The organism is Acinetobacter sp. P8-3-8, from assembly GCF_000214135.1.
GTDB lineage: Bacteria > Pseudomonadota > Gammaproteobacteria > Pseudomonadales > Moraxellaceae > Acinetobacter.
In genome coordinates, this window is the sequence record NZ_AFIE01000015.1 from 1 (window position 1) to 57,671 (window position 57,671).

45 protein-coding genes, 1 tRNA gene and 1 pseudogene are annotated in these 57,671 nt (G+C 37.6%); 26 read left to right on the forward strand and 21 right to left on the reverse strand.

Translation table 11 applies throughout. The features are described from left to right. Window positions 1–42: 42 nt before the first annotated feature. Window positions 43–1,056, reverse strand: a complete 1,014-nt coding sequence (gene trpS / locus GGG_RS0108430; RefSeq protein ID WP_010113844.1) for a tryptophan--tRNA ligase — start codon at window positions 1,054–1,056, stop codon at window positions 43–45. 196 nt (window positions 1,057–1,252) lie between these two features. On the opposite strand from trpS, the gene GGG_RS0108435 reads away from it, so the two are divergent. From GGG_RS0108435 to GGG_RS0108445, 3 genes are all read left to right on the forward strand, one after another. Beyond that, complete coding sequence (locus GGG_RS0108435) at window positions 1,253–2,179, forward strand: DUF808 domain-containing protein (RefSeq protein WP_010113846.1); 927 nt, start codon at window positions 1,253–1,255, stop codon at window positions 2,177–2,179. Between the two features lie 50 nt (window positions 2,180–2,229). Then, window positions 2,230–3,120, forward strand: coding sequence for a neutral zinc metallopeptidase (locus GGG_RS0108440; RefSeq protein ID WP_010113848.1), 891 nt, complete (start codon window positions 2,230–2,232; stop codon window positions 3,118–3,120). A 268-nt stretch (window positions 3,121–3,388) separates the two neighbouring features. Then, on the forward strand, window positions 3,389–4,888 hold the full coding sequence (locus GGG_RS0108445) for a sodium:proton antiporter (RefSeq protein ID WP_010113850.1): 1,500 nt from the start codon (window positions 3,389–3,391) through the stop codon (window positions 4,886–4,888). Window positions 4,889–4,964: 76 nt separating this feature from the next. Here GGG_RS0108445 and GGG_RS0108450 read toward each other — a convergent pair whose 3' ends face one another. Further along, window positions 4,965–5,930 (reverse strand): alpha/beta fold hydrolase, encoded by a 966-nt coding sequence (locus GGG_RS0108450; protein ID WP_010113851.1) that lies wholly within the window; start codon window positions 5,928–5,930, stop codon window positions 4,965–4,967. 112 nt (window positions 5,931–6,042) lie between these two features. Between GGG_RS0108450 and GGG_RS0108455 the strand changes: the two genes are divergently transcribed. Next, window positions 6,043–6,363: an MGMT family protein gene (locus GGG_RS0108455; protein ID WP_227500490.1), complete on the forward strand. Its 321-nt coding sequence runs from the start codon at window positions 6,043–6,045 to the stop codon at window positions 6,361–6,363. Between the two features lie 99 nt (window positions 6,364–6,462). Here GGG_RS0108455 and GGG_RS0108460 read toward each other — a convergent pair whose 3' ends face one another. Next, a complete protein-coding gene (locus GGG_RS0108460) occupies window positions 6,463–6,900 on the reverse strand; it encodes a universal stress protein (RefSeq protein WP_010113854.1) in 438 nt (145 codons plus the stop codon). Between the two features lie 473 nt (window positions 6,901–7,373). On the opposite strand from GGG_RS0108460, the gene GGG_RS0108465 reads away from it, so the two are divergent. Further along, entirely contained in the window at window positions 7,374–8,132 is a 759-nt protein-coding gene (locus GGG_RS0108465; RefSeq protein WP_227500491.1) for a hypothetical protein, read from the forward strand. Between the two features lie 60 nt (window positions 8,133–8,192). Continuing rightward, window positions 8,193–9,641, forward strand: a pseudogene (locus GGG_RS21610) (P-loop NTPase fold protein). Here the strand turns inward: GGG_RS21610 and GGG_RS0108475 are convergent. The 4 genes from GGG_RS0108475 to carA form a co-directional block, all read right to left on the reverse strand. Then, window positions 9,638–10,258, reverse strand: a complete 621-nt coding sequence (locus tag GGG_RS0108475; protein ID WP_010113858.1) for a CatB-related O-acetyltransferase — start codon at window positions 10,256–10,258, stop codon at window positions 9,638–9,640. The pseudogene GGG_RS21610 and the gene GGG_RS0108475 overlap by 4 nt on opposite strands. 139 nt (window positions 10,259–10,397) lie before the next feature. Beyond that, window positions 10,398–10,874 carry a transcription elongation factor GreA gene (gene greA / locus GGG_RS0108480; RefSeq protein WP_010113860.1) on the reverse strand — a complete coding sequence of 159 codons (477 nt, stop codon included), beginning with the start codon at window positions 10,872–10,874 and terminating at the stop codon, window positions 10,398–10,400. 95 nt (window positions 10,875–10,969) lie between these two features. Then, complete coding sequence (gene carB / locus GGG_RS0108485; protein WP_010113866.1) at window positions 10,970–14,203, reverse strand: carbamoyl-phosphate synthase large subunit; 3,234 nt, start codon at window positions 14,201–14,203, stop codon at window positions 10,970–10,972. 14 nt (window positions 14,204–14,217) lie between these two features. Next, window positions 14,218–15,357 carry a glutamine-hydrolyzing carbamoyl-phosphate synthase small subunit gene (gene carA, locus GGG_RS0108490; RefSeq protein ID WP_010113868.1) on the reverse strand — a complete coding sequence of 380 codons (1,140 nt, stop codon included), beginning with the start codon at window positions 15,355–15,357 and terminating at the stop codon, window positions 14,218–14,220. Window positions 15,358–15,674: 317 nt separating this feature from the next. Here carA and GGG_RS0108495 point away from each other — a divergent pair, with 317 nt between their 5' ends. Beyond that, complete coding sequence (locus tag GGG_RS0108495) at window positions 15,675–16,181, forward strand: hypothetical protein (RefSeq protein WP_010113869.1); 507 nt, start codon at window positions 15,675–15,677, stop codon at window positions 16,179–16,181. A gap of 250 nt (window positions 16,182–16,431) precedes the next feature. Here GGG_RS0108495 and GGG_RS0108500 read toward each other — a convergent pair whose 3' ends face one another. Together GGG_RS0108500 and yhbY are read right to left on the reverse strand one after the other, a co-directional pair. Then, window positions 16,432–16,971 carry a DOMON-like domain-containing protein gene (locus GGG_RS0108500; protein WP_010113871.1) on the reverse strand — a complete coding sequence of 180 codons (540 nt, stop codon included), beginning with the start codon at window positions 16,969–16,971 and terminating at the stop codon, window positions 16,432–16,434. Between the two features lie 12 nt (window positions 16,972–16,983). After that, window positions 16,984–17,307: a ribosome assembly RNA-binding protein YhbY gene (gene yhbY, locus GGG_RS0108505; RefSeq protein ID WP_010113873.1), complete on the reverse strand. Its 324-nt coding sequence runs from the start codon at window positions 17,305–17,307 to the stop codon at window positions 16,984–16,986. Window positions 17,308–17,505: 198 nt separating this feature from the next. Between yhbY and rlmE the strand changes: the two genes are divergently transcribed. The 5 genes from rlmE (at window position 17,506) to GGG_RS0108530 (ending at window position 22,141) form a co-directional block, all read left to right on the forward strand. After that, entirely contained in the window at window positions 17,506–18,156 is a 651-nt protein-coding gene (gene rlmE / locus GGG_RS0108510; protein ID WP_010113874.1) for a 23S rRNA (uridine(2552)-2'-O)-methyltransferase RlmE, read from the forward strand. A 179-nt stretch (window positions 18,157–18,335) separates the two neighbouring features. Beyond that, window positions 18,336–20,225 carry an ATP-dependent zinc metalloprotease FtsH gene (ftsH, locus tag GGG_RS0108515; RefSeq protein ID WP_010113876.1) on the forward strand — a complete coding sequence of 630 codons (1,890 nt, stop codon included), beginning with the start codon at window positions 18,336–18,338 and terminating at the stop codon, window positions 20,223–20,225. A 148-nt stretch (window positions 20,226–20,373) separates the two neighbouring features. Then, window positions 20,374–21,228, forward strand: a complete 855-nt coding sequence (folP, locus tag GGG_RS0108520; RefSeq protein WP_010113877.1) for a dihydropteroate synthase — start codon at window positions 20,374–20,376, stop codon at window positions 21,226–21,228. A 328-nt stretch (window positions 21,229–21,556) separates the two neighbouring features. Continuing rightward, window positions 21,557–21,871 (forward strand): DUF5713 family protein, encoded by a 315-nt coding sequence (locus tag GGG_RS0108525; protein ID WP_029574507.1) that lies wholly within the window; start codon window positions 21,557–21,559, stop codon window positions 21,869–21,871. 193 nt (window positions 21,872–22,064) lie between these two features. Beyond that, window positions 22,065–22,141, forward strand: a tRNA-Met gene (locus tag GGG_RS0108530). Window positions 22,142–22,318: 177 nt separating this feature from the next. On the opposite strand, the gene GGG_RS19625 is transcribed toward GGG_RS0108530, so the two are convergent. The 4 genes from GGG_RS19625 to GGG_RS0108555 all read right to left on the reverse strand — a co-directional run bounded on the left by GGG_RS19625 (window position 22,319) and on the right by GGG_RS0108555 (window position 26,490). Then, on the reverse strand, window positions 22,319–22,552 hold the full coding sequence (locus GGG_RS19625; protein ID WP_034599198.1) for a hypothetical protein: 234 nt from the start codon (window positions 22,550–22,552) through the stop codon (window positions 22,319–22,321). A 174-nt stretch (window positions 22,553–22,726) separates the two neighbouring features. Further along, window positions 22,727–23,728, reverse strand: a complete 1,002-nt coding sequence (locus GGG_RS0108540; RefSeq protein WP_138920268.1) for a hypothetical protein — start codon at window positions 23,726–23,728, stop codon at window positions 22,727–22,729. 442 nt (window positions 23,729–24,170) lie between these two features. Then, on the reverse strand, window positions 24,171–24,539 hold the full coding sequence (locus GGG_RS0108550) for a hypothetical protein (RefSeq protein WP_010113886.1): 369 nt from the start codon (window positions 24,537–24,539) through the stop codon (window positions 24,171–24,173). Window positions 24,540–24,657: 118 nt separating this feature from the next. Next, window positions 24,658–26,490 carry a phosphoenolpyruvate carboxykinase (GTP) gene (locus GGG_RS0108555; RefSeq protein WP_010113887.1) on the reverse strand — a complete coding sequence of 611 codons (1,833 nt, stop codon included), beginning with the start codon at window positions 26,488–26,490 and terminating at the stop codon, window positions 24,658–24,660. Window positions 26,491–26,897: 407 nt separating this feature from the next. Here GGG_RS0108555 and GGG_RS0108560 point away from each other — a divergent pair, with 407 nt between their 5' ends. The 6 genes from GGG_RS0108560 (at window position 26,898) to GGG_RS0108585 (ending at window position 35,252) form a co-directional block, all read left to right on the forward strand. Further along, window positions 26,898–27,836, forward strand: a complete 939-nt coding sequence (locus GGG_RS0108560) for a diacylglycerol kinase family protein (RefSeq protein WP_010113889.1) — start codon at window positions 26,898–26,900, stop codon at window positions 27,834–27,836. Beyond that, window positions 27,817–28,581, forward strand: a complete 765-nt coding sequence (locus tag GGG_RS0108565; RefSeq protein ID WP_010113890.1) for a metallophosphoesterase — start codon at window positions 27,817–27,819, stop codon at window positions 28,579–28,581. Before GGG_RS0108560 ends, GGG_RS0108565 begins: the two co-directional genes overlap by 20 nt. A 196-nt stretch (window positions 28,582–28,777) precedes the next feature. Further along, complete coding sequence (gene groES / locus GGG_RS0108570) at window positions 28,778–29,068, forward strand: co-chaperone GroES (RefSeq protein WP_010113891.1); 291 nt, start codon at window positions 28,778–28,780, stop codon at window positions 29,066–29,068. Window positions 29,069–29,201: 133 nt separating this feature from the next. Further along, window positions 29,202–30,836: a chaperonin GroEL gene (gene groL / locus GGG_RS0108575; RefSeq protein WP_010113893.1), complete on the forward strand. Its 1,635-nt coding sequence runs from the start codon at window positions 29,202–29,204 to the stop codon at window positions 30,834–30,836. 234 nt (window positions 30,837–31,070) lie between these two features. Further along, window positions 31,071–34,964 (forward strand): YadA-like family protein, encoded by a 3,894-nt coding sequence (locus GGG_RS21350; RefSeq protein ID WP_010113895.1) that lies wholly within the window; start codon window positions 31,071–31,073, stop codon window positions 34,962–34,964. 84 nt (window positions 34,965–35,048) lie between these two features. Next, window positions 35,049–35,252 (forward strand): hypothetical protein, encoded by a 204-nt coding sequence (locus tag GGG_RS0108585; RefSeq protein ID WP_010113897.1) that lies wholly within the window; start codon window positions 35,049–35,051, stop codon window positions 35,250–35,252. A gap of 582 nt (window positions 35,253–35,834) precedes the next feature. Here GGG_RS0108585 and GGG_RS0108590 read toward each other — a convergent pair. The 4 genes from GGG_RS0108590 to betI all read right to left on the reverse strand — a co-directional run bounded on the left by GGG_RS0108590 (window position 35,835) and on the right by betI (window position 40,578). Then, a complete protein-coding gene (locus tag GGG_RS0108590) occupies window positions 35,835–36,629 on the reverse strand; it encodes a TorF family putative porin (RefSeq protein ID WP_010113898.1) in 795 nt (264 codons plus the stop codon). A gap of 71 nt (window positions 36,630–36,700) precedes the next feature. Further along, window positions 36,701–38,395: a choline dehydrogenase gene (gene betA, locus GGG_RS0108595; protein ID WP_010113900.1), complete on the reverse strand. Its 1,695-nt coding sequence runs from the start codon at window positions 38,393–38,395 to the stop codon at window positions 36,701–36,703. 77 nt (window positions 38,396–38,472) lie between these two features. After that, window positions 38,473–39,942, reverse strand: a complete 1,470-nt coding sequence (gene betB, locus GGG_RS0108600) for a betaine-aldehyde dehydrogenase (RefSeq protein WP_010113901.1) — start codon at window positions 39,940–39,942, stop codon at window positions 38,473–38,475. Window positions 39,943–39,978: 36 nt separating this feature from the next. After that, a complete protein-coding gene (betI, locus tag GGG_RS0108605) occupies window positions 39,979–40,578 on the reverse strand; it encodes a transcriptional regulator BetI (RefSeq protein WP_010113903.1) in 600 nt (199 codons plus the stop codon). A 418-nt stretch (window positions 40,579–40,996) separates the two neighbouring features. Between betI and GGG_RS0108610 the strand changes: the two genes are divergently transcribed. Both GGG_RS0108610 and GGG_RS0108615 read left to right on the forward strand, forming a co-directional pair. Then, window positions 40,997–43,057, forward strand: a complete 2,061-nt coding sequence (locus GGG_RS0108610; RefSeq protein WP_010113905.1) for a choline transporter — start codon at window positions 40,997–40,999, stop codon at window positions 43,055–43,057. 353 nt (window positions 43,058–43,410) lie between these two features. Further along, complete coding sequence (locus GGG_RS0108615) at window positions 43,411–45,525, forward strand: TonB-dependent siderophore receptor (protein ID WP_010113907.1); 2,115 nt, start codon at window positions 43,411–43,413, stop codon at window positions 45,523–45,525. Between the two features lie 121 nt (window positions 45,526–45,646). On the opposite strand, the gene GGG_RS0108620 is transcribed toward GGG_RS0108615, so the two are convergent. Together GGG_RS0108620 and GGG_RS0108625 are read right to left on the reverse strand one after the other, a co-directional pair. Then, window positions 45,647–46,021 (reverse strand): diacylglycerol kinase, encoded by a 375-nt coding sequence (locus GGG_RS0108620; RefSeq protein WP_010113909.1) that lies wholly within the window; start codon window positions 46,019–46,021, stop codon window positions 45,647–45,649. A 151-nt stretch (window positions 46,022–46,172) separates the two neighbouring features. Next, the gene (locus tag GGG_RS0108625) at window positions 46,173–47,321 is read right to left on the reverse strand and encodes a glycerophosphodiester phosphodiesterase (protein WP_029574508.1); all 1,149 of its coding nucleotides are present in this window, start codon (window positions 47,319–47,321) and stop codon (window positions 46,173–46,175) included. Between the two features lie 271 nt (window positions 47,322–47,592). On the opposite strand from GGG_RS0108625, the gene GGG_RS0108630 reads away from it, so the two are divergent. The 4 genes from GGG_RS0108630 (at window position 47,593) to GGG_RS0108645 (ending at window position 53,414) form a co-directional block, all read left to right on the forward strand. After that, window positions 47,593–50,685: a multidrug efflux RND transporter permease subunit gene (locus GGG_RS0108630; RefSeq protein WP_010113913.1), complete on the forward strand. Its 3,093-nt coding sequence runs from the start codon at window positions 47,593–47,595 to the stop codon at window positions 50,683–50,685. Window positions 50,686–50,945: 260 nt separating this feature from the next. Next, window positions 50,946–52,298 carry a magnesium transporter gene (gene mgtE / locus GGG_RS0108635; RefSeq protein WP_010113915.1) on the forward strand — a complete coding sequence of 451 codons (1,353 nt, stop codon included), beginning with the start codon at window positions 50,946–50,948 and terminating at the stop codon, window positions 52,296–52,298. 120 nt (window positions 52,299–52,418) lie between these two features. Further along, entirely contained in the window at window positions 52,419–53,000 is a 582-nt protein-coding gene (locus GGG_RS0108640; protein WP_010113920.1) for a DUF4112 domain-containing protein, read from the forward strand. 57 nt (window positions 53,001–53,057) lie between these two features. Beyond that, window positions 53,058–53,414 (forward strand): hypothetical protein, encoded by a 357-nt coding sequence (locus GGG_RS0108645; protein WP_010113922.1) that lies wholly within the window; start codon window positions 53,058–53,060, stop codon window positions 53,412–53,414. A gap of 129 nt (window positions 53,415–53,543) precedes the next feature. Here GGG_RS0108645 and htpX read toward each other — a convergent pair whose 3' ends face one another. Together htpX and GGG_RS0108655 are read right to left on the reverse strand one after the other, a co-directional pair. Beyond that, a complete protein-coding gene (htpX, locus tag GGG_RS0108650) occupies window positions 53,544–54,449 on the reverse strand; it encodes a protease HtpX (RefSeq protein ID WP_010113924.1) in 906 nt (301 codons plus the stop codon). Between the two features lie 253 nt (window positions 54,450–54,702). Beyond that, window positions 54,703–55,566 carry a lytic transglycosylase domain-containing protein gene (locus GGG_RS0108655; protein WP_227500493.1) on the reverse strand — a complete coding sequence of 288 codons (864 nt, stop codon included), beginning with the start codon at window positions 55,564–55,566 and terminating at the stop codon, window positions 54,703–54,705. Window positions 55,567–56,103: 537 nt separating this feature from the next. Here GGG_RS0108655 and ttcA point away from each other — a divergent pair. Continuing rightward, window positions 56,104–57,012, forward strand: coding sequence for a tRNA 2-thiocytidine(32) synthetase TtcA (gene ttcA, locus GGG_RS0108660; protein ID WP_010113927.1), 909 nt, complete (start codon window positions 56,104–56,106; stop codon window positions 57,010–57,012). A 219-nt stretch (window positions 57,013–57,231) separates the two neighbouring features. Next, complete coding sequence (locus tag GGG_RS0108665) at window positions 57,232–57,615, forward strand: SCP2 sterol-binding domain-containing protein (protein WP_010113929.1); 384 nt, start codon at window positions 57,232–57,234, stop codon at window positions 57,613–57,615. Window positions 57,616–57,671 lie beyond the last annotated feature (56 nt).

Below are 57,671 nucleotides of genomic sequence, written 5' to 3' on the forward strand. Positions count from 1 at the left end.
CTTTTTTGTTTATTCAATGCACAATAATATTTTAATTAAAGTTTAAAAATGAAATACACCTAAACCATTTTTAACTTCATCTAGCGTATTTTGCGTGATGATACGGCACTTTTCAGTACCTGTTTTCAAAATGTCCATGATGTAATCAGGGTCTTTTGCAAGCTCCATACGACGTTCACGAATCGGTGTGATCAATTCTTTCAAAACGCCTTCAAGACGTTTTTTCACCGTACCATCACCTAAACCACCACGGCGATAATGCGCTTTTAATTCTTCCACTTCTTCTTTATTTGGATCAAAAGCATCTAAATAAGTAAATACAATATTGCCTTCAACTTGCCCTGGATCTTCAATACGAAGATGATTCGGGTCAGTGTACATTGCATTTACCGCTTTTTTAATGTCTTTATCAGAAGCATCTAGCACAATGGTATTGCCTAAAGATTTAGACATTTTGGCTTTGCCATCAAAACCTGGCAAACGACTCATATTCGATAAAAGTGCTTTGCATTCAGGCATAATTTCTTGCCCGATTTGACGATTCAAACGACGAACAATTTCATTGGTTTGTTCAATCATTGGAATCTGATCTTCACCAACAGGCACAACAGTCGCTTTAAATGCTGTAATATCAGCAGCCTGTGCAACTGGGTAACATAAGAAACCTGCTGGAATATCACGTTCAAAACCACGTAATTGAATTTCAGCTTTAATGGTTGGATTACGTTCTAAACGAGAAACAGTCACGAAGTTTAAATACAACATGGTGAGTTCGTTTAATGCAGGTAAGCATGATTGAACACAAATCGTGGTTTTCGTTGGATCAATGCCAACAGCCAAATAGTCTGTTGCTACTTCCAAAATATTGCGACGAACTTTTTCAAAGTTATCGGCATTGTCAGTCAGCGCTTGAGCATCGGCAAGAAGTAAGTGTTGATGATGAGAATCTTGTAAGCCTACTCGTGAGCGTAGAGAACCTACAAAATGCCCTAAATGTAGTTGTCCAGTAGGACGGTCGCCTGTCAAAATCACAGGACGATTATCTTGATTCGTCATTATCGCTTCCAAAGTCTTATTAAAGGACAGTCGTGTTTTGTGAATGCGCACATTGTACGAGATAATTTATTTTAATGTCAGTGAAATTTGGTGATGAGCAGATTTTTATAGATAAATGTGAAAATCTGCAAAATTTTCTATAGAAAAAAGCATTTTCAAATTAAAATAGCCAAATAACTAAAACTTAGGATAAAAAATGGCGAGTAGTTTATTAATATTATTAGATGATATTGCAACTGTTCTCGATGATGTTGCCGTGATGAGTAAAATGGCTGCTAAGAAAACAGCAGGTGTTTTGGGTGATGATTTAGCTTTAAATGCACAACAGGTCAGCGGTGTTCGTTCTGATCGAGAGCTTCCAGTGGTTTGGAATGTTGCCAAAGGTTCATTTATTAATAAATTAATCTTAGTTCCTTTGGCTTTATTGATCAGTGTCGTTGCGCCATGGTTGATTAATCCTTTGTTGATGATTGGTGGTCTGTTTCTGTGCTATGAAGGTGTGGAGAAAGTCCTCCATAGCTTGCATCATAAAAAAGCCAAAACAGAAGAAGCTGCTCATCAGGAAATGGAACAGATCGAAACTGATCTAGCGACGTTTGAAAAAGACAAGATTAAAGGTGCAGTGCGTACTGACTTTATTCTTTCTGCTGAAATTGTTGTGATTTCATTGGGTACAGTGGCTACGGCAACATTTGGTACCAAAGTGATGGTTTTATCTGTTATTGCAATTCTCATGACTGTAGGTGTTTACGGTTTTGTGGCAATGATTGTTAAAATTGATGATCTTGGTTTGTACTTGACTCAACAAGCTTCCAATCTGAAACAAACTATTGGGCGTGGTTTATTGGCTTTTGCCCCTAAACTGATGAAAACTTTGACTATCGTTGGTACGGTGGCCATGTTCCTCGTGGGTGGTGGAATCATTACACATACAGTTTCGTCATTACATCATTTGACAGAAGAAGCTGTTGATCATGCACAACATATTCCAACAGTGGGAAGTATTGTGGGAGCAATGACACCGACTTTAATCAATATGCTCGTGGGTATTGTTGCAGGTCTGATTGTTGTATTGGTTATTGGATTAATTCAAAAAATCCGTGGTAAATCGACAACTGCATAAGTTGAAAGCAATTCGCTATTTTCAATTTATAAAATAAGAAGGATAAGGCTATGCGTTGGAAAGGACGTCGTGTCAGTGAAAATGTCGAAGATCGACGTGGTGGTGGCGGTGTAAAAGCAGGTGGGATCAGTATCCTTGGGCTTATTGTGGCCTTTGTTGCGTGGAAGTTTTTCGGTGTTGATCCTCAGCAAGCTTATCAAGCGACCAAGCAAGTGACATCGGCAGGTGCAACGCAAAGCGCTGAACCGACTACACTCACGCCTGAGCAGAAAGAAGTTAAAGATTTTGTTGGAACAATTTTGGCGGATACGGAAGATACGTGGACCACCATTTTCCAGCAACAAGGTGCGCAATATACGCCTCCTAAATTGCAACTTTTCACAGGGACGACAGATTCAGCTTGTGGAACAGCACAATCTGCTATGGGGCCATTTTATTGTCCTGCAGATCAGAAAGTTTATATTGATACCCAATTTTTTAAAGATATGCGTCAGCAAATGGGAATTTCAGGTGAGCAAAATCAATCTGAACTTTCTGCCAAAGATGAAGCTGGTGATTTTGCACAAGCTTATGTGATTGCGCATGAAGTTGGACATCATGTGCAAAATCTTCTTGGGATCTCTTCACAAGTACAAAAAGCCCGTCAACAAGCCAGTGAAGCACAAGGCAATCAGCTTTCTGTACGTTTAGAATTACAAGCAGATTGCTTTGCAGGTGTTTGGGCAAATCATACTCAGCAACGGACTCAGTTCTTAGAACAGGGTGACATTGAAGAAGCGATGGATGCTGCACAAAAAATTGGTGATGACTATTTGCAAAAACAAGCCCGTGGTTATGCAGTTCCAGATAGCTTTACGCATGGAACAAGCCAACAGCGGATGCAATGGTTTAATGTCGGTTTAAAATCTGGTGATGTTAATCAATGTGATACTTTTAAATAAAATCTATTTAAAAACCATGTATTGCTGTATGTAAAAAAGATGCATTGCTGTATTGAAAGAGAGCGCTTTTAACGCGCTCTCTTTTTGTTTTGGAGTGGTTGATCAATACAGACAGTTTTATGTTAAGAATTATAAATATTTGCTTAAACTTTCTCATTTTTTTGTAAAATTACCAAGATGGTTAAATGGTCTTTTATTTTGTATCTATTTGGGAAATGATCGAGTGTTTGATGCTAACTTAAATTAGAAAATAGACGACAGGGTTTGCATGGGTAATTATTTTTTTCTACAAGTTTTTACGGTCGTTTTTGCACTTTCTATTGCAACAACTATTTTTAATAAACGTGTTTTAGGTTTCCCTCAGGCTATTGGTGTTCCAATTGTTTCTGCAATTTTTGTCTTTATTTTGCAATGGGGCGCAGGTCTGCTCAACGGAAATCAGTTTATCTCGATCAATATTCACAATATTGAAGAAGCTGTACGTCACATCGATTTTTATGATTTTTTGGTGAATGGGGTCATTTGTTTTATTTTGACTTCATCTGCGCTCAAATTTAAAGTTTCAGATCTGAAAGTTTATTGGAAACCGATTAGTATTCTTGCCACCATCGCACTGTTATTCTGCGCTGTATTTTTTGCAGGAATCGTGTTTGGTTTTCAATATTTGATTGGAAATCCTGTTCCGATTTTAGTGTTATTGCTATTGGGTTCTGCTTTAGGTGCAACCGATCCGATTGGTGTTAAAGGGGTTTTAAGTTCGGTTCGTGCGCCACATCATTTGATTGTGAAACTTGAAGGTGAATCTTTATTTAATGATGCCATGTGTATTGCAGTATTCATGACCTTATTAAATGTTTTAGAAGGTGAACATTTTAGTTTAGTAGCAACCTTACAAACCTTTCTCTATGAAATTGTTGTTGCTGTGATTATCGGTTGGGCATTTGGTTTAGGTATTTTACGTTTACTTCGTGGTAAACATGAAATGGAATCTTTGATTCTGACAACTGCTTTGTTGGCATGTGGTTCTTATCTGGTTGCCTTATTAGCTCATGCTTCAGCACCGATTGCATGTGTTATTGGTGGTTTAATTGTTGGTAATAAGTGGAAAGAGATTTTACAAGAACGAGAAATCCGTGAAGTTAACCACTTTTGGCATACTGTTGAAGGTATTATCAATTCATTCTTATTTACTTTAATTGGTTTGGAAATCTTCATTTTAGATTTAAGTACCAGTTTGATTCTTGGCGGTATTTTTGCTTTCTTTGCATTACATCTTTCACGTTTCGCTGCTAACTTTTTGGCCTTTGCATTTTTCCCAAGTTTTAGGCAAAAAAGTTATAACGGTAGTTTAGCTATTTTATCTTGGGGTGGGGTACGTGGTGGTATTTCTTTAGCATTGATTCTTGCGGTTGCGAATATTCCAGAACTTCATGAGTACAGTAGTATCTTGATTGGTTATACATTTATTAGTGTATTACTTTCAGGTGTGGTTTGTGGTCTAGGTTTGCCTGCTGTAATGAATGCTTTTTATTACAATCCGAATGAAGAAACGGTTGGTTTTAAAGGGTGGTACCAACGGATGTGTAATAAAATGAACCGTAAAGGGGTGAAATACATCGTAGGTGAGGACGCAGAAGGGCATGAAACCATCACCATTTATAATCCTGAAGCCTTAGTTGATAAGAAATCTGCTGACGGTGTAGCAACGGTACATCATCCTAAAAAGGCACAAGAAGTAAAACGTTTGGAAAATCCAGCGAACTTCTAATCGTCAATGCTTTCGGTACTCACTCTTTTGATCAAGGAGAGAGTACCAAGCGGATTTGACGTTAGGCTAAATTCAGTTATTTCGCATGTTTACTTAAAAAGTCCAAATAAGGTTTAACCATTAATTGCTCTTGTTCCAAAATTGGCATGTGTCCTATCCCTTTTAATATGATAGGTTCTTGAGCGTTCTTTAATAAACTTTTTAACTCCGCTGCTGCTTCAACATTGATGATTTGGTCTTTATCACCCCATGCAATGAGTACAGGTTGGTCAATAGAGCGTGCCGCAATTGCAAAAGAATCAGGGGTAAATAATTTCGACATCACAATCAATTGTTCAACCAATTTTGAAGTATTTGCAGACTGGCTGATCATTAACTTTTCTTGCGCATCTTTCAATTCTTTTGGAATGAACGGTGGTGTATTCATGGCGATTTTCATTAAACGATCAAAATCACCGGGTTTGCTGACAATCATATTACGCAGCGTTGTTGGATCTTTTAAATAAGGGGTATTTGCAGATTTAAATACACCTGCACTATCAACCAAGAATAATGATTTCGTATCAACAGGATATTGTGCAACATAAAGTAGGGCAACAGCACCGCCCATGCTATGACCTGCAACATTTAAACCATTATCAACTTTAAGTGCTTCAGCAAAACGACGTAACTTTTCAGTTAAATTCGGAAGTGAGTAATCAAAATCATTGGGAACTTTGCTGTCACCTTGACCGGGTAAATCTGGAATAATGACATGATAATAAGGTGTTAAATAACGTGCTAAACGATTCCAGTTATCTCGACTCCCTGCCAAACCATGAACTAATAATAGTGTCGGTTTACCTGCTTGACCACCTTCACTATAGGCCCAGTCAATATCACCGACTTTAATACGCTTCGTTTCCATACCTGCCCAAGCGCGCTCTTGTTGCAGGACACTTTGAATGTCAATAGAAGGTGCTGCTTGGGTTTGAGAAACTACTCCGATTGATGCTAAACCGATAGCCGAAGCAAGGAGTAATTGAGATAAAGTCCGTTTCATAGATATACTCTTGTTGTTTTAGATATTCTTTTAAGAGTAAAAGAGTAGTGAGCAGAATACATTTGCCTAAAAATTGTAAACGACTCTTTATTGGTCAATGGTGATTGCAATCATGCAAAATAATGAACTTGCACAGCTTATTCTCAATGTTATTGTGCAGATTCCGCAAGGGAAAGTTGCCAGTTATGGACAAATTGCTCAATTGGCAGGCTTGCCTAAACATGCTCGATTGGTTGGGCGTGTTTTAGGACAATTGGAAGAAGGGCATGCGATTCCGTGGTATAGAGTGGTGAATTCACAAGGTCGAATTAGTTTGAATAAATTGGATGAGCAGGGCAACTGTATCCAGAGTGCATTGTTATTAGCTGAAAATGTAGTAGTGATTGATGGCAAAATTAATTTAAAAAATATCAATGGACACCTTGATTGCTAAAATTTAAAAATCCCCATCATGATTTTCTGATAGGGATTCTAGTTTCGAATGTTTAAATATTTCCAATCAGGCTGTTCAAACCCGTTTAAAAATCTAAAACTATTTAATAACCAATACTGGAATCTGTAATTCTGTGATGAGGCTTTGAGCAACACTGCCCATTAACAATTTTTGGAAGCCTGTGCGACCATGAGAGCTGAGAACCACCAAATCAATTTTTAAATCAGTCGTGGCTTGGGTGATTGTACGTGCAATGTTTTCACCTTCAAGTAAACGCGTTTCAACTTTTACACCTTCTGCAAGAAACTGTTCTTTTGCAACATTAATATTATCTTGGATAAATTCTCGTGCACGTTCAATCAGCATATTGCTTTGACCGTTCGCAAGATATTCTGAAGCAATATAAGGGTCTAAAGTCATGACCTGTACGACGATGATTTTACTGTTAAATGCTTTGGCTAATTCAGCAGCATGTTTAACCACAGAAAGAGAAGTTTCTGAACCATCAACAGGGACAAGGATATTTTGATAAGCCATAAGTAATTTCCTTATTTTGATAAAAATGCTGAATTGAATGATGAAAAATGAACACGTAAATCAGTTTACACATTGATCATAACGTGAATATGAATAGAATAAAACCCAGTAATTTTATAGGGATAATTTATTGAAATATCTTAATTTATTTTTAATTAGTCAATAGCTTGTAATATCAAAATCAAGATATTTAAATCTGGAGAAACATCATGGAATTACAGGAAATTTAGAAAATAATTTAGCTAGGGAATGCTTAAAATCATGAGATCATTAACATCGATAAGAACAAAAAATATACATAATTCTAAGGATCATTATATGTCTATGTTGGAAAAGTTAAATTATTGTTCATGTTAATGATCTCGTGTGTATTGAATGTCGAATATTCTTGATTGTTTTTTGGAAATATTCACATTCATCATGCAAGATAAGCTTAATTTGATAGGACGCTGGAGCAATTATTGGTCATGAATATGCATAAACATGTTGTAATCCAATCCGTATTATTCTCATCGTTCATGGTGTTTTCAGTACAGGCTTTTGCTGTGGATGCAATTCAGGCTGTTCCTTTGGTTAAATTGAAATCTGAATCTTTACAGTTAAAAAAGATCTGTGCCAGTTTGAATTTAACTTGTTCAGAAGGTGTAAATCTATGGAAAAAGAAAGCAGCGAATGATAGTAAAGTTTATTTAATTGATAGCACGCCTCAATTGATTGAACTTGTTAAAAATAAAAAGAGCTATAAAGTCGCTGATGCATGGAATTTTAAAAATTACCAGCATCACAATAAAAATTCTGAGGATGGTGAGTTGGGCGACTATGGCGTTGAACTCTTTCCTGCATTTTATCCTTTGAATCGTCAAAAGTTTGCAATTGCTATCGTTCAGCATTGGGGTACTGGTTATTCAGGTGGTGGTAAAGGTGAACAGTTTGCAGATTTTGTGATGTTAGAGCCGAAGGGGATGTATCAGTTAGCTTTGGCCGATGTTCCTTTTTATTCTTATGAAATGATTCGAGCATGTTTTTCTGAAAAAGATTATAAGACTTCGCCGCATTGCCATGATGAAACTGGTTCAAGTTTATCGATTCAATTCAAGGATATTGGAAAGCCCTATTATCAATGGACTTTGAATTATACAGACTTTACTTGGGAAGCTTTTAAACCTGAAAAGGATAAAGTCGTGGAAAAGCATCGTGTAGTGATGATGCCGTTTGAGCAGAAGAAAAAATGACTTTTCAATGTAGATGGAGTTCGGTCATACTATTTTTAATTTGATGATAATGAACAAAGTATGACTGAACAAAATCAATTAAATTGGCAACGTACAAATTTAGATAATATTGAACAAGCTTGGGAAGGCGATCTTTGGCATCGAAAGCGTTTAGGCGTTCAATTGACCAATTATGTAGATCGTTTGAACTGTGGTGCTGTGCTTGCTTTAGATGCACGTTGGGGCGAGGGGAAAACTTGGTTTGTAAGACATTGGAAAAAACATTTAGAAGATGAAAACCATAATGTGATTTATTTGGATGCATTTGCAAATGATTACTTGGAAGATCCATTTTTAGTAATTTCTTCTGAGATTACAAGTTGTTTATCTAAAGATGATGATGTTGATCAAAGTCATATCAATACATTTAAGGAAAAAGCTGCGGCTGCTTATCAAGCCTTATTGCCAAGTTTACCTAAAGTGTTGCTTACACTGGGACTAAATTTGATTAGTGGCGGAGTTCTAGGAACATTAGCTCAACAAGCTTATGAAACAGGTGAAAAAGTTATTGAATCTGCAAGTGATGAAATTGGTGAAAAAATAAAAGAAAGCATTGAAGCTAAAATTGAAAGTCATGAAGCAGATAAAAATACGTTATTAGCATTTAAGCAAGAATTAGCTCAATTAGCAGATAAGTTATAAAAACCTTTAGTTTTTGTTATTGACGAACTCGACCGTTGTCGTCCTGATTTTGCGATTCGTTTGATTGAGCGAATTAAGCACTTTTTTGATATTCCTAAAATTGTATTTGTTTTAGTGATGGATAAAACTCAATTTTCAAAAGTCGTTTGCCATAACTATGGTTATGATGAAAAGTTGGGTGAGGAATATTTAGATAAGTTTGTAGATTTTACAATTAAACTCAAAAGCACATTAAATGAACCTGACTTTTATGAAGAAGTGATTAAATATTTATTCGTAAGTGTACTTGGATATAAGTATGAGGTGCTAGAAAGTAATAATTTTTATCATGAGTGTAGAGCATATAATCAAGCAACTGGGTATTCAAAAAGAGAAATTATAAATTTAATTCATAGGTTTTCATTGTTAAAAATAGGCGACGATAAAAAGGACTCTTTAATTTTAGCAACTTTATTTTTCAAAAATTCAAAAGACTTATTTAAGGATATTTTTTTAGCCATTCATAATTATACAGATTTTATGATTCGTAAAAGTAATAGTACTTTTGAAGATGCTTGGCACAAAACGGATAGGGAGCAAAGAACTAATATTATGTTGAATGTGTGGAGTGATTCATTTGAGATATCTTCATCCATAGTCAACTTTTTAAACTTAGTTAAACAAAATATAGGAGACCGTGACTCATTCATAAGTAGCCCTATATTTACACAGAAAGTTGATCAAAGAATATTATCATTACTTAGAAGTTATTCAATAAATTCTTTATATCAATCAAATCAGTTTGATCTGAAATGGTTTCAATATGTAGAGTCAGGTATAGGTCATTAAGCTAAATTTAGATAAGTACTTAGTACTTCCACATCATCCGTCTGCAACTCCTCTCGCATTTTTAAAATCTGCTTTTCATCTAAATCATACAATTTAAGGGAAAGCAGTTTTTCTATATCTTGTTCAGAAAAACGATACTTAATCACTTTGGCAGGAACACCGCCGACAATCGCATAAGGTGGTACATCCTGCGTGACGACAGCACCAGTTGCGACCACAGCACCTTCACCAAGAGCCACACCTTGCATAATCATGGCACGACTACCAATCCAACAACCATCACTGATGACTGTATCACCCGCAGCTAAAAAACTACGAGTATCAAAAGGGAAAGTTGAAATCCAATCTGGACGGTGTAACTGATTACCACCCATCATAATCACACATTCCGCTCCAAAACAGACGAAATTGCCGATATATAACTGATCAATTGGCTTTTCAACGGTAGACGGTTTGTCATGTAAATAACGCACTACACAACGTTCAAAACCTTGATCCCAATAAGCTGAATAATAAGAATAATTACCCTTGATGTGAATGTTCGGATTCTTCACAGTTTTAGAAATAAATTCAAACTCACACCAATGTTTTACAGGGGAGTTAATTGAGTCAGTCATAGGAAGTGCAAAGGGTAGTTGATGCTTTTATTTTATATGAATAGCTTGAAAAGTCTAAACAATCCTTTACTGCATTCTTTTTATGTCTTCATATTTTTTATAACAACAAAAAGGGCTGAATGATCAGCCCTAGATTTGATTAAATATATTCTACAGTCACAATTTCGTATTCCACTTCACCTTGTGGCGTCACAATTTTTACTTCGTCGCCTTCATTTTTACTCAATAGGCCACGAGCAATAGGTGAATTAACTGAAATTTTATTGATCTTAAAATCAGCTTCATCATCGCCAACAATTTTATAAGTCTTACGTTCTTCAGTGTCGATATTTTCAATCGTTACCGTTACACCGAAAACCACACGACCATTTTGTTCAAGTGTTTTCACATCAATTTCTTGAGCAGCACCAAGCTTACCTTCGATATCTTGAATACGACCTTCACAGAAACCTTGTTGCTCACGAGCTGCATGGTATTCTGCATTTTCTTTTAAATCCCCATGTTCACGTGCTTCTGCAATTGCTGCAATGATACGTGGACGATCAACAGATTTAAGCTGTTGTAATTCTTTCTCTAAGGCAACCTTGCCTTCAGGAGTCATAGGATAACGTTGCATTGTTGTCCCTCAAGTATGTTAGTGAATATAAAACACAGGTTTAGAAATAAAAAAAGCCCGCTACCAAGAGGTAACGGGACTTCTCGGTAAACGAATTAACCTACAGTTTGTAAATCTTGCAAACGGTAAACATCCATTGGCAATTGAATCGCTAAAGCTTGGCATAAAGCATCAGCACCATTCAAGGTTGTAGTGTTATACACTTTACCTTGTAGCGCTGAACGACGAATCGAGAACGAGTCTTCTTGAGCTTGCTTGCCTTCAGTTGTATTAATAATGAGGTGAATTTCGCCATTTTTCAAGCGGTCCACGATATTAGGACGACCTTCAGTGACTTTATTCACACGTTCACATTCAATACCAGCTGCTTTAATGACATCATAAGTACCGCCAGTTGCGATCACTTTGAAGCCAAAATCAACAAGTTGTTTGGCAATACCGACTGCACGTGGTTTATCTGAATCACGAACAGAGATAAAGGCATGCTTCACTTCGCCTTCGGTTGGAAGACCCGGTAAGCGTTCATTTGCACCTAAAACAGCTTTATAGAATGCTTCACCAAACGTTTTACCAACACCCATCACTTCGCCTGTAGATTTCATCTCAGGGCCAAGAATTGGGTCAACACCAGGGAATTTGTTGAAAGGGAACACAGCTTCTTTTACAGAGAAGTAAGTCGGGATGATTTCTTTTGTAAATCCTTGAGATTCTAAAGATTGACCCGCCATACAACGTGCTGCAACTTTCGCTAAAGATTCACCGATACATTTAGAAACGAACGGCACAGTACGTGATGCACGTGGGTTCACTTCTAAGATATAAATGTCTTCGCCTTTCACAGCAAACTGAACGTTCATCAAACCAACAACGCCAAGTTCTTTAGCCATCGCAATGGTTTGACGGCGCATTTCGTCTTGGATTTCGTCAGAAAGCGAATATGGAGGAATCGAACATGCTGAGTCACCTGAGTGAATACCAGCTTGTTCAATGTGCTGCATAATACCGCCAATCACAACGTCTTTACCGTCAGATACACAGTCTACGTCAACTTCGATCGCATCATCTAAGAAACGGTCAAGTAACACAGGCGCTTCATTTGAAGCTTGTACCGCATCACGTAAATAACGCTTCAATTCATCGTCGTTATACACGATTTCCATTGCACGACCACCCAATACATAAGAAGGGCGTACAACCAATGGATAACCTACTTTCGATGCTTCAGCCATACCTTCTTCAGCAGATTTAACAATGCTGTTGTTTGGTTGGCGAAGTTGTAGACGTTGAATCATTTGTTGGAAACGTTCACGATCTTCTGCACGGTCAATTGCATCTGGTGATGTACCGATAATTGGTGCACCTGCTTCTTCTAAAGCACGAGCCAATTTAAGCGGAGTCTGACCACCGTACTGAACAATAATGCCTTTTGGCTTTTCAGTACGTACGATTTCAAGAACATCTTCTAAAGTGATCGGTTCGAAGTACAAACGATCAGAAGTGTCATAATCTGTTGAAACTGTTTCAGGGTTACAGTTCACCATGATTGTTTCGTAGCCATCTTCACGCATTGCAAGCGCTGCATGTACACAGCAGTAATCGAATTCGATACCTTGACCGATACGGTTAGGACCACCACCGATGACCATGATCTTGTCTTTACCTGAAGGATTCGCTTCACACTCTTCATCGTAAGTTGAATACATATAAGCAGTATCAGATTCGAATTCTGCCGCACAAGTATCAACACGTTTGTAAACTGGCGTTACGCCCAAGTTCCAACGATGCTTACGGAATTGTTTTTGTGAAATACCCATCAAATTCGCAATACGAAGGTCAGATAAACCTTTGCGTTTAAACGAACGGATATTGTCAGCGTTTAAATCACCAAAACCTAAAGTTTTAATTTGTTCTTCAGTTTTGATAATGTCTTCGATTTGGATCAAGAACCATTTATCGATATTGGTTGCAGCAAAAACGTCATCTAAAGAGAAACCGTGACGGAACGCATCAGCAACATACCAAATACGCTCTGGGCCTGGAACTTTAAGTTCAACCAAGATTTTATCTTTAACGTTTTCAGTACCTGCTTCGATTTTCTCATCGAAACCACATACACCAACTTCAAGACCACGAAGCGCTTTTTGTAAAGACTCTTGGAAATTACGACCAATCGCCATTACTTCACCTACAGATTTCATCTGTGTGGTAAGAGTTGAGTCAGCTTGTGGGAATTTTTCGAAGTTAAAACGAGGGATCTTCGTTACAACGTAGTCGATTGATGGTTCAAAAGAAGCAGGTGTTACACCGCCAGTGATGTCATTTTTCAATTCATCAAGGGTATAACCCACAGCCAATTTCGCAGCGATTTTTGCAATCGGGAAACCTGTTGCTTTTGAAGCCAAAGCAGATGAACGAGAAACACGCGGGTTCATCTCGATCACAACCATACGACCAGTGTTCGGGCAGATACCGAATTGAACGTTTGAACCGCCAGTTTCAACACCAATTTCACGCAATACTGCTAAAGAAGCATTACGCATGATTTGGTATTCTTTATCTGTCAATGTCTGTGCAGGTGCAACAGTGATTGAGTCACCTGTATGCACACCCATTGGGTCAAAGTTTTCAATCGCACATACGATGATACAGTTGTCGTTTTTATCACGAACAACTTCCATCTCGTATTCTTTCCAACCAATTAAAGATTCATCAATCAATAATTGTTTGGTTGGCGAAAGATCGAAACCACGTTCACAGATTTCAAGGAATTCTTCTTTGTTATAAGCGATACCGCCACCTGAACCACCCATCGTGAACGAAGGACGGATAATCACAGGGAAGCCGAAGCGTGCTTGAATTTCTAAAGCCTCTTCCATTGATTCAGCAATATCAGCTTTTGGACATTCAAGACCAATTTTACGCATTGCTTCATCAAACAGTTTACGATCTTCAGCTTTTTCAATCGCTTCTTTTGATGCGCCAATCAATTCAACATTGTATTTTTCTAAAATACCGTTAGCATCAAGTGCAAGGGCACAGTTTAACGCTGTTTGACCACCCATTGTCGGAAGAACAGCATCTGGGCGTTCTTTCTCAATGATTTGCGCAACAGTCTGCCAAGTAATCGGTTCGATATACGTTGCATCTGCCATTGCAGGGTCAGTCATAATGGTCGCTGGGTTAGAGTTGACCAAAATAACGCGATAGCCTTCTTCACGAAGCGCTTTACAAGCTTGTGCACCTGAGTAGTCAAACTCACATGCTTGACCGATCACAATCGGACCCGCACCAATAATTAAGATGCTTTTAATGTCTGTACGTTTAGCCATAATCGCTTCCTTAATTACTTCTTAGATGCTTCAATAAGTTCGATGAAATGATCGAACAATGGGGCACAGTCATGTGGACCAGGGCTTGCTTCAGGGTGACCTTGGAAGCTGAATGCAGGCTTGTCAGTACGATGAATACCTTGGTTTGTACCGTCAAACAATGAGCGATAAGTCACTTTCAAGTTTGCAGGTAAAGTACTTTCGTCGACAGCAAAGCCGTGGTTTTGAGAAGTAATCATCACTGTACCATTCTCAAGGTCTTGTACAGGATGGTTTGCGCCGTGGTGACCATGATTCATTTTCATCGTCTGAGCGCCAGAAGCGAGTGCTAAAATTTGGTGACCCAAGCAAATACCAAAAACAGGTAAGTTGGTTGTTTCAACAATAGTTTTAACAGCTTCAATCGCATAGTCACAAGCTGCTGGATCGCCAGGGCCATTCGATAAGAATACGCCGTCTGGGTTTAAGGCAAGGACTTTTTCAGCAGGTGTTTGAGCAGGAACAACTGTAAGTTTACAGCCACGGTCTGCAAGCATACGTAAGATGTTGGTTTTGACACCGTAATCGTATGCAACAACATGGAATTTAGCTTCAGGTTGTGAAAAACCTTTGCCTAATGCCCATGAACCTTCAGTCCATTCAAAACCTTCAGGATCACAACATTCTTTTGCAAGGTCTAAGCCATTCAAACCACCGAAGGCACGGGCTTTCTCAATCGCTTCTTCTGCAGTAATATTTTCACCAGCAAGGATGCAACCATTTTGGGCACCTTTGTCGCGAAGAATACGGGTTAATTTTCGAGTATCGATATCTGCAATGGCAACCACGTTATGTTGTTGTAAATAGTCGCCAAGAGATTGATTTGATCGGAAATTACTGTGTAATAACGGTAAGTCACGAATGATTAAGCCATTCGCCCATACTTTATGAATGCGGCCAGACTCAACGTCTTCATCATTACAACCAGTATTCCCGATATGTGGGTAGGTTAAAGTTACAAGTTGCTGAGCATAACTTGGATCAGTCAAAATCTCCTGATAACCAGTCATGGCAGTGTTAAAAACGACTTCACCAGTCGTACTTCCCGTAGCGCCGATCGATATACCTTTAAAAACAGTACCGTCAGCAAGGGCTAAAATGGCGGGGGTGCTCAAACCATAGCTCCTGAACTAAAACCACAAAAATAGGGCTGTAAAAAAGCGAGTAGACGAAAAAAAAGGAAGGCTTACTAAATCCTACCCTCCTCATGTCTGCTCGCTTGTAACTTAACAGCACATTATACGCATGAATGCTTTTAAAGTCCATTTTATTTATGCTGAATATATAAGATAAATCCCTTGCTATTTAAAATAATTTCTGTTTCTAAAAAATGTCTTAAATTTGTAAGTATTTTAGAATTGTTAGACAAATCAGAATTTAAAATTTATCTATTCACGTTATTGTTACACCTCACATTCCAGGGGGAATCGAAATGACAACATCTACAGATAAAGATCTAGATAAAGCACCAAAAGCGAAAGCAGCATTGAAAGAAGTTGTAGCTGAAGCGAAAGAAGTTGTAACTGAAACAGCTGAAAATTTAGAAAAATTAGGTAAAGAAGCACAGCAAAAGGTAACTGAAGCTGTAGCAGAAACTAAATCTAAAATTGAAGTTGAAGCAGATCAATTGAATGACCAAGTTCAAGATCAAGTTCAAAACTTTAAGCAGGATCTTGTACAACGTATTGACGTGATCAAAACTCAATTTTCAACTTCACAAAAAGATTTAGTTGAATTGGCTGATTTCTTGAAAACTGAATTGAGCCAACTTGTAAAAGAGTTGACTGAAGTAGGTAAAGAAATTCGTCAAGACGTTACACAAATTTCATCTAAGCACAAAGAACAGTTATCTGAAACATTCAAACGTTCTAAAGAGCATACTTTAGATGCGTGGAAAAAAGTTGCTGCAAAAGTTGAAGAAACAACGTTGAAAAACTAAGCATTAAAAAGCCTCTGAACGTTCAATATTTGATGTTTAGTGATATTTGCTAATGTTTAAAGGAAGGGCAGATCATTGTTGATTTGCCTTTTTTTATGATCTTTTTATGAGTAAATAACAGAAAATATTGATAATTGAAGATAATGTAGTGAAAGAAGTAGGCATTAAAAACTCAGCAATAAAAACAAGCAATAAAAAAGTGAGGTCATTTGCCTCACTTATTTACATGTATTTTTAATGCAATTCACAATTAGAAGATATGTAGCCAATCACGCTTATTATGAAAATCAGCCTGTTGTCCACTATGTTGCATAGCAAAAAACTGTTGACCTTGTGTTGTATCCAACACAGCACTTAAACCTACAAATAAATCTGACCATTTCAATTTGTTGGCTAACATAAACTCAGTTAAATCTAGACTCACATTTAAACCATAATGAGTACGTTTTAACTGATTTAGTTCAATATCATAAGCTGCTTTAGGCGGTATTTCTTCAGGATAACGATATTCTTCGAATTGGTAAGCTTGCCATGCTTGAGAAGGAGAGAGATTAATTTCACGATAATAATCTTCGCCTTGAACACCAATAAAAATTTCAAAACAAGTTTTTTCCCAAAGGAAATCCATACGAGGGTTGGATGAAACCATGTCAGGGTAAATAATCAATTGATTCGGGTCGCGCAGCCAATATCCGACATTTAAGGTGTAAGGGCTGTTTTGCTCAATTGCGCCAACCAAGGAAATACTTTGAAAACGACGATCAAAAGCATTTAACTCATAACTTGCCATGAAGATTCAGTCTTAATTTGAAAGATGAGCGTGACGAACTAAATTGGATAACTTAGGGTTTTGCTTCGGTGCTTTTTTGTAAAGCAAAACAATTTTACCAATGGTTTGTACCATTTCAGCGCCAGTGATCTCAGCAATTTCAGTCATTGTTGCTGCGCGCGCTTCACGATCTTCACCAGTGACTTTAACTTTAATCAGTTCATGATCATTTAAAGCACGGTTTAATTCTTCAACGACACTTTCAGTCAAGCCTTTATCTCCAAGCATTACCACTGGATTTAAAGCATGTCCGATTTGACGTAAACGCTTACGTTCTTGGATAGAGAGAGTCGCCATAAAAATAACCTAATTCTAAAAACGACCTAGTATAACAAATGCCGTATCACTGCGCTGTAAATTCTGTAGAAATAATCGATTAAGTTGATTCATAAAAATCATGCCAATATCTATGTATTTAGATACAGATGCCTACTGCAATGGCAAAGTTTTTCACGTACAATCAATAATGATTGATTTATTTGTATTAAGAGAGTTATGGCTACACGCATTACCAACCAAAAGTTATCTAAAAGTAGTCGTGCGTGGATGAGAGAGCATCTAGATGATCCTTTTGTAAAAAAGGCTCAGAAAGAAGGTTATCGCGCTCGTGCTGCATATAAGCTACTTGAAATTCAAGAAAAATATAAAATGATTAAACCGGGAATGACGGTTGTCGACTTAGGCGCAGCTCCAGGAAGTTGGTCACAAATTGCTGGAAAATTGGTCGGCGACAAAGGTTTAGTTATTGCCTCTGATATCTTAGAAATGGACGCTTTACCCGATGTAACCTTCTTACAAGGTGACTTTCGTGAAGAAGAAGTTTTCGAAAAATTGTTAAATATTTTAAATGGACGCACTGTAGACGTTGTAATTTCGGATATGGCCCCCAATACATCAGGTAATAGGGCTGTAGATCAACCTCGCCAGATTTACTTGTGTGAATTAGCATTGGATTTTGCCAATAAGGTTTTAGGACCAAAAGGGCAGTTTTTAGTGAAAGTTTTCCAAGGTTCTGGTTTTGATGAGTTTCGAAAGCAAGTTGTGGATAGTTTTGAAGTCTTAAAAACAGCAAAACCCGCTGCTTCACGCGCACGTTCAAAAGAAGTTTTTTTAATTGGACAAGGCCGTAAAAAAGTTTCGCAATAACTGTCCGTTTTAAGGTATGTTCTTAGTTGGTGATGAATTGCCAACAAAAGCTTGCCAAGTTGTTAAAAATTGTGCATTTTGTACGTTTTTAATCATTATTGCGAAATTCATTACTCGCTTTTTGTTACGATCAAGCAAGATTGAGCCTGATCAAAATAGTTATATATGGGAATAAAGCTTTGAGCGATTACTTCAAAAATGCCGTATTGTGGCTTGTAATACTGGGTGTGCTGATTCTTATCTTCAGTAACCTCAGCGACCGCAGTAAGCCATCTGCGATGAATTATTCTGAATTCATTGTAGCGGTGAATGCTGGCCAAATTAAGCAAGTGACCATTGATGGTGAAAGAATAAGTGGCGAAAAAAGAAACGGTACACCTTTTGAAAGTATTCGCCCAGCGGTTCAAGATCCTGAATTGATGCCGAGCCTGATCAAAAATAACGTTGTTGTTGAAGGTACTGCACCTCAACGTCAAGGTTTATTGATGCAGCTTTTAATCGCAAGCTTCCCTGTACTTCTGATTATCCTATTGTTCATGTTCTTTATGCGTAACATGGGTGGCGGTGCAGGCGGTAAAAATGGTCCGATGAGTTTTGGTAAATCTAAAGCGAAAATGCTTTCAGAAGACCAAATTAAAGTGACCTTTACTGATGTCGCTGGTTGTGATGAAGCGAAGCAAGAAGTTGTTGAAATTGTTGATTTCTTAAAAGATCCTGCAAAATTCAAACGTTTAGGTGCAACTATTCCTAAAGGCGTATTGATGGTAGGACCTCCAGGTACAGGTAAAACTTTACTTGCTAAAGCGATTGCTGGTGAAGCAAAAGTTCCATTCTTTAGTATTTCTGGTTCTGACTTCGTTGAGATGTTTGTCGGTGTTGGTGCATCACGTGTACGTGATATGTTCGAACAAGCAAAACGCCATGCACCATGTATCATCTTCATTGATGAGATTGATGCAGTGGGCCGTCATCGTGGTTCAGGTACAGGTGGTGGTCATGATGAGCGTGAACAAACACTGAACCAAATGCTTGTGGAAATGGATGGTTTTGAGGGTAATGAAGGTATTATCGTCATCGCTGCAACAAACCGTGCAGATGTTCTTGATAAAGCATTGCTACGTCCGGGACGTTTTGACCGTCAAGTAATGGTTGGTCTTCCAGACATTAAAGGTCGTGAACAGATCTTGGCTGTGCATTTGAAAAAATTACCATCTGTTACTGGTGTAGATCTTAAAGTTCTTGCTCGTGGTACACCGGGTTTCTCTGGTGCACAATTGGCAAACCTTGTTAACGAAGCTGCGTTGTTTGCTGCACGTCGTAATAAGAATACTGTCGATATGCATGACTTTGAAGATGCAAAAGACAAGATTTATATGGGACCTGAACGTAAATCGATGGTAATTCGTGAAGAAGAACGTCGTGCGACAGCTTACCATGAAGCAGGACATGCAATCGTTGCGGAGATTCTTCCAGGTACTGACCCAGTGCATAAAGTAACGATTATGCCACGTGGTTGGGCACTTGGTGTGACTTGGCAGTTGCCTGAACACGATCAAACCAGTCATTACAAATCGAAGATGTTGAATGAACTTTCAATCTTATTCGGTGGTCGTATTGCTGAAGAAGTGTTCATTGACCAAATGTCGACTGGTGCTTCAAATGACTTTGAGCGTGCGACCAAAATGGCACGTGCAATGGTCACTAAGTATGGTATGTCAGATAAAATGGGCGTAATGGTCTATGAAGATGAAAACCAGAATGGTTTCTTTGGAAATGTCGGTAGCCGTACTATTTCTGAAGCGACCCAACAACAAGTTGACCAAGAAGTACGTCGTATTCTCGATGAACAATATAAAGTTGCTCGTGATATCTTAGAAAATAACAAAGATATCGCACATGCGATGGTAAAAGCGTTGATGGAATGGGAAACCATTGATCGTGACCAAATCCGTGACATCATGGAAGGTCGTGAGCCTCAACCACCTAAAGTTTATGTTGCTGAAAATCCTGTGATTGATGTAACGCCAACAGATGGTCCATCAACTCCACCGCCATTACCAGCGACTTAATATTTAAAATATTCAAAAGTAGCCAGAAAGAGTCTCAATAGAGGCTCTTTTTTTATGCAAAAAATACAGCATTATGAAAACAATTCAACTTGTATGGTATTGGAATTGATAAACTGAGCTTTCGTTAAATAATGAATAGGTACATGACATGCAACTTATGCCACTTCCTCAGCAAATTTTGCAATGCGGACATCTAAGTTTGGACTTATCACAAGCGCATGTCATGGGGATTCTCAATGTAACGCCTGATTCATTTAGTGATGGCGGAAAACACAATCAAAAAGATCAAGCGGTTGCTTATGCACTACAAATGATGGCAGATGGCGCAACGGTGATTGATATTGGTGGTGAGTCTACACGCCCAGGAGCATCACCTGTTGATATTGAAGAAGAAATTCGCCGTGTGATTCCTATTGTTGCTGAGTTGGCAAAACATCATGTTGTGATTTCAATTGATACTTCACAACCAGAAGTGATTCGTGAGGCAGTAAAGGCGGGTGCACATATTTGGAATGATGTGAGAGCATTAACACGCCCAAATGCCTTAGAAACAGCAGCTGAGTTAAATATTCCTATTATTATTATGCATATGCGCGGTGAACCCACCACGATGAATCAGCTTGATCAATACCAAGACGTCACTCAGGATGTTATCGCAGAGCTTCAACAGCGTGTAGAAGATGCATTACAAGCAGGTGTTAAAGCTGAAAATATTATGATTGATCCGGGGTTTGGTTTTGCAAAAAATGCGCAGCAAAACTTAAAACTTCTTAATGAATTTTATAAACTGAATGAGATGGGCTATCCAATCTTATCTGCGCTTTCGCGGAAACGTTTTATTGGTGAAGCATTAGATGGTGCGGATGCACAAAGTCGTGCTGTAGGCAGTGTTACTGCGCATTTGTTGAGTATCCAGCAGGGTGCTTGTATGGTGCGTGCGCATGATGTAAAAGCAATGTCGGATGCAATAAAAGTATGGCAGGCGATGAGTGCTGTTGCATAATACAAATTCGGAAAATTATTTAAAGCATGTGCATCGTTTACATGCTTTGAATGATTTGGTTTACTCAGCTTATAAATGAATTTGCCTAGAAATCTAAAACTAAAAAATTGTATTTGAATCTATTTAATATAATTTAGGAATAAAGCCTCCAGTTAAACATTTGACTTTCATAATCACAATGCATGGTGTTTTGTCGAGATGCTAATGTGAATTAGCGCTAAAGAGGATAATTTGCAAAACCAATCAACTTTGTTTCTTCTTAGCTTGGTGAATTGTATGCTTTGTGTTATATAAGCGTGTTGATTGATACGCTGTATTTTAGGTTGCTATGTTTAACGATCTACTCCTCCCAATGTTCGATGATGAATATTATCCCGACATTCTTGTCGCTGAAGTAAAACAGTTGATAGAAAAGTTTGCTAAAAAGGTGTCTAAGAATAGTTTTAGTGATACTGAAATTTATTCTTTGGCGAATTTAACTGTAGTTGAAATTAATGAAATGAAGCCACAGTTTGAAGACCTTGACTCTTCATTAGATGATACTGCTGCTGACTATATCGCAGAAGCGATGATGATGGTGGTTCAAAATCAAGGTTATCTAGATATTGAAATGGAAGAGCTTATTGCAAATAGAGAGTGGTGAGCCATTCTCTATTTTTAATTTGCTATCTATGCTGTGTAAATTGAATGCTATTTTTTAGCTTTGTGTCTGATAAAATAGATAAATATGTATTAATTTTAAACATTTAATTATCAATTGTTTAAAGCATGACCATTAGAGCGTGCGAGTGCTTGACGAAGCATACGGAACTTTAGATAATGCGCACACAGTTTAAGGCTATGTAGCTCAGTTGGTTAGAGCACCGCACTCATAATGCGGGGGTCACAAGTTCAAGTCTCGTCATAGCCACCATTTTTATAGACCATGCTCACCGCATGGTCTCTTTTTTTGTGCAAAATAAAAGTGATAACAAATCACTTGGGTATTTGTAAGTTTTCGATTTTTTTTGCACTAATTTATACTTTATTTTGCACTGGAATTTTATAAGTTATTTTGCACTAAATTGAGTTAGTGCAGAATAAATAAGAACTATAAACCTAAAGCGTATTTCCACATTTCATTCAACTTTTTTTCTTCTAAATTCAGCAAGGATGCCATCGTTAGAATAGATTCACTCATTCTTTCAAAAGTCTGAGCATCTTTATATTCAACAGTTATTGTCTTACGAGTTTTAGTATCTTCAATGTTAGCAATAGCAATGTCGTCATCTAAGCCATACTCAATCAGTGTGAGCATGAACTGACGTCGTGTAAGAGGCTTCATTATCCATGTAAAATACCGTCCCATTGCTTCAAAGAAAACAAGTTCAAGATTGAGGAGTATCTAACGTGCTTCTATCATCCTTTTTTTCTTTCTTAGCCATAAAGTCAACAATGCCAATATCTTGATATTGGCATTGTTGACTTTATATGGTAGGTGGAGCGAGTTCCATTTATATTATTTATGTCGAAGAACACCACGTGGTTCAAACATCTGATCACCAATAGAAAAAAAGTTTTTTCTCTCATTAGCATCATGCAAAGCAATTGATATTACGTGCCATGAGTTTTTAGGAACTTTTTCTGAATATAGTAAGTTTCTAATACCCCAAAAGTTATCAAACATAGTGGCAACATTTACTACAATATTGCTAATTTCATATTTATAACATTCAGCAAGTGTTTTCGAGTTCTTTGAAGGTAAATTATCTTTTAAGCTTATATTGTATTCAGGTTCAAAAAAACGAATAATTGCAGCCTCAATAATCGAAATTTGCTGTTTTAATGGTATTTTCCAATTCAAAGTATTCATAGTTCGTTGATAATCTTCGAGACCTGAAATTGCACTTTCATCATTTGGATTAGATGCTGTAACAAAGTGAGCATTTCCAAACTCAAACATACCTATAAGAACATTACGATCAGGTTTTGTTGCATTACTTTCAGCTAATATTTTCTGTAATGTTGAGTGATTTCTTATCCGATCCATAGAGTTTCTATTTGCCGCATTTCCAAATGCTTGACCAACATAAAGAACTTTGTATTCAATTAAGTCTTCTACCTGAAAGTAAAATCCAATTTCATTTGCATTTATAGCTCTAGAAACATGCTTATTGGAATCAAGGATTTCTAATGCAATATGTGGATAATCACTTATTCTTACAGACACCTCATTTTCAAGCAACTCAAGAGGTTTATCAAATTGAGAACCAACTGGAACTCTTTTTTGAGAACCATTAAATCTATACAATAGATCCATAGTCATTTTAACTTCTTTATTGGAAATTTCACTCACACTCAAAGAGTTGGGGTCAATAGTTGCTTTAGGAACATCAACAATAAAATAAATATGGCTATTGTTAACAGTTCTTTGACTTTCTTCAGGAAGATTATAATGCAAAGCATTTGCTGATAGGAAAACAAAATTTCCTGTTGGAAATTCTATTGCAAAATTAGTCATATAATGTTTAGTCATTTAAATTGTTTTCAAAAGTTAAGGATTAGTGGTTTTTAATTACAAAAAATTATCATTAAATTAAAATATATTGGAAGAATTTTATCAAGGCATCCTTTAAATACCTAAAATATTAATATTAAAAAAACCCTATAATTAAAGTACCAATGATCCATTATCTAATTCACTGAAGATATGAGCGTCACACTCCTCCATATCAGCAGTTAAATCTACTTGTGCTGATAAATTACCGCTTTCAGATTCAATTAGTAGCGATTCAAGGTGTTGTGAAGTTAACCCTATTTGTTGGATGATCGGGTTGATTAATAAACCCAATCTATGCGGTTTACTGAATATTTCTAATCATAGCCTTACTTAACTGCCTCAGTTTTATATTACAACTTAAATTAAAACATATAAAAAAAGCCGCTTACGCGGCTTTTTTTGATTAGATTTCGATTCCGCCGAGCTGTTGGCAGTTCACAGGAGTATTCCATTTTACAGCAGTACCCCAAACCACTGGGCGTACAATACGCCAAGGCCAGAAACCGAATCTTTGGCTAGCGTTGTAGTTAATGACTACGTTACCACCAACTTGGTGTGTACGCTCTGCAAAGCGAGGGTAGAGTTCTTCTACGCTACCATAAGTACCCTTAGCCACCTTAACACGTTTCATGATCTGAAATTGACTAGAATCAGGTGTGCCTTTAATTGCACAGATGTGTGGAGTTGCTTGTTGTTCTACTGTTTCAGTGTTTGCCATAGCAATGCTAGATAAGCTGAGTAAGCAGATGGTTGTAGTGAGTGTTTTTAGCATGGATTTCCCCTTTGTTATGCTTTGTTTTGAAAGTAAAAGTTATAAAAATTATCAAATTTATTAAAATATTTTGAAAAAAGACCGCATGTGCGGTCTTTTTTATAGTGCTCTTTATGTCTTAAGCAGACTTTTGAACAGCTTCTAAAAGTTCATTTTGACGTGTTTTAAGTGCAGCTGGTAAGCGATCGCCAAGTTTGTTGAATAACTCAGTGTGGCTTTCAAGTTCTTTTACCCATTGCTCTTTGTCTTGTGATGTTACAAGGTCAAATTGCGCTTTAGTAAAGTCAGAACCAGTCCAGTTCAATTGTTCGTAAGTTGGTACACGACCAATTGGTGTGTCAATTGCAGTAGCACGACCTTCACAACGGTCAATGATCCACTCAAGAACACGCATGTTTTGTCCGAAACCAGGCCATACGAAGTTGCCTTCAGCATCACGACGGAACCAGTTCACATTGTAGATACCTGGAAGTTTGTTACCAGCAGCTTTCGCTTTAGCAGCAACTTCTTCACCAAGTTCTAACCAATGAGAGAAATAGTCAGCGATGTTGTAGCCAGCAAATGGAAGCATCGCAAATGGGTCACGACGTACAACACCTTGTTGACCCACAGCAGCAGCAGTTGTTTCAGAACCCATTGTTGCAGCTTTATACACACCATCAACCCAGTCAAACGCTTCTGAGATTAAAGGTACTGTGTCGGCACGGCGACCACCGAAAATGAATGCAGAAATCGGTACGCCTGCTGGATTTTCCCAATCAGCATCAATAGAAGGGCATTGACCAGCAGCTACAGTGAAGCGAGCATTTGGATGAGCTGCTTTTTCTTCACCAGTGTGCGGTTGGCCTTTCCAGTTGGTTAGGTTAGCAGGAACTTCTTTAGAAAGACCTTCCCACCAAACTTCGCCATTGTCAGTTACAGCAACGTTTGTATAGATCACATCTTTATGAAGTGTAGCCATACAGTTTGGATTAGTTTTGGTATTTGTACCCGGTGCAACACCGAAGAAACCAGCTTCTGGATTGATTGCATATAAGCGACCATCTTCACCTGGTTTGATCCAAGCAATGTCATCACCTACAGTTTCAATTTTCCAGCCTTCATAGCCTGCTGGCGGAATCAACATGGCAAAGTTTGTTTTGCCACATGCAGAAGGGAATGCAGCTGCGATGTAATGCTTTTCACCTTGAGGATTTGTCACACCAAGGATCAACATGTGTTCAGCCAACCAACCTTGTTGACGACCCATAGAAGATGCAATACGTAAAGCTAGGCATTTTTTACCTAACAATGCGTTACCGCCGTAACCTGAACCATAAGACCAGATTTCACGAGTTTCTGGGTAATGCACGATATATTTTTCTGGGTTGCAAGGCCAAGCAACGTCTTTTTGACCTTCAGCAAGTGGCGCACCTACAGTGTGTACGCAAGGGATGTATTCGCCATCTGTGCCAAGTACGTCGTAAACAGCTTTGCCCATACGAGCCATTTTACGCATACTGATTGCAACATAAGGAGAATCGGTTAACTCAATACCGATGTGAGCAATATGAGAACCTAAAGGACCCATAGAGAAAGGTACAACATACATTGTACGACCTTCCATTGCGCCATCAAATAAACCGTTAAGACGAGCACGCATTTCAGCAGGAGCTTCCCAGTTGTTTGTCGCACCAGCATCTTCTTGTTTTTCAGAACAGATGTATGTGCGACCTTCAACACGAGCTACGTCAGACGGGTCAGAATTCGCTAAATAAGAACCAGGATGTTTTTCTTGGTTCAAAGCTTGCATAGTGCCGTTAGCGATCATCAAGTCGATATAACGTTGATTTTCTTCGTCGCTTCCGTCACACCATTCAATTTTTGCAGGTTTAGTCAATTTAGCAATTTCTTCAACCCATGCAATGAGCTTGGGATGACGAACGAATTCTGGTGCGTTCACTTGGGTCATGGTGAGGCCTATCTTAAATGTGTACAATTTTATGTACAAATAATAATCTAAATGTGGTGTTACTACATTCAGATTCAAGTATGAAAAAAAGTGGCTGTATTAAAGCATATATTCACAAAAAAAATAAGACTAAAGCCGTAAAAGATACCAAATGTAATAATTCGATTAAATTATTGAATATCAATAATAAAGTGTTGAAAAAGGGGTGAATATTGTGTTATTTATATTTATTATGAATGGTATTTTAATTGTAAATAATAATATTTTACAATGAGTTAATTTTATATCATGGTTATATTTTATTATTGATTAAATAAATGGTTGTGATTCAAATTTTACATAAAGGGGCTATCATTTGTTTACAAAATCGGCAAAATTAATGGGAATACTTCAAAATAATCAAGCCTATGCGTAAAGATCTTAAACCTCTTTCAATGATTTATAATGAGAAATCAGGCTTTCATGCCAATCAGAAAGAAGACATCTATGAGCAACTCATGACCATTTGGTCTGCGTATGGGTTTGAAATACAGGTTTTCGATATTGGATCTGAACCGAATATTGAAACATTAATGAAAAAAGTATTTGAGCGACATCAACGTTATGATCATAAAGGTGTGGTCGTTGCAGCAGGCGGCGATGGTACTTTAAATGCTGTCGCTTCACAAATGTTACATCAAAAAATTCCAATGGGTATTTTGCCATTAGGGACATTTAATTATGTTGCACGAGTTTTAAATATTCCGCTGGATATTCTTGACGCGGCAGAGGTCATTGCAACGGGTACACCACGTGCTTCGCATGTTGCGTGTATTAATGATCAGATTTATTTAAATAATGCCAGTTTAGGGCTATATCCTTTATTCATAAAGAAAAGAGAGGATTACAATCGCAAATTTGGTCGCTTTACTTTAAATGCATACACTTCGGGTTTGGATGTACTGATTCGTGATCGCAAAGAATTAAAACTGGAAGTTGAAGTAGATGGTGAAAAATATCCTGTTAAGACACCTTTAATTTTTTTTGGGAATAACCAATTACAACTGAAAGAGATGAAACTCAAAATTGCCAAATGTGCAGAAATTGGTGAAATCGCAGGTGTTGTGATTGCCAAAGGAGATAAGCTGACATTATTTAAAACATTAATACAGACAATACGCGGGCAGTTAGACCAAGCTTCCGATGTGTATAGTTTTGGTGCGCAAAGCGTCATTGTTTATTCAAAAAAGCCTAGACTGACGGTTGCTGTCGATGGTGAAATTGTATCTATGAATACGCCTTTAAAACTTCATGTTGAAAAAAATGCTTTAAATATTATGGTGCCTTATGTTGTTGCATCTGTCTGATTTACATTTTGGAACTGAGCGTCAAGAATGCATCAAAGCAATACAAAGGTTTTGTTTAGAACAACAACCTGAAATTGTTGTGGTGAGCGGAGATCTAACACAAAGGGCTAAATTTAAAGAATTTTTAGCGTGTCGTCAGTTTTTAGACAGTTTGAAAATACCTTATTTTGTAGTACCTGGAAATCATGATATTCCGTTGTATCATGTGTGGAAACGTGTTTTCCGCCCGTTTGGCTTATATCAACTCTTTTTTGGTAGTTTAGAAAATACGTTAAAAACTGAAAACTACTATTTAATAGGAATGAATACGATTCGACGTCGTTATCATACTCGAGGGCATATTTCTTTAGCGCAAATTCAGAAAGTGAATCAACTCTTATCTAATGCGCCTGCTGATCAATTGAAAATTATTGTCAGCCATCAGCCTTTTTATATTTCCAATGAAAATCATCATTTAAAAGATTGTCCCGCATTGGGGAAGTTTGCCATAAAAGAATGGGGGCAACACCAACTTTATGCTTTGTTGCATGGACATTTACACCTTGTTGATGTTTATGATTTAAATCAAGAGTTTGCTTTAAATCTAAAGCATCCAGTCTATGAGGTTCATGCAGGCACAGCTGTTTCCAAACGGTTGCATAAAAATATACCGAATAGCTTTAATGTGATTCATAAAGATGGCAGATTTGAACATTATTTTTTCAATGAACAATTGCAGGAATTTATTGTCAAAACAGCACAGTAAATTTTTAGATTGTGTTGATTTGATTTGAATGAGTAAAAAAAATACAAATTTGCAAAATATTTTTAAGTTTTCCCCTTGAAGCCTATATTTCCATCCCCACAAAAGTGACATACAAATATTTTGTCGATGACCTAGGAATAAGAAGTCATCTTCATCTAGTAATCAATGGCACTTTGAAATGCCTATGGAGTTTGAAATGAGCAACATTCGTCCTTTACATGATAACGTTGTGGTTCGTCGCGTAGAAAAGGAAACTAAAACTGCAGGTGGTTTGATTCTAAGCACTTCTGCTGCTGAACAACCAGCTCAAGGTGAAGTCCTTGCTGTAGGTAACGGTAAAATCACTGACAATGGTGTTCGTGCATTAGACGTAAAAGTTGGCGATAACGTATTGTTCGGCGCATATGCGGGTACAAAAGTTAAAGTAAATGGTGAAGAACTTCTTGTGATGAAAGAGTCTGATATTTTAGCGGTTCTAGAAGGTTAATTTAAACCTGAATAACTTTTTCATGCTTTCAAATCATGTTGATTTTCTACATTAAAGAAAACAAAGTGAAGATGAAAAAGTTGAATCTATTTAAAATCAAATCAGTAAAAATTTAAGAATATTGGAGTTTAGCATGTCAGCTAAAGACGTAAAATTCGGTGATTCAGCGCGTTCGAAAATGATTGCTGGTGTAAACACACTTGCAGACGCAGTAAAAGTAACTTTAGGCCCTAAAGGTCGTAACGTTGTAATCGACCGTTCTTTCGGTGCACCGCACATCACTAAAGATGGTGTAACTGTTGCTAAAGAAATTTCTCTTAAAGATAAATTTGAGAATATGGGTGCTCAATTGGTTCGTGAAGTTTCTTCAAAAACCAATGATATCGCAGGTGATGGTACAACAACTGCAACTGTACTTGCTCAAGCCATTTTAAATGAAGGTATTAAGTCAGTAACAGCGGGCATGAACCCAATGGACTTAAAACGTGGTATTGATCTTGCTGTACGTGCTGTTGTTGAAAACATCAAAGCGACTGCAAAACCAGCGTCTGATACCAAAGCAATTGAACAAGTAGGATCGATCTCTGCAAACTCTGACGAAACTGTTGGTAAGTTGATTGCGCAAGCAATGGAACGTGTTGGCAAAGAAGGCGTGATCACTGTTGAAGAAGGTTCAGGCTTTGAAGATGCACTTGACGTTGTTGAAGGTATGCAGTTTGACCGTGGTTATATCAGCCCGTACTTTGCAAACAAACCAGAAACGTTAACAGCTGAACTTGAAAACCCATTCATTCTTCTTGTTGATAAAAAAATTAGCAATATCCGTGAATTGATTGCAGTACTTGAAGCTGTTGCTAAAACAGGTAAACCACTTCTTATCATTGCTGAAGATGTTGAAGGCGAAGCTTTGGCTACACTTGTTGTAAACAACATGCGCGGTATTATCAAAGTATGTGCTGTTAAAGCACCTGGTTTTGGTGACCGTCGTAAAGCAATGTTACAAGACATCGCGATTTTAACGGGTGCTACTGTTATTTCTGAAGAAGTGGGTATGAGCTTAGAACAAGCTTCTCTTCAAGATTTAGGTACTGCGCATAAAGTAACAGTTTCTAAAGAAAACACTGTGATTGTTGATGGTGCAGGTAATGCAGCGCAAATTGCTGAACGTGTTACTCAAATCCGTGCGCAAATTGAAGAATCTACGTCTGAATACGACAAAGAAAAACTTCAAGAACGTGTTGCTAAATTAGCAGGCGGTGTAGCTGTAATCAAAATTGGTGCAGCAACTGAAGTTGAAATGAAAGAGAAGAAAGACCGTGTTGACGATGCACTTCACGCTACACGTGCTGCGGTTGAAGAGGGTGTAGTTGCGGGTGGTGGTGTTGCACTGGTACGTGCTGCGTCTGCACTTGATGGTCTTACTGGTGCAAATGATGACCAAAATGTAGGTATCAACATTTTACGTCGTGCGATTGAAGCGCCTTTACGTCAAATCGTATCTAACGCAGGTGATGAGCCATCAGTTGTGATCAACGCTGTGAAAAATGGTGAAGGTAACTTCGGTTATAACGCTGCGACTTCTCAGTATGGCGACATGTTGGAAATGGGTATTCTTGACCCTGCAAAAGTAACGCGTTCTGCACTTGAGCATGCTGCATCTGTAGCGGGTTTGATGTTGACAACTGAATGTATGATTACTGATATTCCAGAAGACAAACCAGCGATGCCTGATATGGGCGGCATGGGTGGTATGGGCGGAATGATGTAATTCATTCTAAGCTCTGCTTCATAAAAATCCCTGCTTTTTAGCAGGGATTTTTTATCAATATTTAAATTTCCTGAACTTTAAAAATTTATTCTCAAAAAAGAAGTAACGAAATTCATTGATTAAATTACATAATAAAACTAGTATTTTATACTATTCAGTAAGTGTGTCATTTCTATATTTAAAAGGCACAAAACAAAAAATTTAATAATCGATAAAACTTTGGGAATTATATTGATGAAGTTAAAACAAACTACACTCGTATTAGCATTATCTTCAATAACAGGATATGCCGCAGCAGACCTTACTTATCGGACTGCCTATGATCAAAATTTAGGAAATAATTATCAACAAACCCAAGGAACAAGTAATTACCAATCTAACCCCAATTTTAATATGTACGATAATAATTACCAATACGATAACTTAAACTCAAATACTATTTCTTCTGTAGGAACGAAAATAAAAGGAAGTCAAACGTCTAGTTCAGGACAAAATTATCAACAATATAGTTATGATGAAACACGTCGGGCAGATTTAAATGGAGGGAGATATTATTCATCAAACCAAGTGGGTGAAAATGAACTTTCACATTATGAAAACATTAATAGCGACTTCAACAGCACAGGTAAGGTTACACGTAAAGCCAATACTCAGGTCAGATTAGATGCAAGTGGTAATGAAATTGCAAATTCAGAACGTCGTTTAAATGATTCATCATTTGATTTTGCTGCAGATGATTTAACAAAAGTTAAAGATGCGAGAAGTCGTACTTATTATAGCAGTCGATCAAATACGAAATATTCAGATAATGTCGCATTAGATACGCTGAATGAATCGCAAAACCAGCAATCAAATTTTAATAGTATTCAAAAACTTGATGCAAATGGGCAACCCGTTATAGAAAGTGGTGCTCATGTTTATATTGCTAATGGTGGAGCTACCCAATCTCAATCTAAAAATGCCACATATAAATCTACGACTAACCAAGATGGTAAAATCATTAGCCGTGACCCAAATAAGGTTTTAACCAATCAAGAAAGTTCATCAAGTGGAAGCAGTACCGAGGTTGCTTATGCAACTGATAGTCAAGGACAATTCGTAGCAATTCAAGTGAGTTCTGATCAAAGATATTTAGAAAAAGAATCTACAGTTACGAATAGAAAAAATTCAGATTCAAGTCATAATATTGTTTACGATGATTCATCTTTAGTCAAGGAAAGTAGAAAGTCGTCAAGCCTGAATGAAGTAAATAGAACTTCAGTATGGGATGGATTTAATGCAATAAATAATACTTCTACGGATACAACATATGTTAAATACCAAGATGGTGCGCAACCCATAGGTACAGAAGAAAGTTCTAAAACTCTTCGACATAACGCAAATCGTCAATTGCAAACAAATATAAATGGGGAGTTGGTCTTAACCAATAATCAACCTATTACTGAATTTACCATTGAAAATAAATCTTCTGAAGAATTATATCAGGCAAATTATCAAGCAACACATCATGCCTCTGGGGATAAACAAGGGCAGGATTATGAAATCCTTAATAATGGTACAAACAGCCGTTATTCGGATACCGCTACCCAAAAGAGAACTAAATCTGCGACATATAATGAAGTTAAAAATTATGCAGATGGTTTTGTTGAACATGCGATAACAGCAGCAAATGGCTCAGCAGAATATAAAAAGAGCATGCAGGAAAATATTGAAGTTGATCGAACTATAAATCAGCAATTGAATGTCGATCTACAGCAGTTAAGAAGCAAGACAGTAAGTACTGAAAATGCCTCTGGAACAAATCAACAGAATATTAAAGCGGGTAGTATTAATAAAACCATTGGTAATTATGGTTCATTATCAGGCGGTTATTTAGATCCTAATCAACATATATTGTTAAATCCAGGGCAAGACGTGACAGAGAGTAATGTTCGAAGCTGGGTTGATGAAAATGGTACTCAGCGCCACTATGTCGTTCTTGGGACTGATTTAGAAGGTAAAGAGATTCGAAGTGAAGTTACTTTAGAAAATGCATCAGAAAATAAAAGCATTCAAGTCGATACTGTTTTTAAAGCAAAAAACTCAAATCATAAATCTGAACAAGTGAATTATGGGCAAGAACTGGCTTACAATTTAACCGAGCAGGATCATGTAGATGAATCTGAAACATCAAAAGATGGTCAGATTATTTATGGATCAAATAAATCGGATAAAAATAAAACCATAAAATTATATTCTGCAGGAAAAAATGCATTAGATCGTGAAATTCAACAAGCCTACAATACTCAAAATATGTCGAGTAATTTAGTGTTAGATGAACAAGGTCAAGTTGTTATTAAAACCATTAATACATCTGATACCGCAGCTAAGGTCTTATTACAGCAATACCAAACTGGACAAGAAAAAGTATGGAACTATTCAAGCCAGATTTCATCAAACCAAAAAAGTACAGATGCTAACGGAAAAGTTCTCAACTATGATAATCAATCAAAAGATTTAGACATTGTGCAGTATGCGCAAGGAAAAAATATTTTAGATCGAACAATTAATACTTCTTCTACTCTGGATGTGCTGAGTAATCAAAAATTGACTTCTACAGCACCTTATTATGGTGTTGATGAAAATGGTACTGATTTGTCAATCCGAAATGGTGTCCTAGCATATGATGAGCATGGGAGAGAAGTGAAAAGCACTCAAGTATTAAAAACAACGGATGTAGATGTTGTTAACCAAAATACGAAGAGTAAAAAAGTAGCTGAACAAGTTTATCAGTCTGGTGCTATAACATATAAAAAGTCTGAACAAAATCAGCAAACCAATCAAGATACCTTCGCAGATGGTTATGTTGCTCGCTCAGAATCAAAAAGTACAAATGATGTCACGTTGTATAATCATAATCAAAGTGATAAATATCGTGATGCAGCCACGACAGTGGAAGTGAGTACGAATAATAAAATTTATGATTTTAATGAAAATGGCGAATCAGTCGTAAAAGGTACGATTGAAACAACATCAAGCGATAAAACAACTGCTGTGGATTACCAAAAAGGCAAAAATGCTTTATCAAGTTCATCGCTAAATGAATCTTCTTATACACATAAAAATGTTCTAGATGCGTCAACCACAGAAACAAAGGGAACTACGAAGTTAGAAAATTTGGTCTATCAAGCGGATCAAAAAATATCAGAGCAAACTACATCGGAATTCAATACTGACACTAAAGTAACCAATAAAGATCAATCAGGTTCGACATATACAACATCAAGTATTTCGAATGAGACAGTAAACAATACTGATATGGGATTATTAGCTTCTCAAGCTGTGTATTCGAAGAGAAATATTCAAAATGTTGAAGCCAAAAAAACCACAACAGTAGATGGTAAAATCACGACACAAAATATTATTCGAGGTTCAGATGTTGAGAACCGTACGGATCAAAGTTTTACTGAGAAAGTATACGGTTCAGAGAATATTCTTAATTCGGACGGTGTAAACACAACAGTAGCGAATGCGAATACGAGAGTTGTTGATAAATTTGGAATTTTAGAATCAGATACTTCAAATCTTAATACGACTTCAACAGCAAAAGATGGATCAGCAAAGTCTGTAGCAGAAACTCGAGTAGATAACGTATCAGGCGTGTTATTGAGCCAAGACATTGTTCAAAAAGACGCATCAGGTAAAGAAACAAAATCATCTATATCCACAACTGTCAAAGCTGGAGAAGTATCTGTTGGTGATGTAAGGCTCTCTGCACAGGGTGTAGATGCAGGAAATAAAGTCGTCTCTAATGTTGCCAATGGCGTTGCAAATAATGACGCAGTTAATATGGGGCAATTCCGATCTTATACTGCAGATTTAAATCGACGTTTTGATGATGTTGAAACGAATGCGTATCGTGGAGTAGCTATCTCACTTGCAGCACAACAGGCTGTACCAAATATGAAACCAGGTCAATTTGCTGTATTTGGTGGCATGGGGCATTATGAAGGGCAATCAGCAGGTGCTCTAGGTATAACGAGTATACTTGAGGATGGACGCACATCTTTTAGTGGCGCATTTGGCGTTGCTGGTGGCGGTGAAGTTGGTGGAAGAGTCGGAGTTTCTTACGTTTTTGGTGGGAAATAAGAAAGTACAATGAGTATATAACCAAAACAAAATATTAGGTATATACTCAAAAGACAATGATTATAATGCTATAGGAGCCAAACCATGCCACTCAAATTTGTGATTCGATTTGCGAGTGTTCTTTTTTCAGTTTTGATATTGACGGCTATTGGCATTCACTCTTTATTTCCAAGTCAATTAACGATAGTTGCATGGATTTTCACTGTTCCAATCATACTTGCAATTCCAATTTTAACATCGGTTGCTTTCGCTAAAGATGAAGAACTGTGTATTCCGATTGATCAGTAAAATTTAAATTATGTCTTGTTTTGTCTTGTCCTGAAATAGATAAAAGCTCATTGAAAAATGGGCTTTTCATTTATTTATACTTTTTTAACTATACGTATAGGTTTAAAGCATTATTTTATTTTCAGAGTATTAACCTAACGATTTGATTCATTCTAAATAAAAACTGCTATCTGAAAATAGCAGTTTTGTGGTTCTAATGGACTCAATAAAAATAGATTAACGTCAGTTCGGGATAAACTTTGATGTAAGTTATTGAAAAGATAGATCAGGCAAAGCGGAGTCTTACCGTTTAAAAGTCAAATGCAAGGATTAACCCACTTCGTCTTGCACTTCGCTTGAAATATATTTCAATCTTGTTCAGGTTCGACCTGAGAGGTACTACCTCGCAAGGCTTTCGGGATGAGTGGCACTGCCACGCAAGGGCAAAACCATCTGTCAGTCGCCAACTCGACAGATACTATCAAGTACCTAATATATCGCAAAAACAGTATATTGCAGATGTAGCCTGGCCTCGAACAATGCGACTGACGTTTCCGCGTATCAGATAGTTGAGAACATATCTTATCTCGAACTCAGGTTAGATTAAAAACTTTTGGTCACAGAAAAAGTCACAGTTGAATCGATAGGATCGGAAACACGAGCGTTTGGATTACCATTACTATATTCTTTGTAGTAATCATCTTTATCCCAAGCTTTACTATAGATTAAGCTCGCCGCAAGATTATATGGAAGCGCTTTATTCAGGGCTAAACTTGCATCTTGGAAATTCGCTGCTGAGAAATTTTTAATGCGCTGATTACCATAATGGGCATCCATCGACCAACCTTGTGTGATCGGTTGATGCCAGTTGACATCTAAGTAACCAGAACCACGAGAATGTTGATTTGTACCGATGCCTAATGTGTCGGAATTATTCCCAAAATAATCCTGAGTATAGGTGATGGCGTATTTTACTGTTAACGGCCCATACCCAATTTCGGGGATGATTTCACCATAATCAAAGCGTGTATGCCCTGTATCAGCAGCCGTCTTTGCATCTAAATAATAGTAATAAGCAGCGGTAACACCTAAAGTAAAATCACCCAAATGATGATAATAACCTGTATAAAAGTCCCACTCTACAGATCCATCACGAACAAAATCATCACTAATGGTTGAAGCCCATGTACCCATAAATACACCACTTGGATGCGTATAATCTAAGCCACCTTGCACCGCAGGGTTTCCCCATGTTTGTTGAAATCCTCGCGAAACATATTGACTCGCAAGTGTCAGATTCGCACTGAATGGAGAGGTTGCTTCAACCGTGGTGGTTTCAGAAGCATGAGTTGTGTGTAGGCAAAACCCCAAAGCAAATGTGAGTAAAAGTTTTTTCATTTTCTTCCCTAAAATGATCAGCACCCTATATAAAACGCTATATCAATAAGATGCTGATCTTTGAATATATCTTATTGAAATGGACGCATCGGTGCTTGTCGTACAGGTGCAGTGCCTGCTTTAAAGTAAGTTGCCTCGGAGCGTGGCAGAGTTTTGCCACGGATTTGATCTGCAATTTTTTCTGCCATCATAATTGTGGTGGCGTTTAGATTTCCTGTGATAATGATCGGCATGATTGATGCATCGACTACACGCAGACCTTGTACGCCATGTACACGACCTTGACCATCAACTACAGCCATATCATCTTCCCCCATTTTACAGCTACAAGATGGATGATAAGCCGTTTCAGCATGTTCTCGAACAAATGAATCCAGCTCTGCATCGGTTTTTAATTGCATGCTTGGGCTGATTTCTTCACCACGATAAGGATCAAGCGCAGGTTGATGCATGATTTCACGAGTGAGGCGAATACCGTCACGGAACTCACGCCAATCTTGTTCAGTGGACATATAGTTAAACAAGATACTTGGATGTTCAAAAGGGTCTTTGGACTTTAATTTAATTCGACCACGAGAAGGCGAGCGCATTGAACCGACATGCGCCTGAAAGCCATGTTCTTTCACGGCATTACTGCCATTGTAGTTAATTGCGACAGGTAAGAAGTGATACTGAATATTAGGCCATTCAAATTCATCAGATGAGCGGATAAAACCGCCAGCTTCAAACTGGTTACTTGCACCAATGCCTTTACCTAGAAATAACCATTCTGCACCGATGGCAGGTTGGTTATACCATTTCAATGCAGGGTAGAGAGAAACAGGTTGCTTACATTTATATTGTAAGTACATTTCTAAATGATCTTGCAAGTTTTCACCGACACCTGCTAAGTCTTGTACGACCTCAATATCCATAGATTTGAGCAAGGTGCTTTGTCCAACCCCTGAACGCTGTAAAATCTGAGGTGATGCAATTGCACCTGCACAAAGCAAGACTTCACGTTTAGCATAGGCTTGTTTCATATTGGCTTGATCAGCACCAATAATATATTCCACCCCAATCGCTTGTTTATTATTAAACAAAATTTTGTTGGTCATAGCATGGGTGATAATGGTTAAGTTTGGACGATCCTTTGCCATGTCGAGGTAACCACGTGCGGTACTCGAACGACGACCATTCGGCGTTACAGTACGATCCATTGGACCAAAGCCTTCTTGTTGATAACCATTTAAGTCATCAGTACGGGGATAACCTGCTTGTACTCCTGCTTCAACCATGGCGTTAAACAGGACATTATTTCCTTGTTTTGGTGTTGCAACAGATACAGGGCCATGATCGCCATGATATTCATTTGCACCAATGTCACGGGTTTCAGCTTTTTTATAGTAGGGTAAGCAGTCGGCATAGCTCCAATTTTCAAGCCCTTTCAAACTTGCCCATTGATCTAAATCCATAGCATTACCACGGATATAGCACATCCCATTGATGAGCGATGAGCCGCCTAAGCCTTTACCACGACCGCATTCCATACGGCGATTGTTCATGTGGGGTTCAGGATCAGTTAAATATGCCCAATTATAGCGACGACCTTGCAATGGAAATGCTAAGGCTGCAGGCATTTGTGTACGGAAATCTAAGCGATAATCTGGGCCACCAGCTTCTAATAATAAAACCGAAACATCTGCATCTTCGGTTAAACGTGCAGCAAAGACATTACCTGCCGAGCCTGCACCAATAATAATATAATCGTATTCTTGCTTATTCATAATCTGCCTTTATTTGTTGCAAGATCAACTGAATATGAGGATTCAGTTGATCAAGTGAAGATAAAGCGCAATGCTTTTTAAAAGATGCTTTGGAAATCACCAAGCTCAACTTGAACGGATTTGATACGTGTGTAGTGAGAAAGGGTAGAAATACCATTTTCACGGCCTACACCAGATTGTTTATAGCCACCTACTGGCATCTCAGCAGGAGATTCGCCCCATGTATTGATCCAACAAATTCCTGCTTCAATTTGATGAATAATGCGATGTGCTTTGTTAATGTCAGGGCTTACGACGCCTGCTGCTAAGCCAAAAGTAGTATTATTTGCACGTTGAATGACTTCATCTTCAGTTTGATAACTTAGAATACTCATTACAGGGCCGAAAATTTCGTCCTGTACAATGCGCATATCATCATGGCAGTCGGTAAATACTGTGGGTTGGACATAAGCGCCTTGAGCCAATTCACCTGTTGCACGCTCGCCACCAATCAGTAATTTAGCGCCTTGTTGCTTACCTAATTCGATATAAGACAACACTTTTTCCATATGAGGAAAACTGACCAGAGGGCCAAAGTTGGTTTCGGCATGCATTGGATTGCCAATACGAATCCGTTTAACACGCTCTACAACTGCGATTTCAAAAGCTGCTTTTAAAGACTCAGGTACAAAGACACGTGTGCCGTTGGTGCAAACCTGACCTGAACTGAAGTAGTTTGCCATGACTGCAATATCGGCTGCTTTATCGATATCGGCATCATCACAAATGATCAGTGGAGATTTTCCACCTAATTCCATGGTGATTTCTTTTAGGCTAGAAGCGGCAGCACTTGCCATGACTTTCTTGCCTGTTTCTACACCACCAGTAAACGAGATTTTTTCAATTGCAGGATGCTCAGTCAACCATTGACCAATGTCACGACCAATGCCTTGTACAACATTAAAAACACCATTTGGCACACCAGCTTCAGTATAAATTTCTGCCAATTTATACGCAGTTAAAGGTGTTACTTCACTGGGTTTAAAAATCATGGCGTTGCCTGCAGCAAGTGCAGGAGCAGATTTCCACAAAGCGATTTGAATTGGATAATTCCAAGCGCCAATTCCAGCCACGACACCCAAAGGTTCACGGCGAGTATAGAAAAAGCTACTAGTACGCAAAGGGACTTGTTCCCCTTGAATTGCAGTTGCTAAGCCTGCGTAATATTCAAGTACATCAGCGCCAGTCACAATATCAACAGTTGATGTTTCGCTATACGCTTTACCTGTATCTAATGTTTCTAGTTGAGCAAGCTCGTCATTACGTTCACGTAAAATATCTACCGCACGACGCAAAATACGTGAACGTTCCATTGCCGTCATGGCAGCCCAGACTTTTTGTCCTTCTTTGGCACTTTGTACAGCTTTTTCAATATCTTGTTGCGAAGCTTGTTGAATGGTAGCAATCACTTCGCCGTTGGCTGGATTGATACTCTCAAAAGTTAGCCCACTGCTGGCAGGGGTATATTGACCATGGATGTATAATGGATGAACGTGCATATCATGCATGCGGTTTCTCCTATTTATTCACGAAGTTCAACTCGTTTAAGCTGTATCTCTAAGTTGTATAGCTAAATAGTTATAAGCAATCAGGCGAGCAGATTGACTATCAAATCGATCATGTTGATTTAAACCACCACGTAACCATAGTCCATCAATCAAAGCCGCTAGACCTGTAGCAGCAATATCTGCTTGATCATTGGGTAACAATTGAAGAAATTGAAACTTTAAATTGGAATATAAACGTCGATCATTCACTCGTTGTAAACGTGCAAGTTCAGGACTATGCATACTCGCTGACCAAAAATCTAACCAAACTCGCATTGCCATTTTATTGACCTGACTGAGGTCAAAGTTGGCATGAATAATGGCTTTGATATATTGCTCTGGTTGAGCACCAATCACATCGGCTTTGTATTGCTGAGTGGTCTGATGTAGCCGTTTGAGCATTTCACGCATACACATTGTCATGAGTCCTTGTTTGTCACCAAAATAATGACTCACGATACCTGTAGAGAGTTGCGCTTTTTTTGCAATTTGAGCAATCGTCGTATTGGATAAACCAACTTCATAAATCACTGCAAAAGCTGCATTGATAATTTCTTCACGCCGCTCATGTTCGGGTTTAACTGTGCGCTTTTTCATGCTCTTTGCCATAACTCACTAAAATTAAAGGCGATAATAAAACATTTAGAGAACAGAACAAGTAGTAATAGCGATTCATAATACCCTTTATTGATTGAACGTTCAATCAATAAAGGGTATGCTATTTGCAAAAGCGTTTTTACATAATGCTTAACAGTATCATCAAACAATACTGTTAAAGTGTTGTAATAATGATCAATATTGTTCGTTATATAGAGGAGATGAGTTGTTATTGTTTTTAATCAAAGTATTGATTGTATTTAAATTAAAATAAAATTTTGATTAGGTTTATCTCAATATTTATCCATTGATTTAAAGCTCATCTTTTATTGCATAACCTTTCAGGTGTCATGTTTGCTTCGGGAACATTTATAAGTAAACAAAATGGCATATTTATCTAAATTCACTTGAGGATTGTATGGTGACAGATAATCCAAGAGCAGTTGATGATTCATCCATTCAAGAAAAAGATCATTTGAATCGTGTGGTCTTTTATGTTTCAGCGCTCATTATTTTAATATTTTCATTGACGACGATTTTCTTTAATGATTTTGCTAACCATGTGCTTAATACGGTATTGGCATGGGTTAGTTCGGTGTTTAGTTGGTACTATTTACTGGCTGCAACGCTATATTTAGTTTTTGTTATTTTTATTGCTTGCTCACGCTATGGCGATATTAAATTAGGTCCAAAACATTCCAAACCAGAGTTTAGCTTGCTGAGCTGGTCTGCCATGCTATTTGCAGCGGGGATCGGAACAGACTTGATGTTCTTCTCAGTCGCTGAACCTTTATCTCATTATATGCATCCTCCAGTCGGTGAAGGGCAGACGATTGAAGCTGCTCGTCAAAGCATGGTCTGGACGTTATTTCATTATGGTTTAACAGGTTGGGGCATGTATGCTCTGGTTGGAATGGCATTGGGTTATTTTAGTTATCGTTATAATTTACCACTCACCATCCGTTCTGCATTGTATCCCATATTTGGTAAGAAAATTGATGGTGCAATAGGACATAGTGTCGATACAGCTGCTGTAATTGGTACGATTTTCGGGATAGCGACCACCTGTGGTATTGCGGTGGTGCAGTTAAATTATGGCTTACATGTCTTATTTGATTTGCCTGAAAATCTATGGATACAAAGCTTATTAATTTTGGTTGCGGTGATCGTTACGATTATTTCTGTGACAGCTGGAGTCAATAAAGGCATTCGGATTTTATCTGAAGCCAATGTGTATGTTGCAATTGGCTTAATGTTATTTATTTTGCTATTAGGAAATACAGAGTTCTTACTCAATGCATTAGTACAAAACTTTGGTGACTATATCACTCGTTTTCCAAGTTTGGCATTAGAAAGCTTTGCATATAAGCAACCCAAAGACTGGATGAATAGTTGGACAATTTTCTTCTGGGCGTGGTGGGTCGCATGGTCACCATTCGTAGGTTTATTTTTAGCACGAATTTCTCGTGGACGGACGATTCGTGAATTTGTTTGCGGTACCTTGATCATTCCGTTGCTCTTTACCATGACATGGTTATCCATTTTTGGAAGCAGTGCTTTATATAACGTTATTTTTGAAGGGAATACTGCACTGGCTGAAACAGTGTTAGTCAATCCTGCACATGGTTTTTATGACCTTTTAGCTCAATATCCAGGATTCTCGTTTATTGCGGGTGTTGCGACCATTACAGGTTTATTATTTTATGTGACCTCTGCGGATTCAGGCGCATTGGTATTAGGTAATTTTACGACAAAATTTTCTAATATTGATAATGACGCACCACGTTGGTTACGTGTGTTTTGGGCTGTGGCAATTGGTGTATTGACTCTTGCAATGCTCATGACAAACGGAATTACAGCATTACAAAGTGCCACTGTGATTATGGGGCTACCTTTCAGCTTTGTTATGGTATTGGTCATGATTGGTTTGTATAAATCCTTGCGCCTTGAGGACTATCGCAAAGCCAGTCGTAGCTTGAATGCTGCACCTGTAGTAGGGAATGTAGATATTCTCAATTGGAAGCAACGTTTATCCCGAGTGATGCAACATCCTGGTACGACTGAAACACGTCAAATGTTAGATAAAGTTTGTTTTCCAGCTGTGAAAACAGTTGCCGACGAGCTGATCAAACAAGGGATGCAGGTTGATGTGACCCATACTGCACTTGAAGAAAATGATGCATTGTATCATCTTGATTTAACGATCCATTTGGAAGAAGACCACAATTTTGTCTATCAGATTTGGCCAGTTCGCTATACCGCACCGCAATTTAGTGAGCGTGGAAAATCAGGCAAAGATTTTTATTATCGTTTAGAAACGTTCTTATATGAAGGTTCGCAAGATAATGATTTGGCAGGTTATACCAAAGAACAAGTGATCAATGACATTTTAGACAAGTACGAACGTCACATGTCGTTCTTGCATATGAATCGTATTGGGCCGGGGAATCGTCCATTATTTCCAGATTCACATGATTAGCGATTCTATTTTCAAATATAAATAGATGTGTACTGTAATTATTGAAATAAAAAACCGAGTGAATTGATTTGCTCGGTTTTTTGCATTCTAAGCTTAATTAAAGACTTAGATTTTCAGATTTAGATTTTTCGGATTGAAATTCTCAGATTAAGTGTTCAGATTCAGGTTAAAGACAACGAATGCGCTATACATTGAAAATGGCTCTAATTCATAAGAAAAAAATGATATTTTTCATTATTATTTGTTTAAATTTCCTAAAGTTAAGCCGATTTTCATTATTTAATCTAAAGCTATACCTATATAATCAAATGAAAATGATTATAATTTGCATTATTTTTCATTGGTATTGCTCAATGCAATTCAACAGATCTTATTTAACATTTTCAATTCTGGCTATTTTGGCATCGCCCGCTTATGCAGAAATAGAATCAAACACTGACGTAAAAACAGAACAAACAGCAACATCTGTTTTGCCTTCTATTCGATTACAAGCAGAGAAAGAAGGGCAGTCTTATGTGGCCAAAACAGCGAGTGCGGTACTTCGCTCAGATGCACCTTTATTTGAAACAGCACAATCGATCAGTGTCATTACCAATCAACAAATCGAACAAAAACAAGCAAAAACAGTTGCCGAAGCACTTGAAGGTGTTGCAGGGGTAACTTCTGGGCAATATGGACGTCGTGGTTGGGATGACTTTATTATCCGTGGACAAATTTCTAGCTCACAAACATATATTGATGGTCTACGTGTACAAGCTTCGGACAATGTTTTAAGAGCAGAAGATATTTCAGGTTTAGAATCGATTGAGGTCGTGAAAGGCCCAACATCGGTTGGTTTTGGTTTAGCCTTACCCGGTGGATTGGTGAATTTGACCAGCAAGCGCCCGCAAGCGGAAACATCGTATAAAGGAACATTAAGCTATGGCAGTTATGGCTTAAAAGAAGGGACTTTTGACCTAAACTATGCACCAAACAATACTGAAAAAGGGGCGTTTCGTGTGGTTGGGCGAGTGTCTGATCAGGATGATCCAACCGATTATGTTTATTTTAAAAACTATTATATTGCACCATCATATAATTTCGATTTAGGTGAAAAAGATGATTTATCAGTAATTGCCAGCTATCAACGCCGTGAATATCTACGCCAACAGGGCATTCCATATAGCAATGGTGATTTTAAAAAATATTCACATGATTTATTTTTTGGTGATCCAGACTATGGCTATGATGTCGATGTTTACCGCTTAGGGGCAAACTACGCACACTATTTTGATAATGATTGGACATTTAAACAAAACTTTGCTGTGACCAAAACCGAAACATTGGGGGATTCGATTTTAGCCTCTGGTCGAAATGTACTACCGACCATTAAGCGAGCTATTAACAATCAAGATAAGCAAGATGTGAATTATACCTTGGATAATAATTTACAACGCAATTTCAATTTTGGACCGATCAACTATGATGTGATGGTTGGTGTGGATATGATGCGAGAGCGGAGTGATTATTATCGTCGTACCGATACCATCAATGATTTCGATGCAAATAATCCAAGTTATGGCAATGTCGTTGTTAAGAAAATAGGTGCGCCAACTGAAGAAATCACCTATAGCCAATACACAGGTCTGTATCTACGTAACACCATTAAAATTGATGATGATTGGATTATTGGGCTGTCAGGACGCCATGATTGGACACAAGTTGAAATTGATAATGTATTAAAAAATACAACCACCAAAAACTCAGACAATGCTTTTACAGGCAGTGCGTCGGTGATGTATCGCATCAATGATATGTTTGCACCTTATATCAGCTATTCTACTTCTTTCATGCCAGTCACCGATTCGGGTGAAAATGGTGGCTTGCTTGATCCAGAAGAAGGTAAGCAAACAGAAGTTGGGGTGAAGTTACAAGCCTTTGATCAACGCTTACAAGGCTATCTTGCTTATTACGATTTAACCCGTAAAAACGTCACTGAAACCGATGCTTCAGGAAACTTTTCAATTCAAACAGGCGAACAGGTGACTAAAGGTTTTGAAGCTGAAATGGTTGCTTCAGTTACAGACCAATGGAATGTTTTAGCCAGCTATAGCTATATTCCAACTGCAAAAATAACTGAAAGTTTAACTGCCAGTGAAATTGGGAAACGAAGCAATCATGTTTCTAAAAATGCAGCGACACTGTCTACTCAATATTATTTTAGCCCAGATAAACTGGGTTGGAATATTGGTGCAGGCATACGTTATCAAAGCTCTCGAACAGCGCAACGTAGTACCGATTATGTGTATTTACCTAGTTATGCTTTATTTGATGTGAATGCAGGCTATGAAGCGAAAAAATGGGGTGCAGGTTTAAGCATTAAAAACTTATTTGATCGAGAATATTTAGCAGGAACAACCCCGAATGCGCAATTAGTGAATTGGGGTGATCCAATGATGGTTCGATTGAATGTGAAGTTTAAATATTAAGTGGTAGATTGTTTTTAATAGAAGGATTTGCGAAGGTGAAAATACGCTTCGCAAATCAATGAATGTGTAATGAATCAATTCTAGTTTAGATTTTCAATCTATTTCTAAATGAAAATCGTGCTTAACGAATTAAAATCAACGCCCAAGTCACAGCAATAATCGTTAAAGTCACAAATTGAGCAGCACTGCCCATGTCTTTTGCATTTTTAGACAATGGATGACGTTCTAAAGAAATGCGGTCAACGACAGCTTCAAGTGCAGAATTAAATAGCTCCACGATAATTGCCAATAGGCACACGCCAATCATTAAAGCTTGTTCAACGGCACTCAAATCTAAGAAAAAAGTGATTGGAATTAGAATTACATTTAACAACAGAATTTGTCGAAAGGCAGCCTCGTGTTGAAACGCTGCTTTAAAGCCTGCTAAAGAATAACCTGTTGCATTTAAGATGCGTTTGAAACCAGTCGTGCCTTTAAGGGGAGAATAATCACTCATAAATCAATGAAGCTAAATTTTTAAAAAGTGTATTATTTTAAACTTAAATGGGTATTAATTTTAGGCAAAATACATCAAGTTCTGAATAAAATTAAGCAAGTGATTGAATCACTTGCTTAATCAAACCGTTTTAAAGAGTTGAAATTAATATTTATTGCGTACTTGGATTGGCTTTCCAATAAGCATCGACTGCTTTACGACCTAGGCCAGGGTCATCTGTAAATACACCATCAACCCCTGCTTTAAAGTACATTTCATATTCTTTAGTTGCACCTGTTTCACAGCGTTTTGCTGCATCGGCTTCTGCGCTACTACATTTAAGATTTGCTGCAAGGAAGTTATTTTCAGGGCGGAAAGTATAAGGGTGAACTTTTAACCCAACAGCGTGAGCATCTTTGACAAATGCAGATGGCGCTGTAAACGTTTCATTAAAAATATAAGGTTTCCATGGGCCTACACCATTGGCATATTGTGCAACTTGTTTTAAGCCTTGTGCTGTTGCCATCTCGCCGTAGGTTGTTTTAATTCCTTGTGCAACATAATCAGCAGGGCTAACCGTTTTATCATCATAGAGTTGAATGATTTTGGCATTTTTTAAACTTTTATGAAGTACCAATTGATCCTTCATATATTTGAGATTGCTGACTTCAAAAGATTGTAAGTAAATCGGTGCAATTTCACGGGTATATTGATATTTAGACAGTGTCTTTAATAATGGATCTTCTAATCCTAAATTATTTTTTTGAAAATAAGTTGGGTGTTTGGTTTCGATATATAAGCCAATAATCTTTCCTGTTTTTTTATAGTTTTTTTCTGCAAGTTCAATAATTTGTTCGAGTGTAGGAATATTGAACTGATCATTATATTGGGTGTTTTCTGGACGAAGTTTTGGAATACGTTCACGTGCTTTAATTTGATTTAACTCATTTAAGCTAAAGTCTTCAGTAAACCATCCTGTAAGTGACAGACCATCAATAATTTTGGTTTTTTTACGATCTGCAAATTGGGTCAATTCACTGACATTGGTTGTACCGCCAATTTCATTCTCATGTCGTGCGACCAATACACCATCTTTGGTTGAAACCAAATCTGGCTCAATGAAGTCGGCGCCATCATCAATCGCTTTTTGATAAGACGCTAAAGTATGCTCAGGACGTAATGCACTGGCTCCTCGATGCCCGACAATGATAATTTTAGGTTCTTTATATTCAGGTTTTGATGTTGTTGCATCATTATTGTCATCATTACACGCAGATAAAAGTGCAACAACACTGGTCATTATTAAGGTTCTTTTAATCATTTTCAGCTCAAATTGTGGACTTAGCATGCTTAGAGTGTGAAAAGTTAAATTGGCAGCGTGATGACATTGCGATGAAAGAATGATGAAAAGAGACATGATTCATTTTTGACAAGATTGTCGTTCTTCATAATTTCTTCATATTGCATAAGTAATTTCAGTTTTCTGTTATTTTTCCTTGAGTTTTTTAGCCAACTCACAGAAGATCCATGTAAAGAGAATTTAATTGTCTTTATGAGATTTATAATATTCATCTGCTACAGAATTTAATCTGATGCTTTCAAAATTTTTTATTCAACGTCCTATTTTTGCCTGTGTACTTGCCATCATCGTTATGGCTTTAGGTATTTTCTCTGTTATTCATCTTCCAGTAGAGCGTTATCCTGATATTGCGCCACCACGAATTACCGTTTCAGCAACCTATACGGGTGCAGATGCTGAAACTGTTGAAGAAAGTGTCACTCAAGTTTTAGAACAACAAATCAAAGGTATTGATAATCTACTGTATTTCAGCTCGACCAGTGATTCATCAGGGCGTGCACGTATCAGTATTAGTTTTGAAAATGGTACCGATCCTGACACAGCTCAAGTCCAAGTTCAAAATAGTATCAATGGTGTGATCAATCGTTTACCTGAAGATGTACAACGCCAAGGGGTCAATGTTTATAAATCACTTGGTGACACCTTTATGGTGGTTGGTTTATATGATGAAACAGGTCAAAGTAATAATATCGAACTGGGAGATTATCTTTCAGATCATATTGAACAAGAACTTTCCCGTATTGATGGGGTCGGGGAAGTTGACGTTTTTGGTTCGCAATATGCAATGCGGATTTGGTTAAACCCGAATTTATTACGTCAATATCAACTGATGCCAAGTGATATTCGTGCAGCGATTGAAGCACAGAATACGCAAGTAGCCGCAGGGGGAATTGGTGATTTACCTGTAGTTGCAGATCAATATTTAAATGCCAAGGTAACAGCAGGCTCAAGATTAAAAACGGTTGAAGAATTCCAAAATATTATTGTCAAATCCAATATTGATGGCAGTTATGTTTATCTAAAAGATGTCGCACGTATTGAATTGGGCGCGGAAAATTATCAATCTTTTAATACCATCAATGGTTTTCCATCTTCAGGTATTGGGATTTCCTTATCTTCGGGTGCAAATGCTTTAGCGACTTCTGCTTTGATCAAGGCAGAATTGGCACAAGTCGCAGAGAAATTGCCAAAGGGCTATAAAATTGTTTATCCACGTGACAATACGCCATTTGTGCAAGAGTCGATTAAAGAAGTCATCAAAACGTTATTTGAAGCGATTATTCTCGTTGTTATTGTCATGTTTATTTTCTTACAAAGCTGGCGTGCAACTTTAATTCCGACGATTACAGTGCCGATTGTTATTCTCGGTACATTTGCTGTGTTGTTTGGTTTGGGAATGAGCATCAACACATTGACCTTATTTGCACTGGTTCTTGCAATAGGTTTGTTGGTTGATGACGCAATTGTCGTGGTTGAAAATGTCGAACGACTGATGCATGAACGTGGATTAACGGCAAAACAAGCGTCTATTGAATCTATGCAGGAAATGACAGGGGCATTGATTGGGATCACGGTGGTACTCACTGCCGTTTTTATCCCAATGGCATTTTTTACAGGTTCTACTGGGGTCATTTACCGTCAGTTCTCCATCACCTTAGTTGCTGCAATGGCTTTGTCACTGTTGGTGGCATTGATTTTAACACCTGCATTGTGTGCAATTATTCTCAAACCAAATCAAAAAAGTATGCGCTGGGCAGATTGGTTTAATCACAAACTAGAAAGCTTGAGACAAGGCTATTTAAAGCTTGTAACAAAGACCCTGAAGTTAAAGTGGGTAATTCTGGTTGTTTTTATTGGTTTGATTAGCATTTTTGCATTGATTTACCGAGTATTGCCGACCAGTTTTATCCCAAGTGAAGACCAAGGGATGTTGAGTGTCCAATTCCGACTTGCTGAAGGTTCGCCGATGTCCAAGAGTCGAATTGTAGGAGAAGAAATCCGTCAATATTTCTTAGAAAAAGAAAAGCAAAACGTTAATATTGTGTTAATCCGCTATGGTCGTAATTTTTCAGGTACTGGACAAAATTTAGGTACAGGATTTATTGCATTAAAACATTGGGATGAACGTTTAGGCAGTACCAATTCTGCACAAGCAATACGTGAACGTGCAATGAAATATTTTAAAAACAATAAAAATGCCAATATTAATGTGATGATGCCTTCTTCTGTGAATGGTTTGGGGAATAGCAACAGCATAGAATTTTGGATTCGAGATATTAATGGTCAGGGTCGAAAATACTTAGATCAACAATTTGAATTACTCAAAAATGAAGCGGCCAAAGCAACGACGTTTGAGAATTTAGATAAACAATCTAATCCTGATAAAGCCAAGTTAAAAGTCAATGTCGATCAAAAATTAGCATTGGCAAATGGTTTATCTCAAATTGCAATTAATAGCACGCTGTCTGCTGCTTGGGGTGGTTCATACATCAACGACTTCATTGATCGTGGACGTATTAAACGTGTGATGATGCAAGGCGATGCAGCATTCCGTTCTAAGCCTGAAGATTTACAGTCTTGGACTGTACGCAATGCACAAAACCAAATGATACCGTTTAGTAATTTCGCAACGATCAATTGGGAAGGTGGGCCAGATGTGGTTAATCGTTTTCAAGGTTATACCGCATTGGAAATGGAAGCTGACGCAGGCAAAAATATCAGCTCTGGTGTAGCTATGCGTGACATTGAAAAGTTGATCGCTCAACATGATGGTATCGATGTAGCATGGAGTGGCTTGTCTTTTGAAGAACAGAAATCAAGCAGTCAGGCTTTGTGGCTTTATTTAATTTCTATTGGATTTATTTTCCTATGCTTAGCTGCTTTATATGAAAGCTGGTCGATTCCGACAGCAGTGATTGCAGCTATTCCTTTGGGTGTTGGTGGGAATATTATTTTCAGCAAATTAATGGGCTTTCCAAACGATATTTATTTCCAAATTGCACTACTCACAACCATTGGTCTTTCATGTAAAAATGCAATCTTAATTGTAGAGTTTGCGGCGATTGCTCAAGAAAAAGGGCAAACAGCAATTGCTGCGGCACTGGAAGGGGCAGGATTGCGTTTACGTCCTATTTTAATGACTTCTTTGGCATTTGGTGCAGGTGTGATTCCTTTGGTTTTTGCATTGGGTGCGGGCGCTGCAAGCCGTCAGGAAATTGGGGTGAGTGTGCTTGGTGGAGTGATTTTTGGAACGATTTTGGTGCTGATTTTTATTCCGTTTATGTATGTTTTGATTCGGTCTCTTTTTAAAACAAAGCCAGCTTAAGCTAAAGCGCATTTATTCCCAAAAAGTCGAAAATCTCTCGATTAAAAATAGGTCATCATTTATGTGGTGACCTATTTTATTTAGGGCTTTATTTTAGAGCCTAGACAATATTCATTCTGGTATTAATTCATCTATTTGACCAATATCCAATTTATTCTACAACTGAGATTTTAAGTTCCAGTTTTATAACAAAATCATGCTTTATTTTATTTGCATTCAATCACATGATCAGTGGGGAACTTTATAACTCGGAAAAATAAATGCAATTGTCCTTGGATTTGATTTCAAAAGTAGAATTAGCAATACAAGATCATGATTTTGATAAAGTCGAAAATATTCTACATCCTATGAATGATGCGGATATTGCTGAATTAATTAAAGATCTGTCTTTGAATGCAAAAATCAGTTTAATCCGTTATTTACCCAATGCACCTTATATTCTTGAATATTTATCCTTAGAACAATTACAGAACATTGTTGAATATTTACCAGAAGATCAGTTGCTCGATGTTATTTCAGGAATGCATTCTGATAACCGAATTGATTTATTTCAAATACTCTCTGCACAACAACAACAGCAAATTTACCAACAACTGAGTCCTGAAAAACAACAACAAATTAAACAATTAGAACAATATTCTGAGGAATCTGCTGGTGCATTAATGAGTTCGGATTTTGTGACTTTGTCACCGAATCTCAGCATGAACCAAGCCATTGAACAGCTTAGGAAAGTTGCAGCAGACCGTGAAACTTTATATTTGATTTATATTGTAGATGCACAGAATGTTTTATTGGGTGTGATTTCTTTACGACAAATCATACTTGCCGATCCCAATCAAACCATTGCAGACGTCATGACCACGGACTTAATAGTCGGTTGGGTTGATGAAGACCAAGAAAGTATTGCCAATAAACTGAGTCATTATGATTTTATTGCTTTGCCTATTGTTGATGCACAATATCATCTACTCGGTATCGTCACGTATGATGATGCAACGGATGTGGTACAAGCCGAAACCACAGAAGATTTTTTAAAGTCCAGTGCTGTTGCTGCTTCACCCAATATGAGTATTAAACGAGCACCTATCTTTTCCTTATACAAAAAGCGCGTGTTTTGGTTGGTCATTCTTGTTTTTGGTAGTTTATTGTCAGGTATCGGGATTGCTCATTTCGAAGACATTATTGCTGCCAATATTGTTTTGGTGTTTTTCTTACCTTTATTGGTGGGAAGTGGTGGTAATGCAGGTTCTCAATCCGCAACATTGATGGTGCGTGCTTTGGCAACGGGTGATGTACAGTTGAAAGATTGGTTTTATTTAGTCGGTCGGGAAGTCTTGGTTGGTTTGTGTTTAGGCGGAACGATGGCATTTGCAGTTTCTATACTGGGCTATATTCGTGGAGATGCTATGGTTGCTGTGGTTTTGGCGATCAGTATGATGGGAATTGTATTATTGGGCTGTCTCATCGGAATGAGTTTACCTTTTATTCTGAATCGCTTAAAACTTGACCCTGCGAGCGCATCTGCACCATTGGTCACGTCTATCTGTGATGCAACAGGGGTGGTGGTTTATCTTTTCATTGCGTCAATTTTATTGGGTCAAGCTTCGCTCTGAGTGAAAATATCAGCCATTAAAACGATGGTAATCACAAAATATTAAAAGTATACACAACACTCTGAATTTATTGGCTATGATGTTTTCATTATATTGCGATGTTAAAAGATAGATACATCCATGCCCGCTGAAAAAAAATTATCGACTCAAGAAGTTATTCAATTGGAACGTGATTTGGCTAAATTTGCCAATATGATGGATTCAGTGGTACGGATTCCATTTACCAAACAAGGGGTAGGGGCAGATGCAGCACTGAGTACCATTCCTGTTGCAGGGGATGCTGCTGGTTTTGTACTGACTTGTTATGCTGTATATAAAGCCAAACAAATTGGCGTACCACAAGCCAAATTGAATGGTGTAATCAAACTTGCTGTCGTGGATGCCTTTGTTGGTTTTATTCCTATAGCAGGTACGGTATTTGATATCTTCATTCGTCCAAGCCGTCGGGCTTTGGATGTGGTACACGATCATATTCGTGAAGAATATCAGATTCATAGTGATGATCATGTGGTGCATCCATTTCTACATGAGAAGTTAGAACAAATGCAGCAAACTTCTGCGTTTTGGCGTAATCCTGTTGTCGCATGGTTTTGGATTCATATTCCCGATATTCTAGGGATGATCGTTTTAATATTGATCGGTTTTGCGATTTGGTTTGGAGCAAAGGTGTTGTGGGATTGGTATCAAAGCTTTAATTTCTAATTTTTGACTTTAACGTCTGCTTTAGGAATCGTAAGGACGAGTGTAAAAGAGGTGGTGATGCAAGACTATATTTCGGCAAATTTACCTGCAATTGATCTAAATGATACTCGTCTGTTTTATGAGTTTTTAGGATTTCAATGTGATTATCAATCTGAGCAATGGATGATTTTAAGTAAGGATTCTTTAATTATTGAGTTCTTTCATCATCCACAACTGAATCCAAAAGAATCATGGTTCAGTGTTTGTTTAAGAACCAAAATTATGCATGATCTTTTTCACTATTGGCAAAATTTGGATTGGACAGCATTTCCTGATGCAAAAATAACGGAAATTCAATATTTGGGGGAAATTGATATGTTTAGTGTGATTGATCCCAATGGTAGCTTAATCCGTTGCATACAATTAGATCGTTAATTAAATTGTTAAAAGTTGAATAGTTTCATTTTTGATTCTAAAAGTTTAAAAAAATAAAGCCTCCCATTGGAGGCATTATTTTATCTATTTTCACTCATGCTCAATTTTGCACAAATTACGATAAATGAATTATGGCAAATTGAGCTGACGTAAAGCAGCAACACGTTGTTCGATGCTTGGGTGAGTATGGAATAACGCTGCCAAACTAAACCCTTGTTCTTTACCTTCTGCGATTGCAAAAGCTTTCATCTCTTTAGGCATTTGATCAGGCATTTCTGATTCTGCTTGTAAGCGTAATAATGCAGAGATCATGGCTTCTTTACCTGCCAATTGTGCTCCAGCTTCATCTGCACGATATTCGCGATGGCGAGAGAACCACATGACAATTGCTGAAGCCAAGATACCAAAGACGATATCCAATACCATCGTAATCGCAAAATAAGCCAATCCAGGAGCTTCACCATCTTCACGACCAAAGACATTACGGTCAATGAAGTCACCGACAACACGGGCAAAGAACATGACGAAGGCGTTCACAACACCCTGAATTAACGATAAGGTGACCATGTCACCATTGGCAACGTGACCAATTTCGTGAGCGAGTACGGCACGTAATTCATCTTTATTCATACGCTCTAACAAGCCTGTTGAAACAGATACGAGCGCATCATTTTTGTTCCAACCTGTTGCAAAAGCATTCGATTGATAAGATGGAAAGATACCGACATCTGGCATTTTAATACCAGCACGTTGTGAAAGTTGAGCAACCTCTTGCAGTAACCAAGATTCAGCTTGGTTACGAGGTGCATTAGGATCAATTAATTCAGTACCTGTGGTTTTTAAAGCCATCCATTTAGAAAGGAAAAGCGAGACAAAAGAGCCTGCCATACCAAAGACTAAACAGAACACCATCAGGTTACCTAAGTTGAGACCGCCAGCGCCGTGATAACTACCAACACCTAATAACGATAGGATAATGCCAGCTACAACCAGTACCGCGAGGTTGGTTAGCAAAAACAAACCAATCCGCATCATCGAGAAAACCCTCTTCATAAATATAAAATAATTTGATTTATTGATTATAAACCATGTACCGAATATGAGGTTTAGATCATGAAAATTCAAGAATAATTGAAAAAATCTATGCAATATAAAATTAAAATAATTTTAATATACGAGTTCTAACTATATAAAAATTAAAAAAATATTTGAAAATAGAGTTAAATTATCTTTAAAGGAGAAATAAGCAACTTTTTAAATTATTCACTTAGAAAATTTAAATGATGTACTAATTTCCAAAACGAATATGTGCTGAAGCACTGGCATTGGCTGTGGAATATGAAGCACCAGAAGGTGCATCGGTATAAGTACCGTCAGATGCAACAATAATTTGTCTAGAGCTGTATTTTGCAGGCGTCACGACAGGTGTACTGTTCGAAAAGCTTGCAGCGCTATTATTCTCATTTGAATTGTTATTGGTATTTGGATTCGACTGTGCAATCACTTGCCCAAGGCTTGAATTGTTACTTGAACTATTGTCAGTAATATTTAAACCACGTGCATATAAGTTGTTATAACGACTGGTGACACGTCTGACATAATCCTGTGTTTCACGGAAAGGCGGAATACCGCCATATTTATCGACATTGCCTTCGCCTGCATTATATGCCGCAAGTGCTAAATTGGTATTCCCGTTAAAGCGTTTCATTAACCAACTCAGATATTTGGCACCACCAAAAATATTTTGTTGTGGGTCAAGTGAATTGGAAACGTTAAAACGTCGAGCTGTTGCAGGCATGAGTTGCATTAGCCCTTGTGCGCCAACTGGAGAGCGAGCATTTGAATTAAAACCAGACTCTGTATGCATCACTGCTTTAATTAAACCTTCAGAAATGCCATGAGTTTGCGCGGCTTGACGAATAATATTGTCAAAAGAGTTTTTGCTTCGACTATAACTGGGTAAAACAGAAGACTCTGAACTACCCCAATTACTATAGCTATGGATATTGCTGTCTTTGTAATAAGTGACTTTAACTTTTTGCAATGAACTGTCTGAATTTTTACGGTTGGTCAGTAGGGTGGTGCCATTTTTGTCTTTGTAGAAATATATTTGCCCAGCAAAGGTCTGTGATGTAAATGAAGCAATGCTCATACACCCTAAAATTGATACCAATGAACCCGTAATTAATTTTTTCATTTTTAGTAATTAAAATTTTCCCCAATTTCCTTTTGGAGTTTAGCAAAGTTATTCGAGAAGAAATACCATGATTTGTTTTTTATCAATACAAATAAAAAAAATCAAGTCTTATTTGTTGGCATATTAATCAAAAATAATTTTATATTTTTTTAAAACATATCTATTGACTATAATAAGTCATTGTAAAATATAAATATAATAAGGTGGTTAAAAAGTGATCAATTTAAAGAAAACGCCCATTCCTCCGTATGAATACTTTGTCAAGCCCCAAACAATCCACACTTTTATCCACAGGATTTGTGGAAAACTGTGGAAAAGTCCAAATCATAAGCACCTCGGTTAAAAAATGAACTTGACCGTCTATTTTAGATAGGTGAATAAGACAGGAATATGACCAATAAAAAGATTAATGTAAAAATAAAAATCTTTAGATGCGATTCAACAACAAATCAGCTAAAATCACGCAGAATTTTTTTTTGGTAAATCGCGTCTATGTACTCGCCAGTTGAGTCCGAACAAGGATTTAATTTCAAACCAGAACTTCCTACAAGTTCGGCTTACTATCGTCTATTGAAAAAACTTCGTCGTCAGGTCGGTCATGCAATTCGTGACTTTAAAATGATCGAAGAAGGCGACAAGGTCATGGTCTGTGTTTCTGGTGGGAAAGATAGCTATACTTTGTTAGACATTTTGTTGCAGTTCAAACGTATTGCACCGATCAATTTTGATGTGGTTGCGGTAAACCTTGATCAGAAGCAACCAGGTTTCCCTGAAGACGTTTTGCCAAAGTATTTAGAGGAAAATAATATTCCTTATTATATTTTGGAAAAAGATACTTACAGTATTACCAAACGTTTAACACCTGAAGGTAAAACTTACTGCGCAGTTTGTTCTCGCTTACGCCGTGGTTCTTTATATGGTTTTGCACAAGAAATTGGTGCAACTAAAGTTGCCTTGGGACATCATCGTGATGATATTATTGCGACCTTCTTCTTGAATCTATTCCATGGCGGTAGCTTAAAAGCGATGCCACCAAAACTTTTGTCATCAGACAAAAAGAATATTTTGATTCGCCCACTTGCTTATGTCGAAGAGAAAGACATTATTAAATATGCGGAAATTCGACAATTCCCAATTATTCCATGTAATTTGTGTGGCTCTCAGGAAAATCTACAACGTGCCATGTTGAATGACATGTTACGTGAATGGGATAAGCAATATCCTAAACGTCTGCACAGCATATTTGGGGCTTTACAGAATGTATCGCCATCACAATTGGCTGACCGTGATTTATTTGATTTTGAAAAATTGGATGAAGAACGTGAGTTTGATATGAAGTGCGATACTGAAGAAATGAAAAAGCGTCTTGATGTTGTTAATTTAAGTTTTGCAGCAGATTAATTTTTGCTTCTAAACGCATTCAAAAAGGCACTCAGATTGATTTGAGTGCCTTTTTTTAAAGTAAAGTCAAAAATCCGACAAAAGTTGAACAGCCCGTACAAAAAACTTTAGCCCAAATTGAAATTATCATGCTATAACAATGGGCAAGCAAAACTGCTTCACCATGATGTTGTTCGGATAGACAACACAATAAACGAATAAATAATTTGAGGAATGAACATGCCTGCTTTCTTAACTGATGATTGGTTTGCAAATGTAGAAAAATTGACTGCTGAAGCTGGTGATTTAAATTTACCACCTGCACTTTCAAATTTAGCAATCAACTTAGTTGTTGCTGATGCTGATGGCAATACTGAACTTGCTTTAGATGGCGGAAAAATCCTTAAAGGCGCTTCTGCAAATGCTAAAACTACACTGAATATGGATGCTGAAACGCTTCGTAAAGTATTCCTTGAATTTGATATGGCTGCTGCGATGCAAGCATTCATGACGGGTAAAATCAAAGTTCAAGGTGACATGTCACAATTGATGGCTTTACAAACAGCTAAACCTAGCCAAGAGCAAAAAGATCTTTTCAAACGTGTACTTGAGCAAACTGCTTAATCACAACTGAAAATAAAAAAGCTTACCTATCGTGGGTAAGCTTTTTTTTATGCATC

Coding starts and splice junctions, on each gene's coding strand:
- GGG_RS0108610 (WP_010113905.1), top strand. CDS start 40,997: ATGGTGACAGATAATCCAAGAGCAGTTGATGATTCATCCATTCAAGAA.
- GGG_RS0108655 (WP_227500493.1), bottom strand. CDS start 55,566: ATGAGCATTGCTTCATTTACATCACAGACCTTTGCTGGGCAAATATAT.
- GGG_RS0108625 (WP_029574508.1), bottom strand. CDS start 47,321: ATGATTAAAAGAACCTTAATAATGACCAGTGTTGTTGCACTTTTATCT.
- GGG_RS0108445 (WP_010113850.1), top strand. CDS start 3,389: ATGGGTAATTATTTTTTTCTACAAGTTTTTACGGTCGTTTTTGCACTT.
- GGG_RS0108645 (WP_010113922.1), top strand. CDS start 53,058: ATGCAAGACTATATTTCGGCAAATTTACCTGCAATTGATCTAAATGAT.
- GGG_RS0108585 (WP_010113897.1), top strand. CDS start 35,049: ATGCCACTCAAATTTGTGATTCGATTTGCGAGTGTTCTTTTTTCAGTT.
- GGG_RS0108665 (WP_010113929.1), top strand. CDS start 57,232: ATGCCTGCTTTCTTAACTGATGATTGGTTTGCAAATGTAGAAAAATTG.
- betB (WP_010113901.1), bottom strand. CDS start 39,942: ATGCATGATATGCACGTTCATCCATTATACATCCATGGTCAATATACC.
- betI (WP_010113903.1), bottom strand. CDS start 40,578: ATGAAAAAGCGCACAGTTAAACCCGAACATGAGCGGCGTGAAGAAATT.
- GGG_RS0108560 (WP_010113889.1), top strand. CDS start 26,898: ATGCGTAAAGATCTTAAACCTCTTTCAATGATTTATAATGAGAAATCA.
- GGG_RS0108435 (WP_010113846.1), top strand. CDS start 1,253: ATGGCGAGTAGTTTATTAATATTATTAGATGATATTGCAACTGTTCTC.
- GGG_RS0108450 (WP_010113851.1), bottom strand. CDS start 5,930: ATGAAACGGACTTTATCTCAATTACTCCTTGCTTCGGCTATCGGTTTA.
- GGG_RS0108465 (WP_227500491.1), top strand. CDS start 7,374: ATGCATAAACATGTTGTAATCCAATCCGTATTATTCTCATCGTTCATG.
- GGG_RS0108525 (WP_029574507.1), top strand. CDS start 21,557: ATGTTTAACGATCTACTCCTCCCAATGTTCGATGATGAATATTATCCC.
- GGG_RS0108615 (WP_010113907.1), top strand. CDS start 43,411: ATGCAATTCAACAGATCTTATTTAACATTTTCAATTCTGGCTATTTTG.
- GGG_RS0108620 (WP_010113909.1), bottom strand. CDS start 46,021: ATGAGTGATTATTCTCCCCTTAAAGGCACGACTGGTTTCAAACGCATC.
- GGG_RS0108590 (WP_010113898.1), bottom strand. CDS start 36,629: ATGAAAAAACTTTTACTCACATTTGCTTTGGGGTTTTGCCTACACACA.
- GGG_RS0108540 (WP_138920268.1), bottom strand. CDS start 23,728: ATGACTAATTTTGCAATAGAATTTCCAACAGGAAATTTTGTTTTCCTA.
- GGG_RS0108495 (WP_010113869.1), top strand. CDS start 15,675: ATGACAACATCTACAGATAAAGATCTAGATAAAGCACCAAAAGCGAAA.
- GGG_RS0108475 (WP_010113858.1), bottom strand. CDS start 10,258: ATGACTGACTCAATTAACTCCCCTGTAAAACATTGGTGTGAGTTTGAA.
- GGG_RS0108640 (WP_010113920.1), top strand. CDS start 52,419: ATGCCCGCTGAAAAAAAATTATCGACTCAAGAAGTTATTCAATTGGAA.
- greA (WP_010113860.1), bottom strand. CDS start 10,874: ATGCAACGTTATCCTATGACTCCTGAAGGCAAGGTTGCCTTAGAGAAA.
- GGG_RS19625 (WP_034599198.1), bottom strand. CDS start 22,552: ATGAAGCCTCTTACACGACGTCAGTTCATGCTCACACTGATTGAGTAT.
- GGG_RS0108455 (WP_227500490.1), top strand. CDS start 6,043: ATGCAAAATAATGAACTTGCACAGCTTATTCTCAATGTTATTGTGCAG.
- GGG_RS0108565 (WP_010113890.1), top strand. CDS start 27,817: ATGTTGTTGCATCTGTCTGATTTACATTTTGGAACTGAGCGTCAAGAA.
- carB (WP_010113866.1), bottom strand. CDS start 14,203: ATGGCTAAACGTACAGACATTAAAAGCATCTTAATTATTGGTGCGGGT.
- GGG_RS0108555 (WP_010113887.1), bottom strand. CDS start 26,490: ATGACCCAAGTGAACGCACCAGAATTCGTTCGTCATCCCAAGCTCATT.
- groES (WP_010113891.1), top strand. CDS start 28,778: ATGAGCAACATTCGTCCTTTACATGATAACGTTGTGGTTCGTCGCGTA.
- folP (WP_010113877.1), top strand. CDS start 20,374: ATGCAACTTATGCCACTTCCTCAGCAAATTTTGCAATGCGGACATCTA.
- rlmE (WP_010113874.1), top strand. CDS start 17,506: ATGGCTACACGCATTACCAACCAAAAGTTATCTAAAAGTAGTCGTGCG.
- mgtE (WP_010113915.1), top strand. CDS start 50,946: ATGCAATTGTCCTTGGATTTGATTTCAAAAGTAGAATTAGCAATACAA.
- yhbY (WP_010113873.1), bottom strand. CDS start 17,307: ATGGCGACTCTCTCTATCCAAGAACGTAAGCGTTTACGTCAAATCGGA.
- GGG_RS0108630 (WP_010113913.1), top strand. CDS start 47,593: ATGCTTTCAAAATTTTTTATTCAACGTCCTATTTTTGCCTGTGTACTT.
- htpX (WP_010113924.1), bottom strand. CDS start 54,449: ATGATGCGGATTGGTTTGTTTTTGCTAACCAACCTCGCGGTACTGGTT.
- betA (WP_010113900.1), bottom strand. CDS start 38,395: ATGAATAAGCAAGAATACGATTATATTATTATTGGTGCAGGCTCGGCA.
- trpS (WP_010113844.1), bottom strand. CDS start 1,056: ATGACGAATCAAGATAATCGTCCTGTGATTTTGACAGGCGACCGTCCT.
- ttcA (WP_010113927.1), top strand. CDS start 56,104: ATGTACTCGCCAGTTGAGTCCGAACAAGGATTTAATTTCAAACCAGAA.
- groL (WP_010113893.1), top strand. CDS start 29,202: ATGTCAGCTAAAGACGTAAAATTCGGTGATTCAGCGCGTTCGAAAATG.
- GGG_RS0108500 (WP_010113871.1), bottom strand. CDS start 16,971: ATGGCAAGTTATGAGTTAAATGCTTTTGATCGTCGTTTTCAAAGTATT.
- GGG_RS0108550 (WP_010113886.1), bottom strand. CDS start 24,539: ATGCTAAAAACACTCACTACAACCATCTGCTTACTCAGCTTATCTAGC.
- GGG_RS0108460 (WP_010113854.1), bottom strand. CDS start 6,900: ATGGCTTATCAAAATATCCTTGTCCCTGTTGATGGTTCAGAAACTTCT.
- GGG_RS21350 (WP_010113895.1), top strand. CDS start 31,071: ATGAAGTTAAAACAAACTACACTCGTATTAGCATTATCTTCAATAACA.
- GGG_RS0108440 (WP_010113848.1), top strand. CDS start 2,230: ATGCGTTGGAAAGGACGTCGTGTCAGTGAAAATGTCGAAGATCGACGT.